The organism is Streptomyces sp. XD-27 (assembly GCF_030553055.1).
Lineage (GTDB): Bacteria > Actinomycetota > Actinomycetes > Streptomycetales > Streptomycetaceae > Streptomyces.
The window spans coordinates 114,600-172,270 of sequence record NZ_CP130713.1 but is presented as its reverse complement, the minus strand read 5'-3'; the positions used below and the strand labels follow the sequence as shown (position 1 = coordinate 172,270).

Annotated in this window: 34 protein-coding genes and 11 pseudogenes (2 of these 45 cut by a window edge); 25 read left to right on the top strand and 20 right to left on the bottom strand. The window is 71.5% G+C overall.

Annotated features, from left to right (window positions below; genetic code table 11):
- Nucleotides 1-874, bottom strand: partial view of a cytochrome P450 gene (locus Q3Y56_RS00660; protein WP_304460048.1) — the 5' portion only. 299 nt of this gene lie to the left of the window's left edge; only the first 874 of its 1,173 coding nucleotides appear in the window; its start codon is at nucleotides 872-874; its stop codon lies beyond the left edge, outside the window.
- A gap of 348 nt (nucleotides 875-1,222) precedes the next feature.
- Between Q3Y56_RS00660 and Q3Y56_RS33285 the strand changes: the two are divergent.
- The 11 genes and pseudogenes from Q3Y56_RS33285 to Q3Y56_RS00595 all read left to right on the top strand — a co-directional run bounded on the left by Q3Y56_RS33285 (nucleotide 1,223) and on the right by Q3Y56_RS00595 (nucleotide 29,343).
- Nucleotides 1,223-8,190 (top strand): annotated as a pseudogene (locus tag Q3Y56_RS33285) (amino acid adenylation domain-containing protein).
- A gap of 14 nt (nucleotides 8,191-8,204) precedes the next feature.
- Entirely contained in the window at nucleotides 8,205-11,633 is a 3,429-nt protein-coding gene (locus Q3Y56_RS33280; RefSeq protein ID WP_369696839.1) for a condensation domain-containing protein, read from the top strand.
- A pseudogene (locus tag Q3Y56_RS00640) lies at nucleotides 11,624-16,159 on the top strand (amino acid adenylation domain-containing protein); the annotation flags it as partial. The gene Q3Y56_RS33280 and the pseudogene Q3Y56_RS00640, both read left to right, overlap by 10 nt.
- Before the next feature lie 110 nt (nucleotides 16,160-16,269).
- Nucleotides 16,270-16,392: pseudogene (locus Q3Y56_RS00635) on the top strand (hypothetical protein); the annotation flags it as partial.
- 195 nt (nucleotides 16,393-16,587) lie between these two features.
- Nucleotides 16,588-16,782: a phosphopantetheine-binding protein gene (locus Q3Y56_RS00630; RefSeq protein WP_304465423.1), complete on the top strand. Its 195-nt coding sequence runs from the start codon at nucleotides 16,588-16,590 to the stop codon at nucleotides 16,780-16,782.
- Complete coding sequence (locus Q3Y56_RS00625; protein WP_304460045.1) at nucleotides 16,779-16,916, top strand: hypothetical protein; 138 nt, start codon at nucleotides 16,779-16,781, stop codon at nucleotides 16,914-16,916. The genes Q3Y56_RS00630 and Q3Y56_RS00625 overlap by 4 nt, the downstream gene beginning before the upstream one ends.
- Nucleotides 16,917-16,925: 9 nt before the next feature.
- Nucleotides 16,926-17,924, top strand: coding sequence for a 3-oxoacyl-[acyl-carrier-protein] synthase III C-terminal domain-containing protein (locus tag Q3Y56_RS00620; protein WP_304460044.1), 999 nt, complete (start codon nucleotides 16,926-16,928; stop codon nucleotides 17,922-17,924).
- Between the two features lie 35 nt (nucleotides 17,925-17,959).
- Nucleotides 17,960-21,534 (top strand): annotated as a pseudogene (locus Q3Y56_RS00615) (condensation domain-containing protein).
- Nucleotides 21,535-21,566: 32 nt separating this feature from the next.
- Nucleotides 21,567-26,687 (top strand): annotated as a pseudogene (locus Q3Y56_RS00605) (amino acid adenylation domain-containing protein); the annotation flags it as partial.
- 26 nt (nucleotides 26,688-26,713) lie between these two features.
- Nucleotides 26,714-27,937: a condensation domain-containing protein gene (locus Q3Y56_RS00600; RefSeq protein ID WP_304465422.1), complete on the top strand. Its 1,224-nt coding sequence runs from the start codon at nucleotides 26,714-26,716 to the stop codon at nucleotides 27,935-27,937.
- On the top strand, nucleotides 27,820-29,343 hold the full coding sequence (locus tag Q3Y56_RS00595) for a condensation domain-containing protein (protein ID WP_304465421.1): 1,524 nt from the start codon (nucleotides 27,820-27,822) through the stop codon (nucleotides 29,341-29,343). Before Q3Y56_RS00600 ends, Q3Y56_RS00595 begins: the two co-directional genes overlap by 118 nt.
- Nucleotides 29,344-29,475: 132 nt before the next feature.
- Here the strand turns inward: Q3Y56_RS00595 and Q3Y56_RS00590 are convergent, their stop codons facing one another.
- The 6 genes and pseudogenes from Q3Y56_RS00590 to Q3Y56_RS00570 form a co-directional block, all read right to left on the bottom strand.
- Entirely contained in the window at nucleotides 29,476-31,437 is a 1,962-nt protein-coding gene (locus Q3Y56_RS00590) for a PE-PGRS family protein (RefSeq protein WP_304460042.1), read from the bottom strand.
- A 58-nt stretch (nucleotides 31,438-31,495) separates the two neighbouring features.
- Nucleotides 31,496-32,488: a TauD/TfdA family dioxygenase gene (locus tag Q3Y56_RS00585; RefSeq protein WP_304460041.1), complete on the bottom strand. Its 993-nt coding sequence runs from the start codon at nucleotides 32,486-32,488 to the stop codon at nucleotides 31,496-31,498.
- A gap of 249 nt (nucleotides 32,489-32,737) precedes the next feature.
- Entirely contained in the window at nucleotides 32,738-33,691 is a 954-nt protein-coding gene (locus Q3Y56_RS00580) for a thioester reductase domain-containing protein (protein ID WP_304460040.1), read from the bottom strand.
- A 25-nt stretch (nucleotides 33,692-33,716) separates the two neighbouring features.
- Nucleotides 33,717-34,586: pseudogene (locus Q3Y56_RS33275) on the bottom strand (phosphopantetheine-binding protein); the annotation flags it as partial.
- A 128-nt stretch (nucleotides 34,587-34,714) separates the two neighbouring features.
- The gene (locus Q3Y56_RS33270) at nucleotides 34,715-34,927 is read right to left on the bottom strand and encodes a hypothetical protein (RefSeq protein WP_369696695.1); all 213 of its coding nucleotides are present in this window, start codon (nucleotides 34,925-34,927) and stop codon (nucleotides 34,715-34,717) included.
- Nucleotides 34,928-35,015: 88 nt separating this feature from the next.
- Nucleotides 35,016-35,381: a hypothetical protein gene (locus Q3Y56_RS00570; RefSeq protein ID WP_304460038.1), complete on the bottom strand. Its 366-nt coding sequence runs from the start codon at nucleotides 35,379-35,381 to the stop codon at nucleotides 35,016-35,018.
- Nucleotides 35,382-35,954: 573 nt separating this feature from the next.
- Between Q3Y56_RS00570 and Q3Y56_RS00565 the strand changes: the two genes are divergently transcribed.
- Nucleotides 35,955-36,107 (top strand): hypothetical protein, encoded by a 153-nt coding sequence (locus Q3Y56_RS00565; protein WP_304460037.1) that lies wholly within the window; start codon nucleotides 35,955-35,957, stop codon nucleotides 36,105-36,107.
- A 172-nt stretch (nucleotides 36,108-36,279) separates the two neighbouring features.
- Here the strand turns inward: Q3Y56_RS00565 and Q3Y56_RS00560 are convergent, their stop codons facing one another.
- Both Q3Y56_RS00560 and Q3Y56_RS00555 read right to left on the bottom strand, forming a co-directional pair.
- Nucleotides 36,280-37,407 carry an HAD family hydrolase gene (locus Q3Y56_RS00560; RefSeq protein ID WP_304460036.1) on the bottom strand — a complete coding sequence of 376 codons (1,128 nt, stop codon included), beginning with the start codon at nucleotides 37,405-37,407 and terminating at the stop codon, nucleotides 36,280-36,282.
- Between the two features lie 320 nt (nucleotides 37,408-37,727).
- Nucleotides 37,728-38,207: a MarR family winged helix-turn-helix transcriptional regulator gene (locus Q3Y56_RS00555; protein ID WP_304460035.1), complete on the bottom strand. Its 480-nt coding sequence runs from the start codon at nucleotides 38,205-38,207 to the stop codon at nucleotides 37,728-37,730.
- Nucleotides 38,208-38,325: 118 nt separating this feature from the next.
- Here Q3Y56_RS00555 and Q3Y56_RS00550 point away from each other — a divergent pair, with 118 nt between their 5' ends.
- Nucleotides 38,326-38,712 (top strand): HGxxPAAW family protein, encoded by a 387-nt coding sequence (locus Q3Y56_RS00550; RefSeq protein ID WP_304460034.1) that lies wholly within the window; start codon nucleotides 38,326-38,328, stop codon nucleotides 38,710-38,712.
- 91 nt (nucleotides 38,713-38,803) lie between these two features.
- Here Q3Y56_RS00550 and Q3Y56_RS00545 read toward each other — a convergent pair whose 3' ends face one another.
- On the bottom strand, nucleotides 38,804-40,336 hold the full coding sequence (locus tag Q3Y56_RS00545) for an alpha/beta hydrolase (protein WP_304460033.1): 1,533 nt from the start codon (nucleotides 40,334-40,336) through the stop codon (nucleotides 38,804-38,806).
- A 289-nt stretch (nucleotides 40,337-40,625) separates the two neighbouring features.
- Nucleotides 40,626-41,345: a hypothetical protein gene (locus Q3Y56_RS00540; protein ID WP_304460032.1), complete on the bottom strand. Its 720-nt coding sequence runs from the start codon at nucleotides 41,343-41,345 to the stop codon at nucleotides 40,626-40,628.
- Between the two features lie 118 nt (nucleotides 41,346-41,463).
- On the opposite strand from Q3Y56_RS00540, the gene Q3Y56_RS00535 reads away from it, so the two are divergent.
- The 3 genes and pseudogenes from Q3Y56_RS00535 (at nucleotide 41,464) to Q3Y56_RS00525 (ending at nucleotide 42,934) form a co-directional block, all read left to right on the top strand.
- Nucleotides 41,464-41,664 carry a hypothetical protein gene (locus tag Q3Y56_RS00535; protein WP_304460031.1) on the top strand — a complete coding sequence of 67 codons (201 nt, stop codon included), beginning with the start codon at nucleotides 41,464-41,466 and terminating at the stop codon, nucleotides 41,662-41,664.
- Between the two features lie 149 nt (nucleotides 41,665-41,813).
- A complete protein-coding gene (locus tag Q3Y56_RS00530; protein WP_304460030.1) occupies nucleotides 41,814-42,155 on the top strand; it encodes a hypothetical protein in 342 nt (113 codons plus the stop codon).
- Between the two features lie 7 nt (nucleotides 42,156-42,162).
- Nucleotides 42,163-42,934: pseudogene (locus Q3Y56_RS00525) on the top strand (transposase).
- A gap of 16 nt (nucleotides 42,935-42,950) precedes the next feature.
- Here the strand turns inward: Q3Y56_RS00525 and Q3Y56_RS00520 are convergent.
- A complete protein-coding gene (locus Q3Y56_RS00520) occupies nucleotides 42,951-43,469 on the bottom strand; it encodes a hypothetical protein (RefSeq protein ID WP_304460029.1) in 519 nt (172 codons plus the stop codon).
- Nucleotides 43,470-43,572: 103 nt separating this feature from the next.
- Nucleotides 43,573-43,737 carry a hypothetical protein gene (locus tag Q3Y56_RS00515; RefSeq protein WP_304460028.1) on the bottom strand — a complete coding sequence of 55 codons (165 nt, stop codon included), beginning with the start codon at nucleotides 43,735-43,737 and terminating at the stop codon, nucleotides 43,573-43,575.
- Nucleotides 43,738-43,981: 244 nt separating this feature from the next.
- Between Q3Y56_RS00515 and Q3Y56_RS00510 the strand changes: the two genes are divergently transcribed.
- Nucleotides 43,982-44,923 (top strand): helix-turn-helix domain-containing protein, encoded by a 942-nt coding sequence (locus Q3Y56_RS00510; protein ID WP_369696694.1) that lies wholly within the window; start codon nucleotides 43,982-43,984, stop codon nucleotides 44,921-44,923.
- A gap of 452 nt (nucleotides 44,924-45,375) precedes the next feature.
- Here Q3Y56_RS00510 and Q3Y56_RS00505 read toward each other — a convergent pair whose 3' ends face one another.
- The gene (locus Q3Y56_RS00505) at nucleotides 45,376-45,657 is read right to left on the bottom strand and encodes a hypothetical protein (protein WP_304460026.1); all 282 of its coding nucleotides are present in this window, start codon (nucleotides 45,655-45,657) and stop codon (nucleotides 45,376-45,378) included.
- A gap of 100 nt (nucleotides 45,658-45,757) precedes the next feature.
- Between Q3Y56_RS00505 and Q3Y56_RS00500 the strand changes: the two are divergent.
- Nucleotides 45,758-46,230, top strand: a pseudogene (locus Q3Y56_RS00500) (IS982 family transposase); the annotation flags it as partial.
- A gap of 5 nt (nucleotides 46,231-46,235) precedes the next feature.
- On the opposite strand, the pseudogene Q3Y56_RS00495 reads toward Q3Y56_RS00500, so the two are convergent.
- The 4 genes and pseudogenes from Q3Y56_RS00495 to Q3Y56_RS00480 all read right to left on the bottom strand — a co-directional run.
- Nucleotides 46,236-46,807, bottom strand: a pseudogene (locus tag Q3Y56_RS00495) (IS5 family transposase); the annotation flags it as partial.
- Nucleotides 46,808-47,044: 237 nt separating this feature from the next.
- Nucleotides 47,045-47,623 (bottom strand): DinB family protein, encoded by a 579-nt coding sequence (locus tag Q3Y56_RS00490; RefSeq protein ID WP_304460025.1) that lies wholly within the window; start codon nucleotides 47,621-47,623, stop codon nucleotides 47,045-47,047.
- A gap of 116 nt (nucleotides 47,624-47,739) precedes the next feature.
- Nucleotides 47,740-48,051 carry a hypothetical protein gene (locus tag Q3Y56_RS00485; RefSeq protein ID WP_304460024.1) on the bottom strand — a complete coding sequence of 104 codons (312 nt, stop codon included), beginning with the start codon at nucleotides 48,049-48,051 and terminating at the stop codon, nucleotides 47,740-47,742.
- Between the two features lie 51 nt (nucleotides 48,052-48,102).
- Nucleotides 48,103-48,246, bottom strand: a complete 144-nt coding sequence (locus tag Q3Y56_RS00480; RefSeq protein ID WP_304460023.1) for a hypothetical protein — start codon at nucleotides 48,244-48,246, stop codon at nucleotides 48,103-48,105.
- 440 nt (nucleotides 48,247-48,686) lie between these two features.
- Here Q3Y56_RS00480 and Q3Y56_RS00475 point away from each other — a divergent pair, with 440 nt between their 5' ends.
- The 4 genes and pseudogenes from Q3Y56_RS00475 to Q3Y56_RS00460 all read left to right on the top strand — a co-directional run bounded on the left by Q3Y56_RS00475 (nucleotide 48,687) and on the right by Q3Y56_RS00460 (nucleotide 53,408).
- A complete protein-coding gene (locus Q3Y56_RS00475) occupies nucleotides 48,687-49,412 on the top strand; it encodes a dienelactone hydrolase family protein (protein WP_304460022.1) in 726 nt (241 codons plus the stop codon).
- Between the two features lie 287 nt (nucleotides 49,413-49,699).
- The gene (locus tag Q3Y56_RS00470) at nucleotides 49,700-50,236 is read left to right on the top strand and encodes a hypothetical protein (protein ID WP_304460021.1); all 537 of its coding nucleotides are present in this window, start codon (nucleotides 49,700-49,702) and stop codon (nucleotides 50,234-50,236) included.
- Between the two features lie 651 nt (nucleotides 50,237-50,887).
- A pseudogene (locus Q3Y56_RS00465) lies at nucleotides 50,888-51,174 on the top strand (SOS response-associated peptidase family protein); the annotation flags it as partial.
- 818 nt (nucleotides 51,175-51,992) lie between these two features.
- On the top strand, nucleotides 51,993-53,408 hold the full coding sequence (locus tag Q3Y56_RS00460) for a DEAD/DEAH box helicase (RefSeq protein WP_304460020.1): 1,416 nt from the start codon (nucleotides 51,993-51,995) through the stop codon (nucleotides 53,406-53,408).
- Between the two features lie 85 nt (nucleotides 53,409-53,493).
- On the opposite strand, the gene Q3Y56_RS33265 is transcribed toward Q3Y56_RS00460, so the two are convergent.
- Nucleotides 53,494-54,054: a transposase gene (locus Q3Y56_RS33265; RefSeq protein WP_369696693.1), complete on the bottom strand. Its 561-nt coding sequence runs from the start codon at nucleotides 54,052-54,054 to the stop codon at nucleotides 53,494-53,496.
- A gap of 709 nt (nucleotides 54,055-54,763) precedes the next feature.
- On the opposite strand from Q3Y56_RS33265, the pseudogene Q3Y56_RS00450 reads away from it, so the two are divergent.
- The 3 genes and pseudogenes from Q3Y56_RS00450 to Q3Y56_RS00440 form a co-directional block, all read left to right on the top strand.
- Nucleotides 54,764-54,895, top strand: a pseudogene (locus Q3Y56_RS00450) (MarR family transcriptional regulator); the annotation flags it as partial.
- A 195-nt stretch (nucleotides 54,896-55,090) separates the two neighbouring features.
- Nucleotides 55,091-56,653 (top strand): FAD-dependent monooxygenase, encoded by a 1,563-nt coding sequence (locus Q3Y56_RS00445; protein ID WP_304460018.1) that lies wholly within the window; start codon nucleotides 55,091-55,093, stop codon nucleotides 56,651-56,653.
- Nucleotides 56,654-56,954: 301 nt separating this feature from the next.
- On the top strand, nucleotides 56,955-57,260 hold the full coding sequence (locus Q3Y56_RS00440; RefSeq protein WP_304460017.1) for a hypothetical protein: 306 nt from the start codon (nucleotides 56,955-56,957) through the stop codon (nucleotides 57,258-57,260).
- A 230-nt stretch (nucleotides 57,261-57,490) separates the two neighbouring features.
- Here the strand turns inward: Q3Y56_RS00440 and Q3Y56_RS00435 are convergent, their stop codons facing one another.
- Nucleotides 57,491-57,671, bottom strand: partial view of a hypothetical protein gene (locus Q3Y56_RS00435; RefSeq protein WP_304460016.1) — the final stretch only. Its footprint extends 410 nt past the window's final position; only the last 181 of its 591 coding nucleotides appear in the window; its start codon lies off the right edge, out of view; its stop codon occupies nucleotides 57,491-57,493.

The window sequence follows — 57,671 nt, the reverse complement described above, 5'->3', positions numbered from 1 at the left end:
CGCTGCCGAGCCGCACCGGCTCGACCGCGACGCGCGAGAAGCTCAGCGGCGTGGTGGGAGACACGCGCATCAGCTCCTCGACCGCGGCGTCCACCCGGTCGGGGTGGTCGACGAGTTCGCGGTAGGCCCCCGGTTCGGAGAGCAGCACATGCGCCGACGTGGCGATCTGGCCGACCGTGGTCTCGTACCCGGCCATGAGCAGCGTGAGCCCGAGGGTGATCAGCTCACCCGGCGTCAGCTCGCCCCTGTCCTGCGCCTGGATCAGCGAGGTGAGCAGGTCGTCCTGTGGCGCGCTGCGCTTCTCGGCGAGCAGGTCGGCCATGTAGGCGCTCAGTTCGAGGCGCTTGCGGCCCTTCTCCTGCGGGCTGCTGGCGGAGATGTCGAAGAGCACCTCGACCCAGTCGCGGAATGTCGCGCCGTCCTCGAGGGGCACGCCGAGCAGCTGGCACAGGACGTCGAGCGGCAGCGGATCGGCGAGGCCCTCCATGAGGTCGGCGCCGGGGCCCGCCGACTCGAGCCGGTCCAGGTACCGGTCCGTCAGACGCTCGACGCGCGGGGCCATCGCGGCCATCCTGCGGGCGGTGAAGTGGCCCGCGACGGTCTTGCGCAGCCGGGCGTGCTCCTTGCCGTCCCTGCTCATCATCGACTCCGGCACCGGCTGCGCGTCGTTGAACGTCGGCGCGCCCGGCCGCACCGCGGCGGTGCGGCTGAACCGCTTGTCCGCAAGAACGAGCCGGCCGAGCGCGTAGTCGCGCACGAGCCACATCTTGTCGCCGGTCGGCGTGACGATCTGCCGGACGTCGTCCTCGTCGGGGCCACCCGGCGCGAAGAACTCGGGCAGTGGGCCCAGGTTGTGGTACGGGCACTGCGTCATGGGTGTGCTCCCTCCCCGTGATGGTCGGCTGCCGGGCAGCCGGAATACAGCGATCCGCTTGGTGCTGCTCATTGCCCCGTACACAAGCCCCGACCGGCTGTCCGAAATCTTCTCTATTCCGTCCGAAAAAAGGCTGCCGATGACGGAGATGTCAACTCCGCAAACCCCGATAACGTACCTGCCGACCGGGAGACGGTGAACCGAAAGACGTCCACAGGAGAGGTAGTGAGCGGTGTGACCTGACCGGACGCCAGGGGGGCTGTCCCGTCGACGGGACGCCCCACGCCGGAATCGGGTTTCCGCGGCGATGACATCGCACTTGTTTGATCGTTTACGGGACAGTCACGCATGGCGGTGGCATGCTTCGGGAAGCGATCGAGACCAGTACGCGTAGAGAAAGTCACTGCCGGTTCGGCGAGTTGTCGTCCTTTGACTCCGGCAGGAGGTAACCGCAGAACGCTGTCATTCATTTCGCGCATCAACGGCGGGGCGGATCAGATCCATCGCGGGTCTGTTCCGGTATGCGAGGAACAGGAGCAGACCCAGATGACCTCTTTGTCTTCGGTGCGACGCGGGGCGTGGTTCGCGGAGCGTCGCGCGGATGCGACGACGGTCCAGGCGGACATGCTCGTCCTGCGCCTGAAGGGCGAACTGGACACGGACGCACTGGCGTCGGCGGTCCGGGAGGTCGCGGGCGCTGCCGAAGACGGTGACGATGCCGGGCTGGTCCGGCGCGGCGCCGACGATCACGTGGTGAGCCTCCCGGTACGGCGCGAAGGCGACGACGCCGGGCGGTCGGCGTCGCTCGTACGGGACCTGGAGGCGGCGTATGCCGCGCGTCGGCGAGGCGGTCCCCCCGCACGTGAGCCGGACGCCTCCCGGGGCGACCACGACACGGTGGAATTCGGCCTCGATGACGAACTCCTCTCCGCAGTGGAGGCGTTGGCCCTCCAGTGGGGCACCACGGCCCCCGGCGTGCTGGAGGCGGCGTTCGCGGTGCTCCTGCGGCGGCTCGGCGGGGGCGACGGCCTGGCTGTGGGGCTGCCCGTCGCCGGGCCTGCCGGGGCTACCGGGGCCGGCGGGGAGTCCGCGCCTCCTGGCCAGGGCGCGGTGGGCCGCGTGTGGCTCTTCACCGATGCCTCGGCGGTACCGGCGGACCTGTGGCACGACGATCCGTCGTTCGCCGCGCTGCTCCGGCGGATGCGGGAACGGGACGCGGGCTCGTACGGCGCCGAGAGGCTTCCGTTCGCCCTGCACCGCCCCCTTGACGGGCACTCCGGCGGCCGGACGACCGGCGTGCTCCAGTACTCCGACGCCGTGTGCGACCGGCCGACGGCGCAGTCGCTCGCCGAACGGTTCGTGCGGGTCGTACGCCAGGTCGTGGCCGAGCCCGACCGGCGGCTCGAGGCGGTCGGCGTGTCCTTGGTGCCGACGGGTCCGCGCGAGATGGAGGCGTGGGAGCGGCGCTACCCGGGCCTGGTGGAAGTGTGGCCGCTGACCCCCTTGCAGTCCGGTCTCGTCTTCCACTCGCTGGTGGGCGATTCCGCTCGGGACGCCTATCGCATGCAGATCGTTCTCGACCTACAGGGGCCGGTGGACGGCGAGCGGATGCGGACCGCCGGTCAGGCTCTCCTGGACCGGTACGCGAACTTGCGCGTGGCTTGCGTGGCGGGCGCCGACGGAGACCTGCTGCAAGTCGTCGTGGCGGGAGTGGAACTGCCGTGGCACGCGGTGGACCTGACACACTTAGAGGCGGAGCCGACGGCCTCCGAAGCCTTTGACGCGTTGCGCTCGGAGGAATTCGGCAAACCCTTCGACACGGGCGCGCCCCCTTGCTGCGCATGGCCTTGGCCCGGACCGCGGAAGAGCGGTACGCGCTGATTCTGACGGCCCATCAAATGCTTTTCGATGGACTTTCGCTGCCCGTTCTGGTGAGGGATCTGCAACGCCTTTACGCGGTAGGTGGGGACGCGCCCGCAGCGCCCCGGAATCCTGAATTCCGCGATTTCCTGGTGTGGCTTTCCGGGCAGGACCGGGATGCCGCCGCCCGGGCGTGGGCCGAGGAACTGGCGGGAGTGACGGAGCCGACGCTCCTTGCCCCCGTCGTCACGGCGGGGGCGGCCGGGGCCGGTTCCGAAGCGGTGGAGCCCGCGGCCGAGGGGCCCGGTCCGATGGACCCCATGGCCAACGGGTTCGGCGAGGTCGAGGTGCGCCTGGCCGAGGAGGCCGTGAGCGCGCTCTCCCGGCAGGCGGACGCGCTGGGCGTCACGCCGGACACCGTGGTGCAGGGCGCCTGGGCTCTCCTCCTCGGCGCCCTGACCGGGCGGCGGGACGTGGTCTTCGGCGTGACCGTGCCCGGGCGCCCGGACGCGGTGGCGGACGTCGACGCGATGGCCGGGCTGTTCGTCAACACGCTCCCCGCGCGGGTGTGCCTCGCGCCCACGGACACCGTCGCGGACGTGCTGCGCGGCATGCGGGAGCGGCAACAGGCGCTGCACGGCCACTGCTGCGGCCTCACCGACATCCACCGGGCCATGGGCACGAGCCGGCTCTTCGACACCCTGGTGACGTCCGAGACCTACACGGTGGAGCACGGCGCCGCGAGCGGCACCGGCTTCGCGGTCACCGGAGTCCGCCCGCTCGTGGGCACCCATTACCCGCTCACGGTGACCGTCACCGCCGAGCCGCACCTCCACGTGGCCCTGCAGTACCGGCCCGACCTCGTCGGCCGCGCGGCCGCCCAGGACGTCGCGGAGCGCCTCGCGCACGTCCTTGAGCAGATCGCAGCCGACTCCGGCACCACCGTCGGCCGCCTCGACCTGCTCACGCCCGCCGAGCGCGCGCACCTGCTGGACCAGCACGACGACACCGCCCAGCCGGTCGAACAGGACACCTTCCCCGGGATGTTCGAGCAGCGGGCCGGCGCGGCGCCCGACGCGGTGACGCTCGAATACGGCGACCTGTCGCTGACGAACGCGGAGGTGGACGCCCGCGCCAACCGGCTCGCGCGCGAACTGCTGCGGCGCGGAGTGACGACGGAGACGGCGGTGGCGGTGTCGCTGGGCCGCTCGCCCGACCTGGTGGTGGCGCTGCTCGCCGTGATGAAGGCCGGCGGCGTCTATCTGCCGGTGGACTCGGGATATCCCGCGGACCGGATCGGCTACATGCTGGCCGACTCCGGCGCCCTGCTCGTCGTGGCGGACGCCGCCACCGCGGCGGAACTGCCCGACCTGGCCGTGCCCGTCCTGCGGCTGGACGACCCGGCCGTCAGCACGACGGTGGCGCGGCACGACAGCGGCCCGGTGACCGACGAGGAGCGGGGCGGTCCCCTGCGCATCGCGCAGACCGCGTACGTCATGTACACCTCGGGCTCGACCGGGCGGCCCAAGGGCGTGGCCGTCACCCACTCCGGCATCGCCGCCCTCGCCGCGACCCAGCTCAGCCGCCTCGGCCTGGCCGCTGACAGCCGTGTGCTGTGGTTCGCCTCGCCGAGCTTCGACGCCTCGGTCCACGAGCTGTGCACGGCGCTGTTCACCGACGCCACGCTGGTCCTCGTCCCGGAGGACCGGCTGGTGCCGGGCACCCCGCTGACCGGGACGATCACCGAGCGGCAGATCACGCATTCCTTCCTGCCGCCCGCCGTGCTCGGCACGCTGCCGACCGGCTCGCTGCCCACCGCGACCTCCCTGGTGGTCGGCGGCGACGCGGTCACCCCCGAGCTCGTGACCGCCTGGTCCACGGGCCGGGAGATGGTCAACGCCTACGGCCCGACCGAGGCCACGGTGTTCGTGACCTTCAGCGACCCGCTGACCGCCGACGGCCGCACGCCGCCCATCGGCCGCCCCGTCGTCCACACCGACCTGTACGTCCTCGACGACGCGCTGCGCCCCGTCCCCACGGGAGCGGCGGGCGACCTGTACCTGGCGGGCGACTCCCTGGCCCGCGGCTACCTGGGCCGTCCGGGCCTGACCTCCGAACGCTTCGTGGCCTGCCCGTACGGCGAGCCCGGCCGCCGCATGTACCGCACGGGCGACGTCGTCACCCGGAGCCGCGGCGGGCGGCTCGTCTTCCACGGGCGCGCCGACGACCAGGTCAAGATCCGCGGCCATCGCGTCGAACTCGGCGAAGTGCAGGCCGCGCTGAGCGAGCACCCGGATGTCGCCCAGGCTGTCGTCGTCAGCGACGAGCACGACGGCGACCGGCGCCTCGTGGGGTATGTGGTGCCCGAGCCGGGCCTCACCGCTCCGGCCTCCCGGGACCTGCGCGCGTTCGTGGCCGGGCGGCTGCCCGCCTCCATGGTGCCGTCGGTGGTCGTGCCCCTCACCGAGGTGCCGCTGAACCCGAACGGCAAGCTCGACCGGCGTGCGCTGCCCGCGCCCGACCGCGCCGGTGCGGGGACGGGGCGGGCGCCGCGCACCGCGCGGGAGGAGGTGCTGTGCGCGCTGTTCGCCGAGGTGCTCGGGGTCGAGAGCGTCGGGATCGACGACGGCTTCCTCGACCTGGGCGGGCATTCGCTGCTGGTCACGCGTCTGGTGAACCGGATGCGCGCGGTGCTGGGCGTGGACGTCCCGATCCGGGCGGTCTTCGAGGCGCCCACCGTGGCGGGCCTCGCCGAGCGCGTGGGCACGGAGGCGCGATCGTCGCGCCCGGCGCTGCGGAGGGCCGACGTACGGCCCGAGCGGGTGCCCCTGTCGTTCGCCCAGCATCGCCTGTGGTTCCTGCACCGCTACGAGGGCCCTTCGGCCACCTACAACCTGTCGTACGTCCTGCCCCTGAGCGGGGAGCTGGACGTGGCGGCGCTGGCGTCGGCGGTACGGGACGTCGTGGTGCGGCACGAGAGCCTGCGCACGCTGTTCGTCGCCGACGACCAGGGCGTCGCGACGCAAATCGTCGTGGCGGAGCACGACCTGGTGCTCGACATCCCGGTGCGGGAGGTGGCGCCGCAGGCGGTGGACGCCACCGTGGCGGAGGAAGCCGCGTACCGGTTCGACCTGTCGGCGGAGCTGCCTGTGCGGGCGTGCGTTCTGCGCCGCGGCCCGGACGAGCACGTGCTGGTGCTCCTGATCCACCACATCGCGGCCGACGGTGAGTCCATGGGACCACTGGCCCGCGACCTGGCCACCGCCTACACCGCCCGACGGCGGGGCGAGGCACCGCAGTGGGGCGAACTGCCCGTGAGTTACGCCGACTACACGCTCTGGCAGCGGGAGCTGCTCGGCGAGGACGACGACCCCGAAAGCCTTCTGTCGACCCAACTGGACTACTGGCGCGATGAGTTGGGCGGCGTGGTGCAGCCGCTGCCGCTCCCGCTCGACCGGCCGCGTCCCCCGTGGCCGGCCACCGGGGCGACACCGTCGAATTCGTCCTCGACACCGACGTCCTGGCGGCCGTCGAGGAGGTGGCGCGAGCCCAGGGCGCCACCGTGCCGATGGTGCTCCAGTCCGCCCTCACGGTGCTGCTGCACCTGATGAGCGGCGGTGACGACCTGACCGTGGGCGTCCCGATCGCCGGACGGACCGACGAGGAGCTCGGCGACCTGGTGGGGTTCTTCGTCAACACCTGGGTGCTGCGGGCCGACCTGTCGGGCGACCCGACGTTCGAGGACGTGGTGCGGCAGGTGCGGGACAAGGCCGTGCGCGCGTACGACCATCAGGACGTGCCCTTCGAACGACTGGTCGAGGCGCTGAACCCGGAGCGGTCCACCGCCTATCACCCGCTGTTCCAGGTGATGTTCGGCTGGCGCACCACGGACCACCAGGTCTTCGACGTGCCGGGGCTCCGGTCGGCCTTCGAGCTGATCCCGACCGGCACCGCCAAGTTCGACCTCGCGTTCGCGCTCGCCGACACCCCCGGGCGCGGCGTCGTGGGCGGCGTGGAGTACGCCACCGACCTGTTCGACCGGAGCACCGCCGAGGCCCTCGCGGACCGGTTCGTACGCCTCGTACGGGAGCTGGTGACGACCCCGCGGGCGCGACTGCGCACGGTGGACGTGCTGGGGCCCGAGGAGCGCGACCGGCTGCTGCGCGCCTTCAACGCCACGGACGCCACCACGCCGAACTTGACGATCCCCGCGCTCTTCGAGCAGCGAGCCGCCGCGACGCCCGACGCCCTCGCGGTGGTGCACGGCGGCACCTCGCTCACGTACCGGGAGCTGAACGCGCGGGCCAACCGGCTCGCCCGCGCACTGGTGCGGCGCGGTGCCGGCCCCGATGACCTCGTGGCGGTCGCGCTGCCGCACTCGGCCGAGCTCGTCGTGGCGCTCCTCGGCGTGCTCAAGGCCGGTGCGGGCTATGTGCCCGTCGACCCCCGTTACCCGAGCGGCCGCGTGGGCCTCGTCCTGGCGGACGCGGACCCGCGACTCGTCCTGACGGACACGGCGACGCGGGGCATGCTGCCCGGACACGGATCCGAAGAGGTCCTTCTCGACCGGATGGACCTCGGCACCGGTGACGGCTCCGACCTGACGGACGCGGACCGTACCGCTCTCCTGGCGCCGCAGCACCTCGCCTACGTGATGCACACCTCCGGCTCCACCGGCACCCCGAAGGGCGTCGGGGTCACCCACCGCGGCGTGGTGAGCCTCGCCCTCGACCGCTGTTTCGCGGGCGGCGGCCACGAGCGCGTCCTGTTCCACTCGACGCAGGCCTTCGACACCTCTACGTACGAGCTGTTCGTGCCGCTCCTGGGCGGCGGCACGATCGTGGTGACCCCGACGGACTCCTACGCCCCGGCTGACCTGGCGGCGGTGATCGCCGAACACCGGGTCACCGGGATCCTGATGACGGCAGGGCTCTTCCGGGCGGTCGCGGAGGAGCGGCCCGAGGCGTTCACGGGCCTGCGTGAGGTGTGGTCGGGCGGCGACGTCGTGCCCCCGGCGGCGGTCGAGCGCGTCCTGGCCGCCTGCCCGGGCATCACGGTCGTCAACGGCTACGGGCCCACGGAGACGACCGTGGCCGCGTCCGCCCACAAGATGCGCGAGGCGGCGGATGCCGAAACGGTCGTGCCGATCGGGCGGCCGCTGGACAACACCCGCACCTACGTCCTGGACGCGGCGCTGCGACCGGTGCCCACGGGGGTGCCGGGGGAGCTGTACATCGCCGGCGACCAGCTGGCCCGCGGCTACCTGGGCCGCCCCGCGCTGACCGCGGAGCGCTTTGTCGCCTGCCCGTTCGGCGTGGCCGGTGAGCGCATGTACCGCACCGGGGACCTCGTGACGTGGACGCCGGACGGCCGCCTCGTCTACCGGGGGCGCACGGACGCGCAGGTGAAGATCCGCGGGTTCCGGATCGAACCCGGTGAGGTCGAGGCCGCGCTGACCGCACACCCCGGTGTGGCACAGGCCGTCGTGGTCGTGCGGGAGGGGACGGGCGGCGCCCGGAAGCTCGTGGCGTACGTCGTGCGCGTCGCCGAGGGCGGCATCGCGGGCACCGGCGACATCGACTTCCACGTCGGGGTGTCCGCCGCGGAGCTGCGCCGGTTCGTGGCGGACCGGCTGCCGGAGTTCATGGTCCCGGCGGCATACGTTCTCCTCGACCGGCTGCCGCTGGCGCGCAACGGCAAGCTCGACCTGTCGGCGCTGCCGGAGCCCGAGTTCGCCACCGACGCCTACCGGGCACCCCGGTCCCCGCAGGAACAGGTCCTCGCGGACGTGTACGCCGAGGTCCTCGGCCTGGACCGGGTCGGCGTCGACGACGACTTCTTCGCCTCCGGCGGCGACAGCATCCGCTCCATCCAGGTGGTCTCGCGCGCCCGCACGCGGGGTGTGGAGGTCACCGCACGCCAGATCTTCCAGCACCGGACGGTGGCCGAACTGGCCCGGCCGGCGCGCGCCGAGCGGAGCGACGACGCCCGGGGCGCGGTCCTCGACGAGCTCGACGGCGGCGGCACAGGACCGCTGCCGCTCCCGCCCATCGCGCGGTACATCCGCGAGCGAGGCGGCGACACCGACCGGTTCTCCATGTCGGTCCTGCTCGAGCTGCCCGAGGGCATCGACCGGGCCGGGCTGCTCGCCACCCTGGACGCGGTCGTCGACCGCCACGACGTGCTGCGCGCACGGCTGGTGACCGACGACGGCGGAGGGCTGCTCGTGGGCGCCCCGGGCTCGGTGGACACGGAGGCGCTGCTGCGCCGCGTGGACTGCGGGCCGGAGCGCGCCGCGGACGACGGACCGTGGGGCGAGACGAGGCGGCAGGCGGTGGCGGCCGAGCGGGCCGCCGCGACGGACCTGCTCGATCCGGCGGCCGGGGTGATGGCCCGGTTCGTCTGGTTCGACCCGGGACCGGCCGGGGGCGCGGGGCGGCTTCTGGTCGTACTGCACCACCTGGTGGTGGACGGGGTGTCGTGGCGCATCCTGCTGCCGGACCTCGCAGCCGCCTGGAGCGCGGTACGCGCGGGCCGGGCGCCGGAGCTGCCCGCGGTGGGCACGTCGTTCCGGCGGTGGACGCACGCCCTCGTCACGGAGGCCCACAGCGAGCGCAGGGCGGCCGAGCTGCCCCGGTGGCTCGCTCTCGTGGACGGGCCCGACCCGGCGCTCGGCGCCCGCAGGTTCGACCCCGCGGTGGACGTCCGCTCCACGGTGGACACCGTGCGCCTGCGGCTGCCCGCGGCGGTCACCGAAGCGCTCCTGACGGCCGTGCCCACGGCCTTCCGCTGCGGGGTCAACGACGGCCTGCTCACCGGCCTCGCCCTCGCCGTCGCCCGCTGGCGCCGCGCCCAGGGAGCCGACGCACACTCGCTCCTCGTCGGCCTCGAAGGCCACGGACGCGCGGAAGCGGCGATTCCGGGAGCCGACCTGTCGCGCACGGTGGGCTGGTTCACCAGCATGTACCCCGTCCGCCTGGACGTGACCGGATGCGACGTGGACGAGGCCTTCGCAGGCGGTGCCGCCGCGGGCAGGGCGGTCAAGGCGGTCAAGGAACAGCTCCTGGCCGTGCCCGACGACGGCATCGGCTACGGGCTGCTGCGCGAGCTCAACTCGCAAGCCGCCGCCGTGCTCCGCGCACACCCCACCGGCCAGATCGGCTTCAACTACCTGGGCCGGTTCACCCCCACCGACATGCCGGAACAGCAGCGCGGCCTCGGCTTCACCCAGGTCACCGGCCTGGGCGAGCCGACAGGTGAGATGGCCGGAGACATGCCCGCGCTCACCGCGCTGCAGATCAACTCGATGGTCGTCGACACCCCGCACGGGCCGTGCCTCGACGCGGAGTTCGAGTTCGCCACCGGCACGGTGTCCCGCGCGCAGGTACAGGAGCTCGCGGATCTGTGGGCCGCCGCCCTCGACGGCCTCGCCCGCCACGCCGACCTGCCGGACGCGGGCGGGCTCACGCCGTCGGACGTGCCGCTGGTGCCCGTCGGCCAGCGCGACATCGAAGCGTGGGAGCGCCGCTACCCGGGGCTCGCGGAGGTGTGGCCGCTCACCCCGCTCCAGTCAGGGTTGCTGTTCCACGCGCTGTACGCCGACGGGGAGCCGGACGCGTACCACGTGCAGTTCGTCCTGCATCTGCGCGGGCGGGTGGAGGCCGCGCGGATGCGGGCGGCCGGGCAGGCGCTCCTGGACCGGTACGCGAACCTGCGGACGGCCTTCGTCGCGGACGCCGACGGGGACTCGGTGCAGGTCGTGGTGGACGGCGTGAAGCTGCCGTGGCGAGAGATCGACCTGGCCGGAGAAGCGGGAGAAGCGGGAGAAGCGGGAGAGGCGAGCGGCGGGGACACCGAGCGGAGTGCGGCCTTCGAGGCCTTCCTGACCGAGGACCTGCGGAACCACTTCGACGTGGCGAAGCCGCCACTGCTGCGCATGGCCTTGGTGAAGCGGGGCCCCGAGCGCTTCGAGCTGGTCCTGACCGCCCATCACCTGCTGTTCGACGGCTGGTCGCTGCCGGTGCTCACCCAGGATCTGCTGCGGCTGTACGGGGCCGGGGGCGACGCCTCCGCGCTGCCGGGGGCGCCGCGGTACCGGGACTTCCTGACGTGGCTGGCCGGGCAGGACCAGGAGGCGGCGGCAAACGCGTGGGCCGCGGAGCTGGCGGGGGTGACGGAGCCGACGCTTCTTGCCCCCGTGGTGGCGGCCGGGTCGGGCGCGGCGGAGCCGGATCCCGGTTCGGCGCGGACGGAGCCCGAGGCCGAAGGGTTCGGCCAGGTCGAGGTGCCCGTCCCGGTGGAGCTGGCCCGCGGTCTGTCCGCGCGGGCCGCCGAGTCGGGCGTCACCTTGAACACCGTGGTCCAGGGCGCCTGGGCGCTGCTGGTCGGCGGCCTGACGGGCCGGGACGACGTGGTGTTCGGCGCCACGGTGTCCGGCCGCCCGCCCGCGGTGCCCGACGTCGACGCGATGGTCGGCATGTTCATCAACACGCTGCCGGTGCGGGTGCGATGCAGGCCCGGACAGAGCCTCGCGCAGGTCCTCACCGACCTCCAGGAACGCCAGGTGGCGCTGCTCGACCACCACCACTACGGCCTCGCCGAGATCCACCGGGCCACCGGTACGAGCGTGCTGTTCGACAGCCTCGTCGCCTTCGAGTCGTATCCGGTGGACCGGGTGGGCTTCGGCGAGGCGACCGCGGCCGCGGGGGTCGAGGTCACCGGCATCCGCCCGCTGTCCGGCGCGCACTACCCGCTCACCGTGCTGGCCTCGGCCGACCCCCACCTGCGGCTGAGGCTGCAACACCAGCGGAACGTGCTCGACGCCGCCACGGTCCGGGCATCGCGGACCGGTTCCAGCGCGTCCTCGCCCGACTCGCCGCCGGCACCGATGTGCCGGTGAGCACGGTGGAGGTACTGGCCCCCGAGGAGCGGGAGCGGGTGCTGCGCACGCTCAACGCCACGGACGCGGCCGTGCCGGACGCGACGATTCCGGGACTCTTCGAGCGGCAGGCTGCGCGGACCCCGGACGCGGTCGCGGTGGTGTGCGGCGACGTCGCCCACACCTACGCCGATCTCGATGCCCGCAGCAACCGCCTGGCACGGGCACTGGCCGGGCGCGGCGTCGGCCCGGAGACCCTGGTGGCCCTGGCGCTGCCGCGCACCGCGAACCTCGTCGTCGGCGTCCTGGGCATCCTGAAGGCGGGCGGCGCGTATCTGCCGATCGACCCGGACCACCCGGGCACCCGCCTCGGCCACATCCTGGCCGACGCCGCTCCGCGCTTGCTGCTCACCGACGCCGACACCCTCCGGAAGCTGCCCGAGACGGCTGCCCCGGTTCTCCTCCTCGACGAGGCGGACCGCGAAGTCGACGAGGCGGACGCGGAAGTCGACGAGGCAGACCTCGAAGCCGCCTTCGGCGGGCCGCGGCCGCTCGCCGGCCCGCGCCCGGAGCACCTGGCCTACGTGATCTACACGTCCGGCTCCACCGGCCGTCCCAAGGGCGTGGCCCTCACCCACGCCAACGTCGTCAACGGCCTGGACAGCCTGGTCCAGCGCGTCGGCCTCGCGCCCGGTCGGCGGATGCTCAGCGGTACCTCCATCGGCTTCGACGTCGCCGCCTTCGAACTGTTCGCCACGCTCACCACCGGCGGGTGCGTCGAGATCGTCCGCGACGTCCTGGCCCTGGCCGAACGCGACAGCTGGGACCTGGACGTCATCAGCTCGGTGCCCTCCGCCTTCGCCGAACTCGTCGACGAGCTCGGCCACCGCGTCAGCCCCACCACACTGGTCTTCGCCGGTGAGGCGCTGCCCGCGTCCCTCGTGGCCCGCGCCCGCGCGGCCATCCCGGGCGTACGGGTCGTCAACGCCTACGGCCAGACCGAGTCGTTCTACGCGACGACCTTCTCGGTGGGCCCAGACGCGGCGCAGTGGGACGGCTCCGGCAGCGCCCCGATCGGCACCCCGCTCGGCAACATGCGCGCCTACGTCCTCGGCCCCGGCCTGGCCCCGCTGGCCGAAGGCGCCGTCGGCGAGCTGTACGTGGCGGGCGCCGTCAGCCGCGGCTATTTCGGCCGCCCGGACCTGACCGCCGACCGCTTCGTGGCGGACCCCTTCGGCCCGGCCGGAGCACGGATGTACCGCACGGGCGACCTGGCCCGCTGGAACACCCGCGGCGAACTGGAGTACCTCGGCCGCGCCGACGACCAGGTCAAGATCCGCGGCCATCGCGTCGAACCCGGCGAGATCCAAGCCGCCCTCACCACCCACCCGCACGTCGACCAGGCAGCCGTAGTGGCCCAAGGCGCCACCGCGACACGCCGGTTGATCGCCTACGTCGTCCCTTCCGGCGGCGTCGGCGGTGACAGCGGTGCCGAGCTGGACCTCGCCGGGCTGCGGGCGTTCGCCGCCGAGCTGCTGCCGGAGTACATGGTCCCCACCGCCTTCGTCTCCCTCGACCGCCTGCCGCTGTCCCCCCACGGCAAGCTCGACCGCACGGCGCTGCCCAGCCCCGAACTCACCGCCACCACCGCCTACCGGGCACCGGGCACCTCCCAGGAGGAGGTGCTGTGCCGGCTGTTCGCCGAGGTGCTCGGGGTCGCCGGCGTCGGGGCCGACGACGGCTTCTTCGACCTGGGCGGGCATTCGCTGCTGGCCACCCGCCTGGTGAACCGGATGCGTGCGGTGCTGGGCGTGGACGTCCCGATCCGGGCGGTCTTCGAGGCGCCCACCCCGGCGCGCCTCGCCGAGCGCGCCCGCACGCAGCGGCGGTCGTCGCGCCCGGCGCTGCGCCGGGCCGAGGTACGGCCCGAGCGGGTGCCGCTGTCCTTCGCCCAGCAGCGCGTGAAGTTCCTCGACGAGCTGGAGCCGCTGCCGACGTACCACCTGCCGCTCGTGGTCCGGCTCCGCGGGGAGCTGGACGCGGCCGCGCTGGCGTCGGCCGTACGGGACGTCGTGGCGCGGCACGAGAGCCTGCGCACCCTGTTCGTCGCCGATGCCCAGGGCGCCACGGCACAGGTCGTCGTACCGGCGGAGGCCGTCGTCCTCGACGTACCCGTGCGGGACGTCGCTCCGGACGCGGTGACCGCCACGGTGTCCAGCGAGGTGAGCCGCGCCTTCGACCTGTCGGCGGAGCTTCCGGTGCGGGCCCGCATACTGCGCTGCGGGCCCGACGAGCACGTCCTGTTGCTGCTGATGCACCACATCGCGGCCGACGGCGAATCCATGGGACCACTGGCCCGCGACCTGGCCACGGCCTACTCCGCCCGGCGACGCGGCGCGTCGCCGCAGTGGGGCGGACCGCCCGTGCGGTACACCGACTACACCCTCTGGCAGCGGGAGCTGCTCGGCGACGAGGACGACCCCGAAAGCCTCCTGGCGTCCCATCTGGCGTACTGGCGGCAGGAGTTGGACGGCGTGCCGCAGCCCCTGCGACTCCCGCTCGACCGGCCGCGTCCCCCCGTGGCCGGCCACCGGGGCGACACCGTCACCTTCACCCTCGACGCCGACGTCCTGACCGCGGTCGAGGAGGTGGCACGCGCACAGGGCGCCACGGTACCGATGGTGCTCCAGTCCGCCCTCGCGGTGCTGCTGCACCTCATGGGCGGCGGCGACGATCTCCCCATCGGGTCGCCCATCGCCGGACGCACCGACGACGGCCTGGCGGAGCTGGTGGGCTTCTTCGTCAACACCTGGGTGCTGCGGGCCGACCTGTCGGCGGACCCGTCGTTCGAGGAGCTGATCCGGCAGGTGCGGGACAAGGCCCTGAACGCCTACGACCGTCAGGACCTGCCCTTCGAGCGGCTCGTGGAAGCACTGAACCCCGAACGGTCCACCGCCCACCACCCGCTGTTCCAGGTGGTGTTCTTCTGGCAGAAGAGCATCGGCGACCTCGAACTGGACGACGTGAAGGCCACGGAGGAACCGGTCGAGACCGGCACCGCGAAGTTCGACCTGCTCTTCCAGGTCGAAGAGCCCACCCAGGAGAGACGACGGGCCGGGCAGGGGCTCTCCGGGCTCGTCGAGTACGCCACCGACCTGTTCGACCGCGGCACGGTCACGGCGCTGGCCGACCGGTTCGCGCGCCTCGTACGGGAACTGGCGACGCGCCCGCGGACGCGGCTGCACGCCGTGGATGCGCTGACGCCCGCCGAGCGGGACCTGCTGCGCGACGTCAACGACACCGCCGCGCCCACACCGCCGGTGACGATCTCCGCGCTCTTCGAGCGGCGGGCCGCCGAGGCGCCGGACGCCGTCGCGCTGGTGCGGGGCGCCACATCGCTGACGTACCGGGAGCTGAACGCGCGCGCCAACCGGCTCGCCCGCGCCCTGGTGCGGCGCGGCGTGGGCCGCGAGTCGCCCGTGGCCGTGGCCGTGCCCCGGTCGCCGGAGCACGTGGTGACGGTCCTGGCCGTGCTGAAGGCCGGGGGCGTGTACGTGCCGCTGGCGCACGACGACCCGGCGCAGCGCCTGGAGTCGATGCTGCGCGACGCCCGCCCGGCGCTCCTGGTGACCACCTCCGGCGTCGCGGCCGACCTGCCCGAGACCGGCTGCCCACGGCTGATCCTGGACGACCCGGCCACCGCCGCGGCCGTGTCCGGCGAACCGGAGAACGACCTGCCGGACGCCGGACGGCCGGACCGCCTCGCGTACGTCATCTACACCTCGGGGTCGACCGGGATGCCCAAGGGCACCGGGGTCAGCCACCGCGCCGTGGTGGACTTCGCTGCGGACCGGGACTGGGCGGGCGGCGCCCACGAACGGGTGCTCCTGCACTCGGCATCGACGTTCGACAACTCCAGCTACGAGATGTGGGTGCCGCTCCTGGGCGGTGGCACCGTCGTGATGGCCCCGCCCGGGAAGCTCGGCGTCGACACGTACGCCGCGCTCATCGCGGAGCACCGGGTGACCGGGGTGAGCATGACCGCGGGGCTCTTCAACGTGATCGCCGAGGAGCGCCCGGAGACCTTCGCAGGCGTGCGCGAGGCGCTGACCTGCGGTGAAGCGGCGTCCCCCGAGGCGGTGGCGCGTGTGCTGCGCGCCTGTCCGGGGACCACCGTCGTCAACGGGTACGGGCCGACGGAGGTGACGGTGTTCGCCGCCTGCCACCGGATCGCCGCCGCCGAGCAGGTCGGTGCGGCGGTCCCCATAGGCCGGCCGACGGAGAACACGCGGGCCCACGTCCTCGACGGCCTGCTGCGTCCCGTCCCGCCGGGCGTGGAGGGCGAGTTGTACCTGGCGGGCTCGGGCCTGGCGCGCGGCTACGAAAACCGGCCGGGAACCACCGCGGAGCGGTTCGTGGCCTGCCCGTTCGGCGCGCCCGGCGACCGCATGTACCGGACCGGAGACGTCGTGGCCTGGACGGAGGACGGGGAGTTGGTGTTCAAGGCACGCGTCGACGACCAGGTGAAGGTCCGCGGCTTCCGCGTCGAGCCCGGCGAGGTGGAGACCGCCCTCATGGCGCATCCGGGCGTGGGCAGGGCGGCCGTGGTCGCGCGGGAGGCTCCCGGGGCACCGGAGGACAGCAACTGGTCGCCTACGTGGTTCCGGCAGCGGGCACCGGGGGCGGGGAGGCCGACAGCGCGGCAACTTCCGGAGACGGAGCCGCCGAGGCTCCCGCGCCCGAGGAACTGCGCGCCCACGTGGCGCGGCGTGTGCCGCCCTACATGGTTCCCGCCGCCTTCGTCACGCTCGACGCCTTCCCGCTCACCGGCCACGGCAAGGTCGACCGCCGCGCCCTGCCGCACCCGCCGAGCCCGGAGGTCCGGCACGGGGCCGCACTGGCGCGGCCGCGGACGGCCACGGAGCGGGCGGTCGCCGCGATCTGGGCCGAGCTGCTCGGCCGGGACGAGATCGACGTGCACGAGAAGTTCTTCGAGGCCGGCGGGACCTCCCTCTCCCTGCTCACGCTGAGCCGCCGCCTGAGCGGACTCGGCCCGCGCAAGGTGCCCTTGGGCGCCCTCTTCGAGCACACCACGATCGAGGCGATGGCCCGCCTGGTCGAGGACCGGACCGACCGCGACACCACACACGAAACGGGGTACGAGCTGTGACGCACCCGAGCCACCCCCGGACTCCGTCCGGGGATGCCCCCACCGGCCGGGAAGCCGCCGCGGTCACCAGAGTGGCCCTCGCCCGCCACCTGGCCCAGGCGTTCACCGAACCCGCCACCGACGGGAGCCGCTGAATGCCTCCCGTGACGGCCATCAAGGCCATGGCCACCTACCAGCCCGACACCGTCCTGCCCGTGGCCGAACTGCCGGGACTCGCCGGTCTCGACGAGGGCGAGCGGGAGACCTGCGCACGGCTCGGCATCGACGAGGTCCGCGCGGACGACTCCCTGACCGCCTTCGACCTCGCGGCCCGCGCCGCGAGCCGGGCCCTGGCAGACGCCCACCTCGACGCGCACGACCTCGACGCGCTCATCCTCATCGACGGCCGCGCCCCCGAGACGCTGATGACGTCGTCGGCCACCCGGCTCCAGGCCCTGCTCGGGGCGGACCGCGCGCTGACGTTCTCGGTGGGCGGCCTCGGCTGCGTCTCCCTCACCCCGGCGCTGCTCGCGGCGCGCGGGCTGCTGGCCGCCGACGGCGACCTGGAGCACGTCCTGGTCGTCCACGGCAGCAAGCCGCCCACCCCGCTGCGCTACCGGCACCCGGTGACGGTCAGCGGCGACGGCGGCGCCGCCGCGGTGATCTCACGCGGCGGCCCCGTCCGTGTCCTCGACATCGTCCAGGAGACCAACGGCGACCACTGGGACCTGTTCCGCGTCGACTACCGCGACCGGCCCACCGACCAGTGGCGCGAGGAATGCCGCGACATCCCCTCGTACTCCTTCCAACTCGCCGTGGAGACCCGCAACCGGCTGCGCGACCTGCACCGGCGCCTCCTCGACCGCAACCACCTCGCACCGCAGGACATCTCCTGTCACCTCAGCCACAACCTGTCCGAGGGCGCCTTCCGCTTCACCGAGGAGGCCCTCGGCATCAAGATCAGCACGTCGTGCTTCGACAACCTCCGGCAGTACGGCCACCTCGGCCCCAACGACGTGCTGCTGAACCTGCGCACGGAGCTCGACCGCGGCGGCCTCGAGGACGGGCAGTACGCGGTACTGCTCAGCGCGAGCCCCGTCGCCGCGTGGAGCCTGCTGCTCGTACAGATCGGCGACGGCACCGCCGCGCCGCACTACTTGTAAGCACGTTCGGTTACCTGTAAGCACACTCGGTTACGATGGAAAGTGGGATACGAGCTGTGACGCGCTCTGATCACGAGGCCGTGGCGATCGTCGGGGTGGCGCTCGCGTTGCCGGACGCCGGTGACCTGGACACCCTGCACGAGAACCTGGCCGACAGGCGCGTCAGCGTGCGTCCACCGGCCAGGGACAGGATCCACCACGCCGGAGCGTCCGCCGACGCCGACTACGTCACCCTGGGGTATCTGGACCGCATCGACCTGTTCGATCACCGGTTCTTCGGCCTGTCGCTGCGGGAAGCGGAGTTGATGGACCCGCACCAGCGGATCGCCCTCCAGCTGGCCCACCGCGCCATCGAGAACGCCGGCTACGCCCCGGCGGCGCTGCGCGGCTCGAACACCGCCGTCGTCCTCAGCGCGCCCACACCCGGCTACGCCAGCCTGTACGCGGACGATGACCCGCAGCAGCTCCTCGGCTCCCTGCCGTCCGCCACGGCCGCACGCATTTCCTACGTCTTCGACTTCACCGGTCCCACGACGGTGGTGGACACCGCGTGCAGCGGCAGTCTCACCGCCCTCGCCACGGCCGTGGAGAACCTGCGCGGCGGACGGGCGGACCTCGCGGTCGCGGGCGGCCTGAACGTCTTCTCGGTACCGGTGACCCGGCAGGCCCACGAGCCTCTGCCGGGCCTGGAGTCGCCGGACGCCGTCTGCCGCCCGTTCGACGCCGAGGCGAACGGCACGGCGGCCGGCGAGGGCGGCGGGCTCGTGCTGCTCAAGCGGCTGTCCGACGCGCTGTCCGACGGGGACCACATCCACGGGGTGCTGACCGGCATCGCCGTCAACCACAACGGGTTCCGGGCGACGAACATGAGCGCGCCCAGCGCGTACGGCCAGGCCGAGGCGATCGTGGAGGCGTGGCGGCAGGCCGGCGCCGACGCGATCGACCTCGTCGAGTGCCACGGGTCGGCCACTCCGCTCGGCGACGTGGTGGAGGCCAACGGTCTGCAGCTCGCGTTCGCGGAGGCGGGCTTCGCCGGACCCTGCGGAATCGGTGGGATCAAAGGCAACGTCGGCCATCTCGACCAGGCCTCGGGCATGGCGGGCCTGTTCAAGGTCCTTGCCGGTCTGCGGCACGGGGTGCGGTATCCGAATCCGAACTTCCGGTCGCCGAACCCGCTGGTCGATGTGTCCGGTCCGATTCAGGTGGAGACGGCGGTCGCGCCGTGGGCGCCGCCGTCGGGTGTCCGACGGGCGGGCCTGAGTTCGTTCGGGCTCACCGGCACCAACGTCCACGCGGTGATCGAGCAGCCCCCGAACGGCCGCGCCGCGGTGGACGACGCGACCAGTGAACTGGTCACCCTCTCGGCGAAGTCGGCGTCCGCGCTGTCCGCCTCCGCCGCACGTGTCGCCGACTTCCTCGAGCAGACGGATCAGCCGCTGGCCGCCGTCGCGCACGTCCTCAACCGGGGCCGCGACGACCACTCGTTCCGATGGGCCGGGGTCGCCCAGGACACCGGGGAACTGGCCGCGTCGCTGCGCAAGACCGATGGCGCCACGGCACCCCGTTCCGCCAAGGTCGTGCTGCTGTTCTCCGGCGACGGCGAGCTGGGCGACGCCACGTGGAACCGGCTGTCCGAGTCGTTCGAGGGGCTCGACGGTGTCGGCGGGACCGGTTCGGCGGGCGAGCGGTTGGCCGCCCGGTTGTGTGCCGCGTACGAGCTGGTGCGGTCGCTGGGCGTGAGCGAACTCCAGATGGTGGGCTCGGGCGTGGGCAACCTCGCGGTTCGGCGGCTGCGCGGCCAGGACGTGGACGCCCGCGACGCGCCGATCACCGACGAGGTGAACGAAGCGGGCCTGCGGCGGGCGGTGGCGGAGTTCGCCGACCAGGGCGCGGTCATGGTGGAACTGGGCGCCGATGGCACCTTGTCACGGGCGATCACACGCGTGGCCCCCGAGCTCCCGGTGGTCCGGATGTTCTCCGATCCGTCCCGGGACGGGGTGCTCCGGGCGCTGGCCGAGCTGTACGCGCTGGGCGTGGACATCGAGTGGGACCGGTTCTACGCGGGGCGGCACCTCCCGCGGATCGAGGTGCCGACCTATCCGTTCGAGGAGGTCTCGTGCTGGTGCCTGCCGCCGGGCGGCCCCGCACCGGCGGTGGAACACGGCGGCACCCGTGAATCCGTTCCCGCACTCTCGGCCCGCGCGCCCGAACTGGAGATCGCGGACGTGTGGCGGCAGGTGCTGAACGCCCAGGACGTGAGCCCGGACGCGAACTACTTCGAACTGGGTGGCACGTCGATCGCCGGCATCTCGGTGATACGGGAGGTCGAGCGGCGGTTCGGGGTGCACCTGACCTTCGCGGACCTGTACCGATGTCCGACCATCCGCGAGCTGGCGGCACTGGTCGAATCGGCCCGGGTGGCGCCCGCGACGGACAGCTGGACGATCCCGGTGATACCGCGCGGCGGCCGGTTGCCGCTGTCCTTCAACCAGGAACAGCTGTGGTATCTCGACAAGCTCAACCCGAACAGCCCGCTCTACAACCTCCCGGCCAGGGCGCGCTACAGCGGCCCGTTCGACCTCGAAGCGTTCCGGGGCGCACTCGGCGACCTGATGCGGCGGCACGAGATCCTGCGTTCCCGGATCCTCGACGAGGACGGCGCACCGTACGCGCTCGCGGACCTGACGGAACCGGAGGTGGAGGTCCTCGACCTCGGCGGGCGGCCGGACACGGAACTGGCCCGGGTGATCGAGGAAACCCAGACCCGGCCGTTCGACCTGACCACGGGCCACTGCTCCGCACCACGGTCGTCCGGCTCGCCGACGACGAACACATGGTGCTCTACACCTGGCACCACATCATCTTCGACGGCTGGGTGCCGGCCATCTTCTTCCGTGAGATCGCGGAACTCTATACGGCCCGACGCGAGGGCCGGACGCCGGACCTGCCCGAACTTCCCATCCAGTACGCGGACTACGCCGCCTGGCAGCGGTCCTGGCTCGACGACGACCGGATGGCGCGCGGCCTGGAGTTCTGGCGCGGCGAGCTGCGTGATCTGACCCCTTCGGAACTGCCGCTCGACCGCCCGCGACCCATGGCCCAGTCCTACGTCGGAGACCTGCTGACGTTCGAGCTCCCTCCGGACGTCGTGCGGGACCTGCGCGCGTTCAGCGTGCGGGAGAACGTGACGACGTTCGTCACCATGCTGGCCGTGGTCGACGCGCTGCTGCACCTGTGGGCCGGGCAGCGGGACGTGGTGGTCGGTGTGGCGACCTCCGGCCGGACGAACCCCGCCACCCACGGGCTGATCGGATACTTCAACAACGTCCTGCCCTTCAGGACCCCGGTCGCACCGGGATCGAGCTTCCGCGACCTCGTGCACCGGTGCATGACCACCGTCACCGGCGTCCTCGACCACGAGGAGATGCCGTTCGGGAAGCTCGTCGCCGCGCTGGGCGGCCACCGTGACCCGTCGAGGCACCCGATGTTCACCGTGGCGTACACGCACCAGAACAACGAGGCGCCCACCGAGGAACTCGCCGGGATGACGGTGACCCACGACCCCGACGACATCGCCGGGATCGCCCCGGCACGGCCAAGTGCGACCTGACCTTCGGGGTGTTCGACCAGGACGGCGGCCCGATGGAGGCCTTCCTGGAGTACGCGGTCGACCTCTTCGACGCCACCACCATGCGGCGCCTTGTCGACATGTTCCAGGAGATCGCCGCCGCCGCGATGGCCGACCCCGACCGCCCGCTCCGCGACCTCCTCACCGTGGATTCCGTGGAGTCCGTGGAGTCCGTGGAGTCCGTGGATTCCGCGGATTCGGTGGACTCGGCGGAGGCGACGGGCGACGACACCGCCAACGACACCACGGTCCCGATCCCCGAGATCTCGCTCCCCGAGCTGTTCGAGCGGCAGGTCGCGATCACGCCGGACGCCGTCGCCGTGGTCTCCGGCGCCGAGTCGATCACCTATCGCGAGCTCCACACCCGGGCGGACCAGCTGGCGCGCGCCCTGAGCGCGCGGGGGATCGGGCCGGAGTCGGTGGTGGCGGTCGCCATGGAGCGGTCACCGCGGTACGTGGTCGCGATACAGGCGGTGGTGCGGGCGGGCGGCGCCTACCTGCCCGTGGACCCCGGCCAGCCCGCCGAGCGGATCCGGCTCCTGATCGACGACGCCCGGCCCGCGCTGGTGCTCGCCGAGGGCGGGGGCACCCTGCCCGACCTGCCCTGTCCCGTGATGGACGTGAAGGCATGGGCGCTGGAGTCTGCCGACCTTCCGGTGCCGCAGGACGCTCCGGCGGCCGCGCACCGGCCGCACCGGTATCACCCGGACCAGTTGGCGTACGTGATGTACACGTCCGGCTCGACCGGGGCGCCGAAGGGGGTCGGCATCACCCACCGGGATGTCGTCGCCTTCGCCGTCGACCGCAGGTGGACCGCTGCCACGCAGGACCGGGTCCTGTGCCACACGCCGCTGACCTTCGACCCCTCGGTGTACGAGCTGTGGGTGCCCCTGTTGCGCGGCGGCCGGGTGGTGATGGCCCCACCGGGCCGGCTGAGCGCGGACACGCTGGCCAAGCTGGTCGCCGATGAGGGCATCACGTCGGTCTTCCTGACCACCGGCCTGTTCAACGTCCTGGTGGAGGAGGACGTGACGTGCATGGCGGGCGTGCGCGAGGTGTGGACCGGGGGCGAGCGCGCGCAGCCCTCGACGTTCCGCAAGGCCCTGGAGGCCTGCCCGCGCACCACGTTCAAGCACGGTTACGGGCCGACGGAGACGACGGTCTGCGCGGTTGCCCGCTCCACGGACGCCGACGAGGACATCGACGCCGACATCCCCATCGGGCGGCCGATGGACAACATGCGTGCCTACGTCCTGGACGACGCGCTGCGTCCGGTGCCCCCCGGCACCGCCGGCGAGCTCTACCTCGCGGGCGAGGGGCTCGCGCGCGGGTATCGCGGCCGACCGGGGGCGACGGCGGAACGGTTCGTGGCCTGCCCGTTCGGGCTGCCCGGCGAGAGGATGTACCGGACGGGCGACGTCGTGCGCTGGACCCCGGACCGCGAGCTGGTCTTCCAGGGCCGCGCGGACGACCAGGTCAAGATCCGCGGGTTCCGGATCGAACTGGGTGAGATCCAGGCTGTGCTGAGCGCCCACCCGGCGGCGGTCGAGGCAGCGGTGGTGGCCCGCGAGGACCAGGACAAGGGCAAGTACCTCCTGGGTTATGTGGTCGCGCGCGGCGGCGTCACGGCGGAGGAGTTCCGTGCGTTCCTGTCGGGGCGTCTGCCGGAGTTCATGGTGCCGTCGGCGATCGTGGTGCTCGACCGGATGCCGTGGACGCCGACCGGAAAACTGGACAAGGCGGCCCTGCCCGAGCCGGAGGCCGCTGACCGGGCGTACCGGGCGCCCCGCGACGCGTCCGAGGAGGCCCTGTGCGGGCTCTTCGCGGACGTGCTCGGCGTCGAGCGGGTCGGTGTCGACGACGGCTTCTTCGAGCTCGGTGGGCACTCCCTGCTGGCGACCCGGCTTGTCAGCCGGATCCGGACCGCGCTGAACGCCGAGGTCCCCATCCAGGCGGTGTTCGAGGCGCCCACGGTCGCGGAGCTGGCCCAGCGTCTCCAGGCCGGAACCCCGGTCCGACCGCCCCTGCGTCGAGCCGCGCGGCGACCGGACCGGGTGCCGCTGTCGTTCGCACAGCGCCGGTTGTGGTTCCTCGACCGGTTCGAAGGACCGTCGGCCGCCTGGAACATCCCGCTGACGCTTCGGTTGACCGGCACGCTCGACGTGGCAGCGCTGACGCTGGCGGTGCGGGACGTGATGCGACGTCACGAGAGCCTTCGCACCGTGGTCGTCGAGGAGGACGGCGTGCCGTTCCAGCGGGTGCTGCCCGCGGACGAGGCCCTGCCGGACCTGCCGGTCGTGGACGTGGAGCCGGACAATATGGCCGATGCCGTGGCTGCGGCCGTGGCCCGTCCGTTCGACCTGTCCGCGGAGATCCCGGTGCGGACGTCGCTGTTCCGGTCCGGCCCGGACGAGCACGTGCTGGTGTTGCTGGTCCACCACATCGCGGCCGACGGCGAGTCGGCGGCGCCGTTGGCACGCGACCTGAGCGCCGCCTACGACGCTCGGCGCGGCGGCACACGCCCGCAGTGGGCGGAGCTGCCCGTGCAGTACACGGACTTCACCTTGTGGCAACGGGAACTGCTGGCGGACGGGAACGGTCTCCTGGCGAGCCAGGTGGCCTACTGGCGGGCCGAGCTGGCCGGGGTACGGCCCGTGCGACTGCCCGTGGATCGCCCGCGGCCGCCGGTGGCCAGCCACCGCGGCGACGTGGTGGACCTCAGCCTCGATCCCCGTCTGCTCGACGCGGTGGGCGAGCTGGCGCGTGAGCGGGGGCGACCGTCCCCATGGTGCTGCAGGCGGCGCTGGCCGTGTTGTTGCACCAGCTCGGCGGCGGTGAGGACATCACGATCGGTTCGCCCATCGCGGGCCGAGTGGACGAGGCACTCGCCGACTCGGTCGGGTTCTTCCTCAACACCTGGGTCCTGCGGGCCGACCTGTCGGGCAGCCCGTCGTTCGAGACCGTCGTGGACCGGGTACGGGCCAAGGCCCTGGCGGCCTACGACCAGCAGGACGTCCCGTTCGAACAGCTCGTGGAGATCCTCAACCCGGAACGGTCCACCGCCTACCAGCCGTTGTTCCAGGTGCTGTTCGGCTGGCGGACGGCCGCGGGCCCGGGCTTCGCCCTCACGGGCCTCGACGCCACGCTCGAACCGGTGCCGACCACGACAGCCAGGACCGACCTGTTCTTCAACCTGACCGAAATCCCGGGGCAGGGTGTCCACGGCCGCTTGGAGTACGCCACCGACCTGTTCGACCGTGCCACCGCGGAGGCCGTCGTCACCCGCTACGAGGCCGTCCTGCGGCAGGTGGTGGCCGATCCCCGGCGCCGGACCGTCGACGTGCTGATGACCGGCGAGCGGGAGCGCCTGCTCGGGGAGCGCGACACCACCGTGGCGGCGACGCCTGACGTGACGGTGCCGGAGTTGTTCGAGCGGCGGGTCGCGGCTGACCCGGACGCGATCGCGGTGTCGTGCGACGGGGTCTCCCTGACCTACGGGCAGCTGAACGTCCGGGCCAACCGGCTGGCCCGTGCGCTGGTGGAACGGGGCGCGCGGCCGGAGGTGCTGGTGGGCCTCGCGCTGCCGCGGTCGATCGACCTTGTCGTCGGCATGCTGGGCATCTGGAAGTCCGGTGCCGGGTACGTCCCGATCGATCCGCGGCACCCCAGCGGGCGGGCGGCCGTCGTGCTGTCCGAAGCGCGCCCGGAGTTCGTCCTGACGGACCTGGACGAGCTGGACCTCACGGCCGGAGACGGCGGAAACCTCGACAGGGGAGTACGGCCCGGCAACGCCGCGTACGTGATGTACACCTCCGGTTCGACGGGGACGCCCAAGGGAGCGGTGATCACCCACGGGTGCGTGGCGCATGACGTGTCGCGGCTGGTCGAGCTGATCGGCCTGCGGCCGGGGCAGCGGGTCCTGGGGTCGACGTCGGTGGGCTTCGACGTGTCGGTGTTCGAGGTCATGGCCGCACTGAGCGCGGGCGCCACCGTCGAGGTGGTCCAGGACGTGGTCGAGTGCGGCCCCTGGTCGGGGGACGTGGTCAGTGCGGTGCCGTCGGTCCTGGACCGGGTCGGTGACGCGATCAAGGCCGACACCGTGGTGTTCGCCGGTGAACCCCTGACGGCCGGACTGGTCGACCGGGTGCGGGACGCCCTGCCCGGAGCGCGGCTGATCAACGCCTACGGGCAGAGCGAGTCCTTCTATGCCACGGCGTTCCGGATTCCCGAGGAGACCGGTCCGGGCGTGGTGCCGATCGGTGCGCCGCTGGGGACCACGCGCGCGTATGTGCTGGGCCCCGGGCTGGGGTTGGTGCCGTTCGGTGTGGTGGGGGAGCTGTACGTGGCCGGTGAGGTGGGCCGTGGCTATCTCGGCCGGGCGGGCATGACGGCGGAGCGGTTCGTGGCGAACCCGTTCGGCCCCGCCGGGTCGCGGATGTACCGCACCGGGGACCTGGCCCGCTGGAACCAAAACGGCGAGTTGGAGTGCGTGGGACGCGCCGACGCGCAGGTGAAGGTGCGCGGGGTGCGGATCGAGCCGGGCGAGGTGGAGGCCGCGCTGGTGTCGTGTCCGGGCGTGGCACAGGCGGCGGTGGCGGCGGTCGAAGGGGACCGGGGAACACGGCTGGTGGGGTACGTCGTCCCGGCCGCGGTCTCCGAATACGACGTCGACCTCGGCGTCGACGTGGCCGAGATACGGCGGTCCCTGGCCGAGCGACTGCCGGAGTTCATGGTGCCGTCGCAGGTCGTGACGCTGGACAGGCTTCCGTTGACACCCAGCGGGAAGGTGGACAGGGCCGCGCTGCCGGACCCCGGATTCACCGCCGCGGCGTACCGGGCCCCGAGCTCGCCCGTCGAAGAGGTGCTCGCCGAGGTGTACGCGGAGGTCCTCGGCCGGGAATGGGTCGGCGCCGACGACGACTTCTTCGCCGTCGGCGGGGACAGCATCCGGTCGATCCAGGTGGTGTCGCGGGCTCGGGCGCGGGGCGTCGGGATCACTCCCCGGCAGATCTTCGAATGCCGCACCGTGGCCGAACTGGCGGCCGTGGCGAGCGCGGGCGAAGCGGGTGTCGTACTCGTCGAACTCGACGGCGGTGGGGCCGGCTGGATGCCGCTGCCGCCGACAGCGCGGCACATAGGCGGCCGATTCCCCCGGTTCTCCATGGCGGCCATGGTGAATCTGCCGCCGGACATCGACGAAACGCTTCTGGTCGCGACACTGAGCGCCGTGGTCGACCACCACGACATGTTGCGCTCACGGCTCCTCCCCGATGACGGCGGCCTTGTGGTGGGCGCGCCGGGAACGGTCGACGTGGCCGGACTGCTGCGGCGGGCCGAGGGGGAGCGGGAGTCCGCGGCGGAGCTGGACGCGGCCGCGGGCCGGTTGGACCCGGAGGCCGGGGTGATGGCCCAGTTCGTGTGGTTCGCCCCCGGCGCCGGGACAGCGGGCCGGCTGCTGATCGTGCTGCACCACCTCGTGGCCGACGGGGTGTCGTGGCGGGTTCTGCTGCCGGACCTGGCGGCGGCCTGGGCACAGGTGCGCGAGGGCAGGGCTCCCGTGCTGCCGCCGGTGGGGACGTCGGCTCGGCGATGGGCGCACGCCCTTACGGCCGAAGCGTCCACGCCGGACCGGGCGGCGGAGCTGCCGTACTGGAAGGACGTGCTGGACGGCCCCGATCCGCAGCTCGGGTCCCGCAGGCTGGACCCCCGCCTGGACACCGTCGCCACCCTGGACAGCATCCGGGTGGACCTGCCCGACCGGGCCATGGAGGCCCTGTTGTCCATGCTCCCGGCGAAGTTCCGGTGCGGGGCACAGGACGGCCTGCTCGCCGGACTGGCGCTTGCGCTGGCCCAGTGGCGACGCGAGCGCGGCGTGGCCGAGTCGTCCTGCCTGATCGCACTGGAAGGACACGGCCGCGAAGAGGCCGTCGTGCCCGGATCGGACCTGTCGCGCACCGTCGGCTGGTTCACCAGCGTGTTCCCGGCCCGCCTCGACGTCGCCGGATGCGCCCTGGACGAGGCGTTCGCGGGCGGCCCCGCTGCCGGTGGCGCGCTGAAGACGGTCAAGGAGCAGCTCCGGTCCATTCCGGACAAGGGCCTCGGCTACGGGCTGCTGCGGTACCTGAACCCCGAGACCGGCGCGGACCTCGGCCAGTACTCCGCACCGCAGATCTCGTTCAACTACCTGGGCCGGTTCTCCCCGGCCGACATGCCCGGGACCTCAGGGGACTGGGCTGGACACCGGTCGCCGACGCGGACAGCATGGACATCACCCCCGACGCCGGCATGCCCGCGTTGGCGGAGATACAGGTCAGCGTCGTCGTCGTCGACGGCGAGGACGGTCCGCGGCCCCAAGCCACGCTCTATTTCGCCACGGGCGTGCTGACCCGTGCCGACGTGGAACACCTGGCTCAGCACTGGTGCGACGCCCTGACGGGCCTGGCCCGGCATGTGACGCAGCCGGGCGCGGGCGGCCTGACGCCGTCGGAGCTCCCCCTGGTGACCGTGACCCAGCAGGACATCGAGGGGTGGGAGCGCCGCTACGGGCGCCTGGCCGACGTGTGGCCCCTCACGCATGAGCAGTCCTCCATGCTCCGGCACACCATGCGGCCCGACCAGGCGTACGACCCGTACCACGTGCAGATGGCCTTCCAGGTCACCGGGCAGGTGGACGCGGCCAGGCTGCGTGCCGCGGGCCAGACGGTGCTCGACCGCCACGCCAACCTGCGTGTGGCGGTGACCAGGTGCGCCACCGGCGAGCCCGTACAGGTCGTGATCGACGGCGTCGAACTGCCGTGGCACGAGAGCGACCTGAGCGGCCTCAGCGAGGAGGACCGCGCCCGCGCACTCCAGGAGCTCCGCCTCAAGGACCAGGCAGCCCACTTCGACCCGGCGACGCCGCCCCTGGTGCGGATGACGCTGGTGCGGCTGGGGCAGGACCGCTCGGAACTCCTGCTGACGGCCAGCCACCTGGTGTTCGACGGATGGTCCGTTCCGCTGCTGCTACAGGATCTTCTGCGGTTGTACGGCTCGGCCGCCGACCCGTCCGTGCTGCCGAAGGTGCGCCCGTACAAGGACTTCCTGGTGTGGCTGGCGGAGCAGGATCGCGAGGCGTCGGAACGCGTGTGGGCGGACGAACTCGACGGCCACGGGCCGACCTTGCTCGCCCAGCCGTCCGAAGGCGACCCCGTCGACGTCGACACGGTCGAGGTCCCCGTGAGTACGGAGACCGCGGACGCGCTGTCCCGGCGCGCCGCGCAGCTGAGCGTGACACTGAACACGGTCGTACAGGGCGCGTGGGCCTCGGTCCTCGCGGACATGACCGGCCGCGACGACGTGGTGTTCGGCGCGACGGTGTCCGGCCGGCCCCCCGCGGTCACCGGCGTGGACACGATGGTGGGGTCGTTCATCAACACCGTGCCCGTCCGCGTGCGCCGCTCGCCGGACAGCACCTGGGACGAGCTGCTGACCGAGCTCCATGACCGGCAGGGCCGGTTGCTCGAGCACCATCAGTTCGCGCGGACCGACTGCCACCAGGCCGACACCCAGGTCGTGTTCCAGTCGTTCCCGATGGGCCGAGCGGAAATCCGAGAGGCGAACACCGCCGCCGGGATCGCGATCACCGGCGTCAGCACGGTCAACGGCACCCGCTACCCGTTGGTCGTCGGCGTGACTGCCGATCCGCACCTGAGCGTGACCCTGGCGTATCAGCCCCATCTGTTCGACCGTGACACCGTGGCCGGGCTGGCCGAACGGTTGGCCGGAACGTTCGCGCGGCTCGGAGGACGGTGACACGGAGCCACACGGACACTGCATTCTGATCTCCACCCTGGCCTGGCTGCCGCGGGCAGCCAGGCCGCGGCACTGGCGGGACGTGTCGGCCGGCGCTCGCTCGGTCCACCTGCCGCCGGCGGCAGACCCGCGTCAGGCCCGGATCATGTTGATCATTTGCCGCATGATGTCGGTGGGCAGCGCTGGATTTCGGGCCGCTGTCTGTGCGGTCTCGGGATCCCGCAGGAGTGGGACCAGTACCCGTGCGGGGAGTCGGGTGTGGCCGGCCGCGGCCCGGCGGACGGACTCGCGTGTGTCGTCGAGGAGCCGTATCGCTGCGGCGGGGGACAGCCGCGGGTCGGTCGCGGCCTGCAGCCGCACCTCCTCCGCGGCGTCACGGCTGAAGCGCTCGACGAGCTCGGCCGTGGACCGTGGGTCGTCCAGGGCGAGCCGGCGCATCCGCGGGTTCGGGTCGTCGGCGTAGCGGAGAAGGCCCTGGCGGGGGAAGTCGGGGTGGCTGCGCGGGCGGTCGGGGAAGGTGAGGCTGCCGGTCCACCACCGCGCGACCTCCAGGAGCATCTCGGGCGGCGCGTCGTCACAGGATTCGGCGAGGAAGAGCCGTACGAGACGGTCCTCGTCCCGGGCGAGCCGTCCGACGACGTCCGCCGGGAGGCGCTTGGCGCGGGCGACGCTCCTGCGGACCAGCAGATGGGAGGAGGCGCCCAGGCGCCGCATGGCGACGGGGTCGTCGTGCAGTGCCACGACCCAGTCGAGCGGATAGCAGCGGGCGTCGGGATCGATGTCCACGCTGATGGCCGCCCGCTGCTCCTCGCTGAGTTCGGGACGGAGGGAGACGGTGAGGCGGACGGAGGCGTCCGGGTCCTGGGCGAGCGCGGCGACCAGGTCCTTGGCCAGGTGCGGGTTGCCCGCGAGACGGCGGCGCTGGGCCGGGTCACGGTGGCGGGCGAGGTGCTCGGCGAGGTCGCGTTGGAGGCGGCAGGACTCCACCGCGCGTTGGCCGAGGTCTTCCGCGTCGTAGACGGGTCGGGGCAGCGGGTGGTCCTGGTGGTGGGCCAGCAGCGCCTCGCGGCGGACCGCGTGGTCCGGGTCGGCCAGCAGCCTCTGCTGTGCCGCGCGGTCCAGCAGGGCCCAGGCATCCCGGCAGGCCGACGCCCGTACCGCCGGATCGGTGTCGGTTGCCAGAGCACTCGGCAGCGGTGCGGGAAGTGCAGGCAGGCGGGCGGCCTCCGCGCGGACCCTGGCGGAAGGGTCGGCGGCCAGGTGTGCGTACGCGGACTCGGTGAGCTCGGCGCGCCGATCGGCCGCGAGCGTGGTGAGGATCCAGCGGCGCCGGGGGTCCGGTTCGTCGAGGATCAGGCGGGTCCAGTGCTCGGGTGTGAGGCCGGGCTGGACCTCGGCCAGCTGCCCCCGTACGTTCCCGTCGGGGTGGGCCACGGCCGCCTCCACGACCTCCGCGGGCAGCTCGCGCCACAGCAGGTGGTGGCTCAGGCCCAGGAGCCCGTGGAGTACGTCGTCGGGTGCGGCCGTGTTGAGCGCCAGCCCGTCCGCCCACGACGCGCGCAGCTTCGCTGTCGGCGCCGGGCCGCGGCACAGCGATGCCCAGACGGCCGCCCCCGCCTGCGGGGTCTCGCGGGCAGCAGCCTGGGCAGCCGCCTCCTGCCGCTCCTTCACCCGGTCCACGGCGATGAGCCAGACCTCGTACTCCTCACATGTCACCCCCAGGAGAGCGTCGCCGTCGGCGGAGAGGGTGACGAACTCCGGCTGCCCGGGACGGTCTCCCAACACCGTGGCCAGGTCCCACCCGACGGTGAGCCGTACCGGCGTCCAGCCTGCACGTTCGCCGACGTCGATCAGGAAGACCCCGTCCTCACCGATGATCTTGTACTCGACCGCGAGCCGGTGCCACTGCGCGTTGACCTCGGCGACCAGATCCTGACGGTCTGTCGGGACGGCGACGGACGGCTCGGCGGTGAAGGCCGCGACCGGACGCCACGCGGCCCTGGGCCGGACGACGTTCCCGATCACCTGCTCCGGCACTGCCTCCAGCCCGGCCCGCCTGAGCAGCTCCGCGAGCCCGTCCGTTCCCACCGTCATGGAAGCCCATCCTGCCCGACCCGCGCCGCAGGCTCCGACGGCGCTGGGGCCGACCGGATCACCGTGCCGACGACCCCGACCCCGCGGCAGGCGCATACGCATAGCAGCGCCGCAGCCAGCGGGCGCGGCCTTCCGCCGCCGGCTCGAAGGGCACCCGGCGATGCATCACCCGGCGATTGTCAAAGATGTGGAACCCGCCCTCCTCCACCAGCACCGGAGTCCCCGGCAGGTCGGCGACGGCCTCCTCGAACCGCGCCAGCGCCTCTCGCGCCGCCGGCGTGAGGCCCGCCAGCAGCCCGGGCCCGTACCGAAGAGCGGCGTTGCCGTCCGGAAGCGTCCACATCATGGGCACTCCGGTCCTGCTCAGCGGCCTGCCGCTGTCTCCGTTCGCGTACGACTCCGGTGCGGAAACGGCGAATTCAGGCCGGTACAGCGCCTCGACCGTCGCTGCGGGCAGCGCGTCCAGGACCGTGTCGACGGGCAGCAGATCCGTTGGAACCCGCTCCTGGTTGCGCATGCCGAAGAAGGAAAGGTAGTGGGGGATGGACTCCGCGGCGTCCGTGTTCGGCCGGTGGTCGAGTATGGAGTCGTCGGTGTGCCAGTCGAGCGGCTGCGCGTAGCCCCACGAAGTGAGCGTCCGGGCCGCGGTGGCACGCGGCGCCACGTTCCTGATCAGTCGCCCGTCGTTCTCCCACCGGTAGGCGACCGGCGCCAGGCCCAGCAGCCGCAGGATCCCGAAGTGCACGAGGTTCGGCGTCGTGAGCAGCGCTTCGTCGCAGAAGCCGCCCCCGGGGGTGGGGACGGGTTCGCTGGGGCCGGGCAGATTCGCCAGGGTGAACCAGGCGGTGGGCCTGTGCCGCCACTGCGAGAGCGCCTCGAGGATCGGGGCGGGTAGATGGTTGCGCAGCTGTTTGGCGCCGTACTGCAGGTAGAGGTCGACTTCGGTGTCGGGGACGGCATCGCCGAGTTCGGTGACCGCGTCCAGGGCGGCCCCCAGCGCGGCCTTGGCGGAGTCGGTGATGTGGAGGGTTCGGGTACCGCTGTTGGTCATGATCTCGACCCTACGAACACATCGCTCTTGTGTTCGCATCCCGTGGAAGATTTGAGGTCCCTCTGAGATTGACGGTACGTCATGTACGAGCCGAAGACCCGCGGCAGGACCGCGGGCCACTATGCCGCCACCACCCACGGCTGACTCCCACCGGCAGTTCCCGACACGCCGCCGCTGCCCCCGCGAGGCCCCCGCCTGCTGCGACACAGGCGGGGCCTCGTCGGCACGCGCGACGGAGGTGACGGTGCGTCAGACGATCTCCCCGATCGCCTCCAGGTGCCGCCAGAAGTCCCGGATCATCCGGGCGTCGACCTCGGGGAAGGTCACGCCGAGCCGCTCCAGGGAGCGCAGGGTCCGCTCGTTGCGGTACGTGACGGACGGAAGGTCCGCCGCGTCCCCGAGACCGCCCCCGAGACCGCCCCCGAGACCGTCCTCGAACTGCCGGAACACCTCCAGGTACGGCAGGAACGGCAGGTCACGCCCGGCCTCGCTCGCCTGCCTCAGGCGGCGTAGCCACGCGCCGAGCTCCACGGGCTCCGACCGGGTGCCGCGCCACTCGTCGAAGACCCGCAGGAACGCGCCCGCGCTGGTGTGCCGGGGGTGGTGCAGATGGTGCACCGCGGCGGAGTCCGGGCCGTCGTCGGCGAGGGCGAGGGCCACCAGGGCGCGGGCCGCGACGTCGGCGGGCAGCAGGTCGGCCCGCGTCGCTGTGCCCTGCGGGTAGCAGCCCAGGGCGGCGCAGCTGACCAGGAGGCGACAGAACATGTCGTCGGGGTTGATGGCGCCCCGCTGCGACTCCGCCCAGATCCGGCCGAGCCGGTACACGCGGGCGGACGCGCCGCGGGCGATGGCCTCCTGCACCATCAGATCGGCCACCCACTTGCTCGCCCCATAGCCATCGGCGAACGTGTGCCGCGCCTGCTCGACCGGGGCATCCTCGGTGAGCAGCCGCGGCGCCGCGGCGTGGCCGAAGATTCCCAGCGTGGAGACGTGGTGGAAGCGCTTGGGCGTGCCCTCGGCCGCGAGCCGCAGCAGGGTCCGGGTGCCCTCCACGTTGGCCGCCTTCAGACGCTCGTACGACGACAGATGGTGCACGTACGCGCCCGCGTGGACGAGCGTGTCGACCTCGTCCCGCAGCCGACCCCAGCGGGCCGCGTCGATGCCGAGGCCGTCGTGCGCGAGGTCGCCGGGCACGATGTGCACGCGCCCGGAGTTCGGTGTCCGGGCCGATGCCGTAGGAGTCCAGTACGGCGTGCAGGCGTGCGCGTCCGGCCTGCTCCGATTCGGCGCGCACCAGGCAGTGCACGTCCGCGTCGGTCTGCGCGAGGAGCTCACGCAGTAGGAAGGCGCCGACGAACCCGGTGGCACCGGTGAGCAGTACGTGCCGCGGTGGCGCGCCGAAGCCTCCGGCGTCCGGGAAGCGCAGCTCGGGCGCGAGCCGCGCCTCCAAGCGCGGCACCACGGCGGGGGCGTCGGCCGCGTGCCCTGCCGCCGCGTTCTCGACGAGCCGGGCGAGGCCGGCGGGGTTCGGGCTGCCGAAGAAGTCCGGCACCCCGACACGCACACCGAGTTCGGCGTCCACGCGGGCGATCAGGCGCACGACCAGCAGCGAATGGCCGCCCAGGGCGAAGAAGTCGTCGTCGACGCCGACCCGTTCCACGCCCAGGATCTCCGCGAACAGGGCGCACAGCGTCTCCTCGTGCGCGGTACGCGGGGCCCGGTACGCGCCGGTTCCGGCGCTGAGGTCCGGGGCGGGCAGAGCGGCACGGTCGAGCTTGCCGTTGGGGGTCAGCGGGAGCCAGTCCAAGGCCACGAAGGCCGACGGGACCATGAAGTCGGGCAGCTTGCCGGACATGAACGCGCGCAGAGCCCCGGTCTCGACGCCTTCCCCTGTCGCGTAGGCAACCAGGCGCCTCCCGGCGGGCATGTCCCGGGCGACGACGGCTGCCTGGACCACGTCGGGATGGGCGGTCAGCGCGGCTTCGACTTCGCCGGGTTCGACGCGGAAGCCGCGGATCTTGAGCTGGGTGTCGGCGCGGCCTGCGTACTCCAGGTGTCCGTTGCGGTTCCAGCGGGCGAGGTCGCCGGTGCGGTACATGCGCGAGCCGGGCGGGCCGTAAGGGTCGGCCACGAAGCGCTCGGCGGTCAGCCCCGGGCGCGCGTGATAGCCGCGGGCGACCGACCCCGCGACGTACAACTCGCCGACGACACCCGTGGGAACGGGACTCAGCCAGGGGCTGAGGACGTAGGTGCGCATGTTGGGCAGCGGGCTGCCGAGGGGGTGCTGCCGGTTCCCGTGCCGTCGGCGGTGAACGTGGTGGCGTAGAAGGACTCCGTCTGGCCGTAGGCGTTGACGATCCGGACGTCGGATAAGGCCTCGCGGGCGCGGTGGACCAGCGTGGCGGGCAGCGTTTCGCCCGCGAAGGCCAGGGTCTCCACGGATGTCTTGTCGGTGATCTGGTCGTGGAATTCGCCGAAGGCGGAGGGACAGTGCTCATGGGGTTGTCGCTCCAGGTGTCACGTTCGGTCAGTTCGAGGAGTCTTGGGCGAGGTCGAGGGTGGCGCCGTGGCAGAGGGTGGTGAGGTGTACACCCACCGGCTCGCGCGCGAGCCGCGTGGAACGCGCATCGAGCTCCCGGTACGTCAGGGACTCGGGCCCGCACACCACCGCGACCGCGTCCGGGGCGCGCGCCGCCTGCCGTGCGAACGGGCAGGGGATCGTCAGCTCGGGGCCGGCCGCCGCCGTGTCGTTGACGCCATGGTGGACCGACTGCCACTGCTCGGGCGTGAGGACGCCGATCCGGCCCACCGGCACGTCGGGCTCGGCGAGCACGGCGCGCAGGAACGCGACGAGCTGCTGGTGCACGCCGATGCGTGCGGACGCCGTCGCCATGGAGATGGTGCACTCCTGGCGCCCGCCGAGGTGCCGGAAGCACACACCGGCCGCGCCGCGGTCAGCAGCGTCGTCAGCCGCACACCGGCGGCGTCCGCGGTCTCCAGCCACGCGCCGACCTCCGCGCGCGGCACTGTCGCGCAGTAGTGCATGACGGACGGCACCGATGCGCCGCCTCCGGATCGTCCTCGGCGCTGACATGTCAGGCCCGCTCCCGCCCGCCCCGTGAGAGCGGTGAACGGCCGCTCTCCGAGAGAAGTCAACGGACCGGAAGTGCCCGGTGTCCAGGCGTGAGCGCCCAGTGGCAGCGAAGATCGTGAAGTTGGGCGTCGAACGTGTAAAGGCGGCGCGGCACACTCAGGCACGGACCCGCCCAACGACGTCCGCCGCCACCGCGAGCGCGGCCCCGCGTATGAGCCTCATCTTTCCGGCCACAATGGCGAGTTGCGGTGTACTGGTGGCAGGACAACACGCGCGATCGCGAACGGGCACGCTGCCTACGACATCCGAAGCATCAACCGCGACGGCCGGATCGTCGGCCGCACCGATGGTCCCACCGGGTACCAATTCGGCGTGTGGAATCTGACGACGCTCAGCGCCACGTTGGACTGGGCCTCCGACTGGCAGTTCGACATCGTTGTTTCCAGTGACGACGGCACGATCGCCGGCCGGAGCTGGAACTACCCTGTCGGCTGGGAGCAACCGACCGTCTGGACCTGCCGCTGAGCGACTGCGCAGGCTGCGGCCATGTCCTCTTGGGCGCAGCCTCCGGGTCGCCTTCGGGCCGGCAGCGAACCCGAACGGGCGTATGCGGGGCGATCACGTCCCAACCTGAACACGACGCCGAGGTGCGAACCTCCCTGGCTGACAGGGAAGTCCACACCTCCGAGGCAATGGCTCAGCCGATCTGCTCCGGCGTCACCGTCAGCCAGTGCTTGTCCGCCGTCACCTTCTGACCCAGTTCCTTCTGGCGCTTGGCGTTGGAGCGCTTCATCTCGTCGAGCTCCTTCATGTAGCTCTCCTTCCGGTTCACCCAGACCCGGACGCCGCCGTTCTGCACGTCCGCGGAGTGGAAGAGCATCGGGCCGTCGCTCTTCGGAGTGTCGCCCGCCACGAGGATGGGCTTCTTCCACTCATCGATATAGGTGTTGATCGCCGCAGGCTTGCCTTCGTACCAGGTCAGCGGGGCCCACAGCGTCGGCGTCAGCTCACGGTCGGCGAGCTTCTCGGGATCGAAGCGGCCGGACGCGATCTCCTTGCGGGAGCTGGTGATGCCGCCCGTCTTGCGGTCCTTGAGGAGCATGGAGACGCCGAGCACGTTCTCCGGCTTCACGCCGTAGCCGTACTTGGGGTCGCCCAGGACCATGCGCACCAGATCCTCGGACGCCGCGCTCACCACGTACACCTCGATGCCGTGCTTGCGCAGCGCCTTGTAGAGTTCCTGCATGCCTCGGTTGAAGCGGGGGGCCTCGACCTCCGTCTTGGTCAGCTTCCCGTCCTCGTAGTACTCGGCGGGGATCGGCTTGCCGTACGCCAGGAGCTCGTCCACGTACCCCTTGAGCTGCTTCAGGGTGAAGCCCGAGAAGATCTGCGCCGCCCAGGGGTAGCAGACCTGGTCGTCCACCTCGCACAGGCGGTTGTAGTAGCTGTAGAGGCTCTCCTTGTGGGTCGCCGTGTCCTTGAAGGGGATGGACTTCAAGGACGGGTCCATGGTCTTGCGGGTCAGGACGCCCTTCATCTCCAGGAAGGGGAGCAGGGCCTCTTCCAGGTCATTGCGGTACGAGGTGTTGTCCGCGTCGAAGACCGCGTACGCGCCCTTGTGGTCGTGGTCCGCGATGACCTTGCCGAGCTGCTTGGCCACGGGCTTGGGCCAGTGCTTCAGCTCCGCCGAGGCGACCCGCGACGACGATCCGGTGGCCTCGGCCTCGCCACCGCCCGGCCACAGGGCGCTGCCCGCGAAGACCGCGGCGGCCAACGCCCCCACGGTGCCGAAGATCGCAAGCTTGCCTTTTGCCCGTACTGCCATGGTTTCCGTTCCTCCGAGAACTGTGCGCCGCCCCGACCGGAGCAGCGGGCAATGGTATGAGGCCGGGCGCCGATTGCCCATGATCGACCTCACCGTGAACGGGGGGTGTGGGTCGGCTGAACAGGGGTAGCGTCACTCGACGCCGCACGGCAACCGGCCACCTGACGCACCGCGTAACGGGGTACAGGCCGAGGGGCGCGGCGTGGTCACACGAATCCCGATCGATGCGCTGAAAGCCACCCCGGCCGCCGCCGAGAGGGTCCTCGCGTTCACTGTTTCCAGCGCGGAGCCTCAGGACGGCGTCCGTGGTGACGGCGCGATCAGGATCCGTTCTCGCACGACTCCTCCAGGTAGGCGCGTGCCAGCGCACCGGCGCGTGTGAGCCAGTCGGCGATGACGGCGACCTCATCCGGCGTGTAGTCCGCGAACAGGTTCGCCAGACGCGCGTAATACGGCTCGTAGACGGCGCGCACACGCTCGGCGGCGGCCGGGACGGCGGCGACGCGCACCCGGCGTCGATCGGCGGGATCCGGCTGCCGGGTCACGAATCCGCCGCGCTCCAGGCGGTTGAGGATGCCCGTCACCGCCCCTGTCGTGACGTGCGCCCGCCCGGCCAGGTCGCCGGCGGTGACCGGCGAGTCCCCGGCTTCCAGGACGTAGGCGAAGCAGATGAGGTCCGTGACGCTCAGGCCCAGGTTCCGGGCGAACTCCTGCTGGCCGACCATGCTCGTCGCCATGAGGTGGTCCATCGCGGTGATCGCGTCCGGGGCGGAGGCGGCGGGGCGGAGCTTGCCCTCCATTGAATTCCCTTAGTACGTAAGATAAATTCCTTGCTTGCTAAGACATCATAGGTCCGGCGCCGGTGGTGTGGCCGCGGCGTGCCGTGGCACGGCCCGGCGGGCGCGAGGAGGCTGGCACATGAGCGGACATCAGCACGACGAGGGTCACACCGTCGCCGGATGGATCGGTTGCGCCATCGGCACGGTCGGGGCGGCGGTCACAGGCCTGGGCATGTGCGGCTGGCGCCCGGGAATCTGGCTGGGGCTCGGCGTCATGGCGTCGGCGGTGCTGGTCACATGGGGCCTGCACCTCGCGGGCTGGGGCAAACCGCCCGGCCCGCGGCCCGCCGACCAGTGGGGCCTCCAGGTCCGGGACCGCGCCGCGCGCGACGGACACGCGGGCTGCCTCGGGTGCCGACTGGCCGGACGGCGCGGCGTTCCGGTACCCACACAGGCCGCACCCCAGCCGGCCGTCACCACCTCTCATACGAGTCACACGGGTGCTCCGGCTGACCTGTCGCCTTGACGATGCCGCGTGCGTTCCACCGCGCGATTCTGGTCGAAGCAACACCGAACGGCACCCGCTGCCGCCGTCACGACCGCCCGCCGACTGGGCGTCATCGCGTCCCGCCCGGTGCGGGGCAGACGAAGTCGGTGACCGGCAGGGCACCGCCGCCCAGGTACTCGGCCACCGCCCGGTCGGCGCATGGCACCGCTGTCCGCCCCTCGGCGCCGCGCCCGAAGACGCCGTGCGAGCGGATGTCCGCCGTCACCAGGCGGGATCCCCGCAGCTTCCGGTGCAGCGCGAGTGCCCCGTCGTAGGGGACGTTGTTGTCCCGGCGGGCCTGGAGCATGAGCACAGGCACGTCGTTGCCGATCCGGACTGCGGGCTCCCGGGGCGTGGTCTGCCAGAACGCGCAGGGAGCGGTCATGTCGTTGACGAGCGGCCCGAAGGCGGGCTGGTCACCACGGCTGCGCACCATGTTCCGCCAGTACGTCTCCGGGTTCCGCGGCCAGCCGCCCGCCGGCCAGCCGGCGTCCCCGCACATGAAGACGGCTCCGCCGATCATCGAGTCGGCGATGTCGGGCGAGTTGAGGAATTCCAGCATGCCGGCGAGTTCCGGATTCGGCTCGACCTCTTTGCCCGCCGCCGCGTCGACCAGGGTACGTACCGTACGGGCGAGGGCCGCGTCGTCCTCCTGGTGCTGCACGAACTGCCGCAGGAACAGGCGCAGCAGCGGTGCGCCGAGCCGGGTGCCGGCGATGGCGACGGGTCGGCGCTCGGCGCCGTCGAGCAGCTTCTGCACCGTCGCGCGCACTTCGGGGCCGGTGCGGCCGAGCCGGTAGGCGTCCGCGTGCCGGGCGGTCCAGGTCGCCCACTCGTCCAGCCCCTCCTCCAGCGGCCGGCCCGCCCGCCGGAACAGCTCGTACTGGGTGGCGTCGGGGTCGGTGGAGGAGTCGAGGACGACGCGGTCGGCCCGCTGGGGGAACATCTGGGTGTAGACGGCGCCCAGGTCGGCGCCGTAGGAGACCCCGTAGTACGACACCTTCTGCTCGCCGAGCGCGGCACGGATGGCATCCATGTCGCGGGCGACGTTGCGGGACGAAGCGTGCGGCAGGAGAGCGGCGTTGTCGTCGTGACGCGCGCAGCGCAGGGCCGTCGACCGGGAGTGTCGCACGCTGTCCTCGAAGTCCAGGCGGGGGGAGGTCGTCGTGCGGGGCTGCTCGGGAGTGCCCGCCGGACCGCACTGGATCGGGGTGCTCTCGCCAAGGAAACGCGGGTCGAATCCGATCAGGTCGTACCTGTCGGCCACCCCCTTCAGCGTCGCGCGCAGCCCCACCGTGGAGGCCAGCCCCGGCCCTCCCGGCCCGCCGGGATTCGACAGCAGGATGCCCCGCCGGTGCGCCTGGTCCTTGGCCTTGACGCGGGAGACCGCGATGCGGATGGTGCGGCCGCCGGGGTCGGCGTAGTCGAGGGGAACAGCCAACCAGCCGCATTCCGCACCGACTTCGACGAGTTCCTTCTGTGCCTGAGGACAGGGGCCCCATGTCAGGGCGGAGGGCGTGACGGGCTGAGCTGCGGCGGGGACGGCACCGGCGAGAAGGCCGCTGATGCCGAGCCCGGCAGCGAGCAGGGAGGTGATGCGCATGCGGTTCCTAGGGTGGGGTGGACGTGAAGGACGGTCCGACCGTAAGGAACAGCGCCGACCAGGGGCCATCCGGCCAGCAGCATGCGCAGAAGGGGGATGTCCCCATGGACGCCGCCCGCGGTCCCGAGCCGGACGACACGGAGGAGGAGACCATCCGTACCCTGGCGGATCAGCGGGCCGCCGCCCTGGGGCGATCTGCGAGGTCTTCCACTTCCTGAACTGATCTGTCGAAGAGTCCCGTCACCCCGACCCACCGGACAGGCCCAGGCACCCATTCCGGTGGGCGTCTTCACCGGCTGATCCGGTCCTCGACTGCCCGTAGTACGCGTCGCTCCAGCACGGCAAGGTGCTCGGGACGACGCGTGCGCGCGTGACGGAGCAGCAGGTCACGGGCCGTCGCACCGACCCTGCGCTTCTTCGGATGGCGAGCGGTGAAGGCCTCGCTCGAGAAGAAGTCCACAGCCCCGTCCAGCCCGGTGGCATTGGTTTCCCGGACCGCCCAGGCCAGCTCGTCCGTCGTCGCTGCCTCCAGCAACGCCAGGGGCGCGCGGCGAGCGAGCAACCGCGCGGCGTCACCTCCGGCAGGTGGCGTTCCCAGCCAGCAGAAGACGATGCTCAGCGGTACCGGCGGCGCGGTGCCGGGCCTGACGGTCTCGCCCCGAGCCCAGCCTTCGGCATACGCCCGCAACGCCTCCGGGGCGGCCGCAGCCCAGGCGGCTCGGTGCCGGCCGGGAACGGAGCCCGGGATCGCCGGATCCAGAAGCTCGGGCCAGTGCCCGTTGAAACCACCGATGCGCTGGCCGGCGGCGTCGTACAGCATGAGCTTGGGCTCCTCCTGGCACATGCACACGAAATCCTCCGCTGGCGGCGGCACCCTTGCCACCGCGGCCACCAAATCACGTACCTCGTCAGGGTCGGTGATCCCATACGACGAAGGATGGTCAGGGAAGAGAGAAGGGCGCGCGTGATCTGTCACGACGATGCGTACGGTCCTGGCGACTGACTTCACGGCGTGATCGTAGGTCAGGAGCGGCTCCACTGCCCCGGCCTATCCGTCGGCGGCGGGCCGGCAGGTGCACACGCGTGCCGGTCCGCTGAGGCTGCGATGCCGAGTTCGGTGCGGGGCAGTGGAGGAACTCGCGGACGGCTGGTCCGCGTCGCCATGGGGCGAGGGCAGTGTTGAATTCGCGGACATGGTCCTTGGCTCTGATGGACTGGGCTCGGGCAAGGCGAAGGAGCGGGTGTCCGAGTTCTCGAACTGCCGCATCCGCAGCCCGGTGAACGTCTCCACCCAGACCGGCTCCACCCTCAACCCCCCACCCATATAAGGGCATTTCCCAGATCACAGCCTTCTGCAACACGCTTTAAGGGTTGTCCCGCAAGCACTGGCTGAGTCGTGCGGTGGGCTTCTGCCCAGCGACTGGGCCTCAGTCAATATCCCCGGGCTTGTGACCGCGTGCTGTGGCAGCCTGCCGTCATGCCAGCAGAGCTAAGAGAACATGCAGGTCGTCACTACGCCATCCAGTTCCACTACGCCTTGCCCGACGATTCCTGGGCTGTGGAGCTGAGCGAGGCTGCGCCTGCGCCAGCCGCGTGGGCTGACATCCCCAACGCAGCGACCCATCTGCCCGGGGCGGCCTTCCTGGTGGCCCTCATCCCCGACGAAGACCCTGATCTGGAGCCGACCGTCCGCATCTATAGCCCTGACGAGCACGTCATCCCCTACGAGATTATGCAATGGTTCATGGAACAGGTGGCTGACCAGGTGGAACGCTGCCGCATAGCGTTCGAGCAGGGTGAACCCGAAGCAGTGGAATGATCAAGCAGTGGCTGGTGTGATCACGGCGTCGGAGCCGTCCTGGATAGGTCCGTTTACCGGGCTGAGCCCGCGACAGTTTGGGCAGCTCGTGACAGCGTTGCGGCGGGAGGGCGCCGATCTGGTGCGCAAGGGCCGGCCGTGGGGTCTGGTGGTGGAAGACCGTGTTCTGCTGGTTGCCGCGTACTGGCGGACAAACCTCACGCTGCGGCAGCTCGCTCCGTTGTTCGGGATCTTCAAGTCCGCGGCCGACCGCGTCATCGCCCATCTCGGGCCTTTGCTCGCGCTCCAGCCCCGCAAACGGTTCCGCAGGGATGCAGTGCTGATCGTTGACGGCACCCTGGTCCCCACCCGCGACCACGCGGTCGCCGAGCAGTCGAAAAACTATCGGTACTCCACCAACCACCAGGTGGTCATCGACGCCGACACCCGTCTGGTCGTCGCCGTCGGCAGGCCGGTGCCCGGCAACCGCAACGACTGCAAGGCGTGGGAGTTGTCCGGGGCGAAGGCTGCCGTCGGCAACACCACGGTGATCGCAGACGGCGGCTATCGAGGCACCGGCCTGGTCATCCCGCACCGCCGCGAGCGCGGCCAGGTCGAACTCCCGGCCTGGAAAGAGGAACACAACACCTCCCACCGAAAGGTCCCGCGCCCGCGTCGAGCACACGTTCGCCCGCATGAAGAGCTGGAAAGTCCTGCGCGACTGCTGCATGAAAGGCGACGGCGTCCATCACGCCATGCTCGACATCGCCCGCCTCCACAACCTCGCCCTCGCCGGCTAAGCAACAAATGGGCAGGTCACCAAGCTCGTCTGTGATCAATTGCGGGACAGCCCTTAGTCGCCCCCGCCCCCGCCGCAGGAAGAGCCACAGGAAGAAACGGAACAGCCCCGCCTGGATGGCCGGGTCGCCTGCACTTCGCCCCTGCCGGGACAAGTGCAATTGGCCGCACCGTCCACAGTTCCTTGTCCGCGCTGAACCCCGCTTCCTCGATCAGGGCCACCGTGCCCAAGTGCCCGTCCGGGGCGTGATCAGGGGTGCCCGGTCCGTCGGGGTAGTGGTGTACGAACTGTCCGAGCCGCGCGCACAGTTCGGCGTACAGCGCCGTGTGCAGAATGAGGGCGTGCCACCCCTCGTCGACCATGCGCGAAGGCCGTAAGGGCGCCGTCGGGAACTTCGCGGCAGCCGCGACGAACTTCAGGGCTTCTTCCACGACGCGCCCGGCCATAGGCTCCTCCATGCCCGGGTTGTTGTCCATGACCGTTGCGACGACACCCCTGAACGCGTCAGGAGCGAGTAGGCCGTGTACCTCGTTCATGTGCGTGTCTTCCTTCCTGGTGTGACTTCACTGGCACCCGCCTCGGCCGTTCGTCGTCCTGCCAGGATTGATCCGGCCGGGGCGGGAGTCTCTTCGCACGTGGTCACCCCACTTGTCTCGGCCCCGAGCTGTCAGCCGCGCTGGGCTGAAGTGACTCCAGGTGGTACTTGAGGCGCTGCAGTGTGGTGCCGATGTTGGCGTTGTTGACGCCGATCCGGTTCGAGACGCTGGTGATCAGGATGGCGGAAGGGATGAACTGCAGCGGCACTCACAGCCAGTTGGTCTCGGTGACGTTGAAACCACCCGCCACAGCGGACCCTGTGACCAACCGTAGGACTGGATTGCGCGCCAGGAATTGCGCGTGCGCGCAAGGAAGTTGTCACAGTGCGCAACGCTTGATGCCGTGAGCGCGAGAACCGACTCTGGATATGCAAACTGAGACAAGGCTGCGGTGAAGGGGGCATTCGATGGCCTTAGGAACCTACGTTGTGGATTCGTCCACAACCCGGGATGTGACGTCGCGCGAGCGCACCGACTTCTGGAGCGAACACGTGACGTCGTATCAAGCCCGGATGGGCTACAGCTACCCGCGCACCGACGACTTCCATGCGGGAACGATCCGCCAGTGCACTGACACCTATCAGCTCGTCAAGTTCTGGTCGGACACGATCAAGTACACCCGGACCGCAGGCCAAGTGCGGCACCACCCGGACGAGGACTACCGCTTGGTGCTACCGCTCGCCGGAGAACTGGTGATGCGGCAGGACGACCAGGAGATACGGTTGATGCCGGAGACCGGGTTCCTGCTCACCTTCGCCACACCGTTCGAGGCCCTGCATGACGCCTCCACGCGGACACTCATCATGTCGATCCCCGCTCAGGAAGTGAACGGGCGATTGAACCGCTCGTCGCCAATCGCCACGGGCCTCGACCTGACCACCGGCCTGGGCCGGGTGGTGGGCGACATGCTGACCGGCCTGCATAAGGAGCGCGACACCCTCACCGGCGGCCAGTTCGACGCGGTGTCGGACAAGCTGGTCGAGCTGCTGTGCATGCTCGCCGCAGGCGACGACCGCCCCACCGCCCCGGGCCATCTGACCGAAGTGGAGACGGTGGTCCGCCGGTACATTCGCGAGCACGCGGCCGACCCTGACATGACCGGCGCCACCCTCGCGCAGGCGCTGGGCTGGTCGCTTCGCCAGGTGCAGCTAGCCCTGCAGCATGGCGGGACAACCCCCCGCGAGCTGATCCGCGAAGAGCGGCTGCAGTTGGTACGGGACCGGCTGCGGGCACCCGCATACCGGCACATGACGATCACCGAACTGGCGTACGCGTCGGGATTCTCCTCCTCAAGCGCACTCAGCACGGCATTCCGGCAGCGCTTCGGGGTATGCCCCCGCGAGATGCGGCACGGGGGCCCCAGTCCGTCGGCAATACGCAGCGGAGTTGATTGACAGCCGCCAGCCTTCTGGTCGAACCGGTCGCAGCCCGGCGATCAGGACACCGAGAGCGAAGGGACCGGGCCCGGCGAAGGATCGTTCGCCGCCCGAGCAGCAAGCTCACGGTGGACCGCAGAGACGTCCCACCCACAGCACGAGCAGATCCCTACCTCCCGCGTCACCGTGAACCGCGGACGTGCCCGGGGCGCGGCCCCGTCCGACCCTTCGAACGCGCCGCCGCCAGCCAGTTCCACACCGTGCGCTCCGAGACCTCCAGTGCAGACACAACCAGCCGCACATGGGCAGTCCTCAACTCGCCCCGTCCATATGGCCCGTATCCGCAGCCCCCGGTCGACGGCTGCGGATGTCGTCGCTGGCGTCCGGCGCCTGCCCGGTGGTCCCCGCGTCGCCGGCGTCGCCGGGAAGTTTCCGGCGACGCACCATGACTACCGTGGTAGCGATGGCGGTTATGGACGCGGCGAGCCCGCCCAGCGTGGTGATGCTGCCGGTTGCCCATCTCCACAGGTCCACAACCCAGGAGAACCACGGGTTATCGCTTGTTGACCAGCAAGGTCCGGGTGTTCGGCGGCGAGCCAGCGGACGAAGCCGTGACCGGACCATTTGGTCTCGCCGTTGATGTACTTCGGGTCAATCGGCTTGATCATGCCAGGATCGGCAGCCAGGCGCCGCCAATCGGCGCGGCTGATCCCGAACACTTCCTGCGGTTCAGCGGCCGTCATGGACTCCACGCAGGCATCCTCCATCGCACGCGGCAACTAGACGAGTTATTCCCGAATGCTGACGGTGCGTCTGGGGTGGCTGCGGTTCGTCTCCTCCCGGCTCGGCTCGATGTTCCCCTTCGTACCGAAACAGCCGGGCTGGAACAAGCGGCTGCGGGCGCACTGCCGCTGATCAAGCGGGCGATACGACTCCTCGCAACGGACACCGACTTCTGGTTCGACAACCCCTGGCTCATCGACTCCACCCCCGTGGAGTGCGCCCGCTCGCGACCCACGGTGAAGCGGTCGGACCTGGCCGGCTGGGCCGGATACGGTTACTGCGCTTCCCATTCGTGGTTCTTCTGGGGCCTGCGGCTGTATCTGGTGTGCACCCCGACCGGGATGCCGATCCTGTGGGCTCTGGCGAACCCGAAGCTGGACGAGTGCGAAGTGCTAGCTCGACCTGGAACAGCACGGCGGCCGAACCTTCGAGGGCGTCGCCGTCCGCGTCGCACAGCGCGTCCTCGCGCTGGCCGGGCGATCTGGCACAACCACACGACCCGACAGCCGGTCATGCGATCCCTCACGGCCTACGACCACTGATCACATCGGAATAACTCGTCCAGGGCTTTCTCCAGGCGGTTGCCGCACCGCTGAGCCGCTTGGTCGAGCAGGGCGATGCCGGCGGCGTTGTCGTGGGCCGAGGCGGCCAGTACGACGACCCCGATGATCAGTCCGAGGACGTCGACGGCCAGTCCGCGCTTGCGACCCGGCGTCTTCTTGTTCGCGTCCAGTCCCGTCATGGTCTTCGGGACTCCGGCGGCCGCTCGCACGGACTGGGTGTCGATGGCCACGAGGGACGGGTCCTCTCGTCGGCGAGCCTTCTCCCGGACCTGGCAGCGCAGCAGTTCCTGAATGCGCTGGTCGAGCCCGTCCTCGCGCCACCGGGTGAAGTAGTAGAAGGTCGCCGACCAGGCAGGAGGTCATGCGGCAGGTAGTGCCACTGACAGCCGGTCCGGTTCTGGTAGAAGATCGCGTTCACGATCTCCCTCAGATCGCAGGTCCCGGGATCGCCGGTCGCCGACCGCGCCACCCGCTCCTGCTTCCACGCCGTGATCATCGGCTCGATCAATGCCCACTGCTCGTCCGATAAGTCGCTCGGATGCGGCTCTCGTTCCATGCCCCGCATCTCGGCATGCACATGTTCACCGCAGGCCCCGCGCAGCGATCAATCCCACGAACGGGCGATCACCAACCGAGAGATAAGGGACTTAACGCCCTCCGAAACGCGTCACCGTACGTGCCCTGGTGGGGCTTGTTGAGCTTTCTCCAGGTCGCGCTGAGGGTGCGGCCAAACCTGCTCTGTTGACCGCCTCGCTCTATGAGTGATCTTGATCGGCGCGTCGGGGCGCGGTGATCATTGGCCTACTCGGCCGTCGATCCGTTCGCGCAGGAGGTCGGCGTGGCCGCAGTGCCGCGCGTACTCCGCGATCTGCATCACCAGGACGGCGCGAAGCTGCACGTCCCCACCGGGTTGGATGCCGAGATCGCCGAAGCCGGCTATGAACCGGTCGGTCAGTTCCATCTCGGCCCGCCACTGACGCCAGGCGTCCTCCACGACCGCCGGGTCGGCGATCGCGCCGTTCCAGTCGCCGTCGCGGTCTTCGCCGGTGCGGTAGATCCTGGGCGAGTTTTCGCCGGCCATCCGGCGAAAGTGTCGTTCATCCTCGGCCATGTGCCGCACCAGCCCAAGCAGGGACATCGTGGACGGTGGTACGGCGCGCCGAGCCATCTGTTCGGCGTCCAGGCCCGCGCATTTCATTTCCAGGGTGAGGCGGTAGTGACGCAGGCCGTCGAGCAGCGCGCTGCGTTCATCGACGGTATCGGCATCGCTCTCGCGCGGGTCGTCGTCCGCATCGACCCACATGTCGGGATGGATGGTTGACTGCGTCCATCGGGTTACCGCTGGTTCATTGGTGCGCTCACCTGAGTCCATGCGGGCATCCTCGTGCGCATCAACACCGAACGCCACTGAATACCGATCATCGCGTCCGCTCGCGGCCGGCCCACCGCGTCCCGCCTCGCAGCGTTCACTCGTGCTCCCCGCCTTCCTCAGGCAGTGGTGCACCTCTGAGGAAATTTATGGACCGCCATCACCGCCGGGTTATGCGCGGGCGGTGAACCGGCCGTCGGCAGCTTGTGTTGCCAGCCCCGGTCGGCCAGCTTCGTCAGCTTCCCGCGCAGCGGCTCCAGCTTGCCCCGCACCCCGGTGTCCAGGCCCAGTGCCTCGCGGATCTGCCGGGTCATGACCGGGCCCGCAGCCTGCCGCACAGCGGCCAGGATGCGCTGGTACTCCGGCGGCAGCGCACTCTTCTCCCCACCCGGCGCGCGATCCGGGCCCAGCCGCACCGCCCGGCCTGCCACCTGGACGACCGCCGACCCCGGCCTCCGCTCGCTCGTCAGCGATCTGCTCGCTCATCCGCCGCCAAACCCGCTCCGCCACGCGAGCTCGTCCCGCTCCGCCCGCACCTCGGACAGCCGCTTGACCAGCTGTTCTTCGAGTCCGTCCAGCTCCCCGTGCCGCACCGCGACCCGCTCCCACACCTCGAGGTCCATCATGCGCCGGATCGTAGAAGCGACACCGGCGACGACGGGTGGGAATCCGTAAACCCGTCCTGCCAGACGATCTACACCCCAGACTGCCGCCCACGACCAGGACGAACACCCCGGCACAGCGTCACGCCAGCCCCTGACCAACCACTTCAAGATGGCACAGCTTCACTGATCTGGGCTTCGTCGGGGATCGGTCATGACCGGTCCGGCGGTCGTCGGTTACAGGGCCGCTGGTCGGTCGGTGGCTCCGGGTGGTGGGTGCGAGTCCGTGTAGCCCCCTGGCTTGCCTGCCCCTTCGAAGGGGGCTTGCCCAGGGGTGGTTTGACCGGTGACAGAGGCTTGCCCAGTCCCTCGGGTGGTGCGTTGCTCGGCCCGCGGGCCGCTCGCCATTCTACCAGCGGTGACACCGGCCCGACCGGGCTCGACGATCCCTGCAGTCCAGTCTCATGACGACGGTTACCACGCGCACGGTGGAGTACCCGGCCGACGGCCTGACGATGATCGGGCACCTCGCGCTCCCGGCCGGTGTCGACCGCCGGCCCGCGGTCCTGGTCGGGCCCGAGGGGCCGGGGCTGAACGACTTCCAGCGCCGCCGGGCCGACACCCTGGCCGAACTGGGGTACGTGGCCCTGGCCTTCGACATCAACGGCGGGCGCTGGTTCACCGACCCCGAGGAGATGCTGGCGCACACGACCCCCCTGCTCGCCGACCCCGACCGGATGCGGGGCATCGGCCACGCGGCGCTCGAGGTGTTGCGCGCCGAACCGCGGACCGACCCCGACCGTATCGCCGCCGTCGGCTACGGCACCGGGGGCGCCATCGTGCTGGAACTCGGGCGCGACGGCGTCGACCTGCGCGCGATCGGGACGGTCAACGCACTGACCACGGGCCGACCGGGCGAGGCGGCGCGCATCCGCTGCCCGGTGTGGACCGGGGTCGGGTCGGAAGACCCGATCATGCCGCCCGCGCAACGGGACGCGTTCACCGCCGAGATGCAGGCCGCGGGCGTCGACTGGCGCCTTGTGGTCTACGGCGGCGCCTTGCACGCCTTCCACCACCCGCCGGTCGACCAGACCGTGCTCCCCGGCGTCGGCTACCACCCACGGCACGCGCAGCGAGCCTGGCGCGACGTCGTCGACCTGCTCGCCGAGTGCCTGCCCGTAACGGAGTGATCTGGCCGGCAACTGATCTGGTCGGCAACCGCGATTCCGGGCCGCGAACCAGGCCGGTCCGGTCGATCGCCACCGGCTCCGGTTTGTGGGACATCACCGCAGCTCAGAGAGACCTTCAGCGCCTGGGGCCTCGCGCTGCGGCACACGCGGACTCGGGGCCCTCCGTGAACCGGTCGGCGTCCCGCCTGGACCGGCTCGGGAACCGTTCCCCCGTATCCTGCGTGACCTCTTGACGTGTTGTCGGCTGGTGGTGAGGGGACCGAATGAGAGCGCGGACGATGGTGAGCGTGGCGGTATCGGCCTGTGTGGCGCTGGTGGCGTGCGCGTGCGGTCCGGACAAAGCGAAGGAGGACACGGGCGCGAAGCCTTCGCAGTCGTCCGCGTCCACGCGGGCCGAAGAGCCGTCGGCCACGCCGTCCGCGTCCGCTCGGACCGAGAAGCCGTCGGCCGAGCCGACCGGCGACCAGCCCGCGCCCAGGACGAAGGAGGGCGCGATCCAGCGGTACGAGCAGTACCTCCACGCCCTGGGCCGTGAGGACATCGACACGGTCTGCGAAGTGGCCGGGCCCGCCGCGAAGAAGGCACAGGACCAGGGGCTCGGCCCGTGCACGTCGACGTACGCCGCCGTGTTCCAGATGATCTCGCCCGCGCAGAAGAAGGCCCTGAAAACCGCGACGGTCGACCCGCAGCGCATCGCCGTGCGCACGCCCGACAAGATCGAGATGCCGGTCGAAGCGGTCAGGGCCTCCGTGACCTTCTCCGAGAGCGACCTCGGCAGCTACACCCTGGAGTACCTCAAGAACGATTGGTACATCACCGACTGAACCCGACGCGCCGTACGCGGAGCTGCCCCACGGACGGCTCCGCGCGCACGCCACCCGGCGGCCGGTCGACCGGCGCCCGCCGACGACCTTCAGCCCGCACCGTGCCGTCGGCTGTCTCCGCCCCCGTGTCTAGCCGCGCCCGGCGTGCCCCGGGCCGGCCGCCGCCGACCGCGAGGCTGGTGGCAGCCGATCGTCGTACCCCGGACAGCCTCCTGCCGAGTGACTCTTCCGCCAAGCCCATGCACCACACGCGTTGCACCGTTATGGCCGTCCTGACCGCTTCTGAGCTGCGTGAAGTCGAACCGCACGCCCGCGACGCCCCGGAGAACCGCCGTCAGCCGCGTGGACCTTGCGCACCCGGCCCGCGTGCTCTGCGCTCGTAGCCGGGCAGAGCTGTACGGGCATAACGATCAGGCCGATGTTCACAGTGCCGGTCCAGATCGGCCTCATGCCCAGCCCCTGGTCAGGAGCACGAGAGCCGACACCGGTGTACGGGCGTGTTGTGGCCGGTCGTCGCTCACAAGATCCAGAATCCGTGTGGCTCACGCAGTGCGCACTTGTGACCGAGCGGGCGAGATGGCCCCCTGAGTGCTTGAGTTGGCCCCGCTGAGCTTCGGGGCTGGTCCGCAAACGGGGCCCACGGTGACCAAAGACGAGGACCCGGCGGCGTGGTGGTCAACCTGCACCATCATCACCACCGAAGCCACCGACGCGACGGGCCGGATCCCCCCCCGCGCATGCCGTTGGCCATCCATCCAGCCCACTACGACGCGTGGCTCGACCCCACGCACCAGAACCCAGACGAGCTCCGCGCGCTCCTGACCGCCCCTGCCAACGGCCACCTGAACACCCGCCCCGTGTCCACCGCGGTCAACAACGTGCGCAACAACGGCCCCGAACTGCTGTACGGCGCCCCCAACGCGAACACCGACGCTTGAGGGCGCGGTCCCGCCCCCGCCCGTTGGCCCGACGCTCCCCCTGTCGCCGGGTGCTCGGCTGTTACAGCCGAGAGGTAGGGCGCCACTGCGGCGGCACGACGGCCGTGCGAGGAGCTCGAACAGATCTACCGAGGCTTGGCGCGGTGAGGAGTCATGCCGCGTCGGCGCTGTCCTCCTCATGGATGTGCTTCAGCCGCATCCGGGTTTCGGCGACCTGGGTGGGCGCTCCATGGTGGCCCAGAAAGGATGCGTTCCGACGGCGGCAGACAGCTCTCGCAGGCGGGCCTGCAGCCGCTGCACTTCGGTCGCCTGTTCCGCGGCGTGTGGCCGGGGGAGTCGGGGCGCGACCGGGGGCGCCAGAGGTCGGGGTCCTGCCAGCCGGGCATCGGCACGGCCGACCAGGGGAGTGCCCGGCACAGCTTCGCGTAGGCGGCCCAGGCCTGGTGCGGCTCTGCCTGCGCCGCACGCAGGTCAGCGGGAAAGTCGTACGTCGTCGCCTGGTGGGCGTGGACACGGGTGAGGAATGGCGGCGTGTGACTGAGCGCCCGAGTTGGTTCTGGGCCGCTCTTCCGTGGTGACTACGCCTTGGTCGGGAGTCGGTCAGGCGCGTCGGAGATGGCTCTCAGTCTGTGTCGCGTCACCGACGCAGGCGGAGCGATCAGCACCACAGTGCCAGGTCGAACTGTCACTTCGTGTTAGCCTCGAATGTTTGGACGACCGTGACGGCTGGCGATTCCGTCCGTCCGGATCCCATTGTTCGTTGGCTGCTCATTCCTGCCGGGCCTTCCTCGGTACGTTCCCCATGCGGAAGGCTCTTCATGAACCACCCTGACCGCCTCGGCACCTCGCACGGCGACCTCGCCCAGCCAGTGACGCTCACCCCGACTGTGTCCCCGGTCGCCTCCTTCGCCGACCTGGAACTGCCGGCCGAGGTGCTGCGAACGCTCGCCGAGCTCGGCGTGCGCGAGCCCTTCCCGATCCAGGCGGCCACGCTGCCAAACGCCCTCGCGGGTCGCGACGTCCTGGGGCGCGGGCGCACGGGATCGGGTAAGACGCTCGCCTTCGGCCTGCCGCTGCTCGCACGGACGGCCGGGCGGCGCGCGGAGCCGAAGCAGCCCCTCGCCCTGATCCTGGCGCCTACCCGGGAGCTGGCCCAACAGGTAACCGAGGCGCTCGCGCCGTATGCCGACGCGCTCCGGCTGCGGATGGCCACGGTCGTCGGCGGCATGTCGATCGGCCGGCAGGCCGCTGCGCTGCGCGACGGGGTCGAGGTCGTCGTCGCCACCCCTGGCCGCCTGCACGACCTCATCGAGCGCAGGGCCTGCCGCCTGGGACGGGTACGGATCACCGTCCTCGACGAGGCCGACCAGATGTGCGACATGGGCTTCCTGCCACAAGTCACCGAGGTGCTCGACCAGGTGCACCGCGACGGCCAGCGGATGCTGTTCTCGGCCACCCTGGACCACGACGTCGACCAGCTGGTCCGCCGCTACCTCCACGACCCCGTCGTCCACTCGGTCGACCCGTCCGCGGGCGCGGTCACGACGATGGACCACCATGTGCTGGTCGTCCACGGCCCCGACCGGTACGCCGTCACCACGGAGATCGCCGCCCGCGACGGCCGCGTACTGCTGTTCCTGGACACCAAGCACGCCGTCGACCAGCTCACCCGGCATCTGCGGGCCAGCGGAGTGCACGCCGCGGCCCTGCACAGCGGCAGATCTCAGCCGCAGCGCACACGGACCCTTGCACAGTTCAAGAACGGCCAGATCACCGCCTTGGTGGCGACCAATGTCGCGGCCCGTGGTCTGCACGTCGACGACCTCGATCTCGTGGTCAATGTCGACCCTCCCACCGACCCCAAGGACTATTTGCACCGCGCGGGCCGCACCGCCCGGGCCGGTGAGTCCGGCAGCGTCGTCACGCTGGTGTTGTCGGGCCAGCGCCGCGAGATGAGCCAGCTGATAGCCGGGGCCGGCATCGAGCCGACGATCACCAAGGTGCGCTCGGGCGAGGCGGAGCTGAGCCGGATCACCGGGGCCAAGGCCCCCTCCGGCACCCCGCTCGACGGTGGGTCGGCCGCGCCCAGAGCCAAGAACACCAACGCCCCCTTCCGCGGCCTCGGCACCAGCAAGGACGCCTCCCGCGGCACCGGCGGCAAGTCCCGCAAGGCCAGCGAGGCCCGTAAGCTCGCCGAGGCCCGCAAGGCGGCCCGGGTGCGCCGCGGCGACTGAGAGCCGTTGCCCTAACACTCTCGTTGCAGTTCGCTATTCCTGCTGGTCAGGGGAATGTTCTCGAGTCTGTTGGACTGACTGTCCGTCATGTTGGGGAAGTTCGTGACCGGCGGTGCGGCGTTGTAGTGGCAGTGCCGGGCGGCGGCCTGATGGTGGCGGCGCAGCAGGACCACCTCAGCGCCCGATCGACGTGGCGAGGTTGATGGTGGGGCGGCCCGGGGTGCCGAGCTGCCAGGAGTCTGCGGATTTCTGCCAGGCGACTTCGACGAGCTTGCCGACGGCGGTTCCGGTGGGGGCGTGGGCGAGGTAGTAGGCGATCTCGTCGGGACGGCTGATGCTGCGGCGGGCCATCACCCACCTGCGGTGTGACGGCTCGCCGCTGTCGAAGAACGAGACGGCCGGCAACTGGGCGGCGGCCCAGTCGTAGACGCGCGGGCCTTTGGCCGAGTATGCGGCGGAAGTGCCAGTCCTGGCCGTAGAGCGCGTCCGCGGTCACCCACGAGACGGGCAGCGGTGAGGCCTGTGCCCGGGCGACCAGGGTGCGGGCAAGCTCGGTCTTGGTAGCAAACACCCGGCTGTCGACTCCCTGTACGGCGGGCTGTGCCGGGCCTGCCAGCGACGCCGCGCAGAGTGACCGTGGCGTCACTGTAGGGTCAGGAGGGGAGGAGGGGGAGCGCTTCCCGCACCAGTAGCCGCATACGTCTACCCCTGCGGTGGCCCCCGGCAGGGCCCTCGCCGGTGACGACCGGCGGGGGGCTCTGCCTTGGCTGATCGGCGGGGCTCGTGGTGCAAATGGCGGCTCGGAAGGAGACGTCCGACGGCGCGTCGGCTCGTGGTAGGACAAGTCGCTGCGGACTGGTGCCCAGGGCCGCCGATTCGTTAGTCCTCGCTGACAAAGAAGGTGGCGAGATCCTTCAAGACATTCAAGCAAGACCCGAATCCGCCGTTCCTCAACTGGCAGTCCTTCTCGTCGCGGGGGGCGTCGGAACTGGTGGGAGCTTGCGCCGTGCTAGGGGCCGGGGTGGGGTCGGCTGCGGAGGCTGAAGGCGTGGGGACCAGCAACATGACTGCGGCGGCCACGGTGGTCAACGCGGCTGATCGGGTGGTTCGACGCATGAAAGACTCCAAGAGGTTCGATCCGGCTGGCGACGCACGGTTGTGCGGTCATCACAACGAGACTGGCCGAAGCCGGTCACGAAGCTGGCGGCCAGATGGGCCTCTACTGCACAGCGCAGAAACGCCCCCTGTACGGCTAAGGGTGACGCCGTTCGGACGCACGAATCAGTGAACTGTGGGCTTGTCGCTTCCGAGCTGTAGAGATCCCGTGTACTTGATGCCGGCATCCCAGGGGTTCCAGCGTGGAGACCGCCCGCATCACCGCCCGCATCTGGGGCGGGATACCCGCCGAGGACCTGGCCGCCGCCGGTCGCGTCCTCGCCCTGGTCACCGAGCGCGCCGACGCGGAGCTTGCGGCGCTGACCGCCTGACCGCCCGGCCACCTGATCGAGCCGATCGAGGACCGGCCGGGACACCGGCGGGCGGCGGGTGAGGTAGCCGAGCAAGAGCGCGGACGCCCCGCTTCCCGTCCCTTTCGCCAGGCCGGCCCCTTGACATCGCGGCACCTGTTGTGGCTGGTCAGGGCGGTGAAAGGGCCTCCTTGGCCCTCGGTCATAGTGGGCGCCATGGACTATGACGTAGTGGTGGCCGGAGGCGGCCCGGTCGGACTGATGCTGGCCTGCGAGCTCCGGCTCGGAGGCGCGCGGGTGGCCGTCCTGGAGCGCCTCACCGAAGTGGACCCGACGATCAAGGGTGGGGCGATCACCACGCCCAGTGCCGAGGCGCTCTACCGCCGGGGCATGCTGCCCGCGCTGGCCGAGGTGCAGCGGCAGGCGATGGACCGCTTCCAGGCGTTCATGCGCGAACGGAACGGCGGGGACGGAGGCGGGGCCGCGGGCCAAGGGCTCGGGTTTGTCGGGCACTTCGCCGGGATCATGCTGCGCGCCGACCTGGTCGACCGTACGGAGCCGGGCTTCGGCGACGCCGGACCCGCCGCCGAGATCGCTTTCGTGGCGCAGCAGGACATCGAGCGGCTGCTCGGCGGGCGGGCGGACGAGCTCGGCGTCGACGTGCGCCGGGGAGTGGAGCTGACCGGCTTCGACGCGGACGAGGAGGCCGTCACCGTGCGGACCAGCCACGGGGCGATACGCGCCGGCTGGCTCGTGGGCTGCGACGGCGGCCGCAGCACGGTCCGCAAGCTCGCGGGGTTCGAATTCCCCGGTACGGACCCGGAGATCACCTGCCACCAGGCGGTCGTGGAGATGACCGGTGCCGAGGACCTGAAGGTCGGCTGGACCGCCACGGACACCGGGGTGTACGCCCACGGGCCGATGCCGGGCCGCGTCGTCACCGTGGAGTTCGACGGCCCGCCGGCCGACCGGGACGCACCGGTCACCACCGAGGACCTCCAGGCGCGGCTGCGCCGCGTATCCGGCGTGGACGTCACGATCACCGGGGTGCGGACCGCGACCCGCTTCACCGACCACGCCCGCCAGGTCACCGAGTACCGCAAGGGCCGGGTGCTGCTGGCGGGCGACGCGGCGCACGTGCACTCCGCGTTCGGGAGCCAGGGGCTGAGCCTGGGTATCGGGGACGCGATGAACCTCGGCTGGAAGCTGGCCGCGGTGATCGGCGGCCGGGCGCCGGAAGGGCTGCTGGACACCTACACCGCCGAGCGGCACCCGGTCGGAGCGGGGATCCTGGACTGGACCCGCTCCCAGGTCGCGGCCATGCGCCCGGACCCGCAGTCCCGGGCCCTGCGCGAGATCGTCAGCGACCTGGCGGAGACGGTCGTGGGCACCACATACCTCACCGCGCGGCTCAACGGCGCCGGGGTGCGGTACGAGCTGCCGGGCAAGCACCCGCTGACCGGCCGCAGCACCCCGGACCTCGAACTCACCGACGGCGGCCGCCTCGCAGACCACCTCCACGGCGGCCGGGCACTCCTGCTCGACCTCACCGACGACCCGGAGCTCCGGGCCCTCGCCGCGGGGTACGCCGGCCGCGTCGACACCCTGACGGCCGGCTGCCCGTCCCGCCCGGAACTGGCGGCGGTCCTCGTCCGTCCGGACGGCTTCACGGCCTGGGCGGCAGACGCGGGGGCGCAGGCGCCGACGTCGACGGCCGGGCTGGCGGAGGCGCTGGAGGAGTGGTTCGGAGTGCCGGAGGGCGCGGTGACGCCGGGCTGATCCGCCGCTCCGGCCGCCATCCACGCCGCCCGCGCTACGGACCGCCTACCGCACCCGCCGCCACGCACAGCCGCCACGCCCTCCGCCGGTGTTACGGCTCCCGGCACCCTACGAGCCGGTGACCAGTGCAAACGTCACCGCCGGGACAGCCCCGGCGGTGACGGTCACCCGCACCGGGGTCACACCTCATGCGACACCCGATGGGTTCGGACAGCGGGCCTCCAGCGGCGCGGGGCGCACTCGTCGTCAACGCTGGCTGAACGAGCCCACCGCCTGCGGCCGATGGGCTGAAAGGATCCGCATGGCCGTCACCACGACCGACCACCTGGTCCCGCACAAGTCGACCGTCCCCGCCACGAAGGGCCAAAAGGTCGAACTCTTCGTACGGGAGCGCGACGGCACGCCTTCCGGCCCCCCGGCCAGGCTCCCCGAGGCATATCAGCCCACCCAGATCGCGTCGGTCCCGGGTACGGACCGAGGCTCCCTCGCGCCGCCCAGCGTTGCACCCGCGCGTCGTCGTGGGCGTGCTTGGCTGATCGCCGGGGCGGCGGTCGTAGCCGCCCTGCTGGTCTGGGGCGCGGGCTACCTCTGGAGCACGACGTGGTGATGCCGAGTCCGGAGTCCTTTCCGATCCTCTCCTCCGATGCGCCGGTGACTTCCGAACTCGGGTTCTGGCTCGCTTTCCGCGAAGGCGGCACGTCGAGTGACGGCTGACGCCCAGTTCAACCTCTTGGGATGTGCCTGAAAGCGAGCCGCGCGAGCCTTGGCGTGGAGGCCGATGCCGCGCCCCCGCCCTCCGGATGACGTTCGGGCCCGAGGCGAGGTGTCGCCAGGTGGTCAGGCGATGAAGTCGTGGAGGGCAGGCAGTGGATCGGTCGTCTCGACAGATCCGATGTAGACCACGGCCTCCTCGAATTGGAAGTAGGAGAGCCCTTCGTGGCGTGGGCCGATGACGAGAAGGTTGCTCCCGCGGCGCCAGGCGGCGTGCCGCCAGTCGCCGGGTCCCATGGCCAGGGTG

Bases quoted from the DNA above. Each gene is read 5' to 3' on its own strand.
- Q3Y56_RS00460 (WP_304460020.1), top strand. From the start codon at position 51,993: ATGAACCACCCTGACCGCCTCGGCACCTCGCACGGCGACCTCGCCCAG.
- Q3Y56_RS00555 (WP_304460035.1), bottom strand. From the start codon at position 38,207: ATGGAGGGCAAGCTCCGCCCCGCCGCCTCCGCCCCGGACGCGATCACC.
- Q3Y56_RS00475 (WP_304460022.1), top strand. From the start codon at position 48,687: ATGACGACGGTTACCACGCGCACGGTGGAGTACCCGGCCGACGGCCTG.
- Q3Y56_RS00560 (WP_304460036.1), bottom strand. From the start codon at position 37,407: ATGGCAGTACGGGCAAAAGGCAAGCTTGCGATCTTCGGCACCGTGGGG.
- Q3Y56_RS00530 (WP_304460030.1), top strand. From the start codon at position 41,814: ATGCCAGCAGAGCTAAGAGAACATGCAGGTCGTCACTACGCCATCCAG.
- Q3Y56_RS00570 (WP_304460038.1), bottom strand. From the start codon at position 35,381: ATGGCGACGGCGTCCGCACGCATCGGCGTGCACCAGCAGCTCGTCGCG.
- Q3Y56_RS00440 (WP_304460017.1), top strand. From the start codon at position 56,955: ATGGCCGTCACCACGACCGACCACCTGGTCCCGCACAAGTCGACCGTC.
- Q3Y56_RS00480 (WP_304460023.1), bottom strand. From the start codon at position 48,246: ATGATGGACCTCGAGGTGTGGGAGCGGGTCGCGGTGCGGCACGGGGAG.
- Q3Y56_RS00600 (WP_304465422.1), top strand. From the start codon at position 26,714: ATGGCGGCCATGGTGAATCTGCCGCCGGACATCGACGAAACGCTTCTG.
- Q3Y56_RS00590 (WP_304460042.1), bottom strand. From the start codon at position 31,437: ATGACGGTGGGAACGGACGGGCTCGCGGAGCTGCTCAGGCGGGCCGGG.
- Q3Y56_RS00445 (WP_304460018.1), top strand. From the start codon at position 55,091: ATGGACTATGACGTAGTGGTGGCCGGAGGCGGCCCGGTCGGACTGATG.
- Q3Y56_RS00545 (WP_304460033.1), bottom strand. From the start codon at position 40,336: ATGCGCATCACCTCCCTGCTCGCTGCCGGGCTCGGCATCAGCGGCCTT.
- Q3Y56_RS00585 (WP_304460041.1), bottom strand. From the start codon at position 32,488: ATGACCAACAGCGGTACCCGAACCCTCCACATCACCGACTCCGCCAAG.
- Q3Y56_RS00550 (WP_304460034.1), top strand. From the start codon at position 38,326: ATGAGCGGACATCAGCACGACGAGGGTCACACCGTCGCCGGATGGATC.
- Q3Y56_RS00490 (WP_304460025.1), bottom strand. From the start codon at position 47,623: ATGGACTCAGGTGAGCGCACCAATGAACCAGCGGTAACCCGATGGACG.
- Q3Y56_RS00520 (WP_304460029.1), bottom strand. From the start codon at position 43,469: ATGAACGAGGTACACGGCCTACTCGCTCCTGACGCGTTCAGGGGTGTC.